Here is a 54,875-nt window from a genome sequence, read left to right as displayed (position 1 = left end):
CGGACACCTCCGCACCGAGCTCGTCGCCGTCACCGCCCTGGGAGGCACTTCATGACAAATCTGATCACCACACCGCTGGTCCGCCTGGACGCGGACCTCGGCACCGACAAGCACGACGTGATCCGGGCGCTGGCCGGGATCGTCGGCGAAGCCGGGCGCGCCACCGACGTGCAGCAGCTCGTCGACGACGCCCTGGCCCGGGAGAGCACGTCGCCGACCGGCCTGCCGGGCGGCATCGCGATCCCGCACTGCCGCACCGCCGGCGTCGACGAGCCCACCCTGGCCTTCGCTCGTCTCCGGCCGCCGGTCGACTTCGGCGCCAAGGACGGGGAGGCCGACCTCGCCTTCCTGATCGCCGCGCCGGCCGGCGGGGACGCGACCCACCTGCAGCTCCTCACCAAGCTCGCGCGGTCACTGGTCAAGCCTGCCTTCACCGACTCGCTCCGCGCCGCCGAGACCGCGGAGGAGGTCGTCGAGCTCATCAACCAGGCGCTCGACGTGCCCGCCCCCGCCCAGGCCGCTCCCCCGGCCCCTGCAGCGGCCGCCGTCGGGGCGACCCCCGTCGCCGCGTCCGCGGCGGCCACACAGTCCGCCGACGCGGCGCCTGCCGCGACCGCCGTACCTGCCGCCGGTCGCTCGCTCGTCGCCGTCACCGCCTGCCCCACCGGCATCGCGCACACCTACATGGCGGCCGAGGCGCTCGAGGCAGCGGCCGAGCGGGCCGGAGTGGACATCTCCGTCGAGACACAGGGCTCGGCCGGCTCCACGCCGCTCTCCCACGACACCATCGCGGCCGCCTCCGCGGTGATCTTCGCCGTCGACGTGGGCGTGCGTGACCGCCACCGCTTCGCCGGCAAGCCGATGGTGACGTCGGGCGTGAAGCGCCCGATCGACGACGCCGACACGATGATCTCCGAGGCCCTCCGCTACGCCGACGACCCCAACGCCCCGCGCGTCGAGGGCACCGCCGGTGCCGCCCAGACGGGCGCCGCCGGCTCGGAGTCGTGGGGCGGCCGCATCCGCCGCGTGCTGATGACCGGCGTCTCCTACATGATCCCGTTCGTCGCGGCCGGCGGCCTGCTCATCGCCCTGGGCTTCCTGTTCGGCGGCTACGAGATCGCCAACCACGCCGACGCGGTGCTGGCCGACAGCACCCTCTTCAACCCGCCGAACCTCGCGGACTTCCAGGATCCGGCCCTCGACCACGCGATGTTCGACAGTGCCTTCCTGGCGTACTTCGGCGCAGTGCTCTTCAAGATCGGCGCGCTGGCCTTCAGCTTCCTGGTCCCCGCCCTGGCCGGCTACATCGCCTACGCCATCGCCGACCGGCCGGGCATTGCGCCCGGCTTCGTGATGGGCGCCGTCGCAGGCTTCATCAACTCAGGCTTCCTCGGCGGCATCATCGGCGGCGTCCTCGCCGGACTCGCCGCGCACTGGGTCGCGTCGTGGAAGGTGCCCACCTGGGGCCGCGGGCTGATGCCCGTCCTGGTGATCCCGCTGCTGGCCACCCTGATCTCCGGCTTTGTGATGATCGTGGTCCTCGGCAAGCCGCTGGCCAGCTTGATGTCGAACCTGTCGGACGGCCTCAACAGCCTCCAGGGCGGCTCGGCGGTAGTCCTCGGCATCGTGCTCGGCCTGATGATGGCCTTCGACATGGGCGGCCCGCTCAACAAGACCGCCTACGCCTTCGCCACCGCCGGCCTCGGGGCAGCCGCCACCGCGACGGACGCTCCCGAGCTCAGGGTGATGGCCGCCGTCATGCTCGCCGGCATGGTCCCGCCGCTCGCGCTGGCGCTGGCGACCGTCGTACGGCCCGGCCTCTTCAACGCGGCCGAGCGGGAGAACGGCAAGGCCGCCTGGCTGATGGGCGCGTCCTTCATCACCGAGGGTGCCATCCCGTTCGCCGCGGCCGACCCGCTGCGCGTGATCCCGTCGATCATGGCGGGTAGTGCCGTCACCGGCGCCCTGGCCATGGGCCTCGATGTCAGCCTGCGGGCGCCGCACGGTGGCATCTTCGTGCTCTTCGCCGTGAGCAACATCCTCGGCTTCCTGATCGCCCTGGTGGCCGGGACGCTCGTCTCCGCCGCCCTCGTCGTGGGGCTCAAGAGCATGGCCCCCAGCGACGCCGACGTCGCCATCGTCTGAGTCTGCCCTCGCACCCGACCCACCACGAAGGAGCATCCATGCCCAGCAAGTCCGTCGTCGTCGGCTCCGCCGTCGGCCTCCACGCCCGCCCCGCCGCCCTGATCGCCGAGAAGGCCGGCGAGCTCGGCTCCGAGGTCACCATCAACGGGGTCGACGCCAGCTCGTCCCTGATGATCATGACCCTCGGGGCCGGCAACGGCGACACCGTGGAGGTCGCGGGCGAGGACCAGGCGGCGGTCGACGCGATCGCGGCCATGGTCGAGCAGGACCTGGACGCGGTCTGACGCCTCCCCACTCCGCAACGGCCTACGGACGGTGACCCTCGGGTCACCGTCCGTAGGTCGTTCTCGGGCGTGTCGCGCGGTGGCAGGGTCGGTCGACGGACACCGGGCGTCGCGTTCGTACGACGATCAGTCGCGGTCGAGCAGGTAGCCGACCCGGACGCGGAGCGCCTGCTCGAGCTCGCCGAGCACCTCGGAGAAGAACTGCCGGCGGTAGTGCTGGTCCGTCACGGCGTAGACCGCGAAGTAGAGCCCGCTGAAGCCCGCCAGGAAGGTGGAGACCTGGACGAGCTCGCGGCTCACCGGCCCGACACCCCAGGGATAGGTCGGCGGCACGCCGATCCAGGCCTCGACGACCTCGTCCTTCATGGCGACGGCACCGAAGACGAGGAAGAACCCGAAGACGGCCAGGGCCAGGAGGAGCACCTGCACGGCCTGGGTGATCAACAGGACCAGCACGAGGTTGGCCTTCTGCAGGCCCACGACGTCGGCCCGGGGACCGAGCTCGGCGCGGCCGACCTCGTCATCGAGCTGGTCCAGCTCCTCCACGAGCCGCACCACGAGGAAGCCGCACGCCATCGCGGCGAAGAGCATCACCGCGCCCCAGAGCACGCCACCGTCGAGGGACGACGCCACCATCCAGACCTCGGTGTTGATGAAGAGGAAGGTGACGAAGAGCAGCAGCATCGGCAGCGCGCGAGTCGCGAGGGGAAAGAGCAGCCCGAGGCTGGCGAAGGTGCGGCGCAGCGCCCAGCCGGCGATCAGGTCGGCGCGCAGCGCACGGGCGGCGTAGAGGGCCGCCACGAGGAGCAGCACCGTGACGCCGGTGGCGATGCCGACCGAGGGCAGGCCGAGCCACCAGCCCGCGGCGATGCCGGCGGGGACCGCCACGGCCAGCCCGACCAGCGCGACGAGGAGCAGTCGCGGCCGGGAGAGCCGATGGCCGACCTTCTCGCGGATCGGGTCGACGAAGTAGGGCAGCCCGTGCGCCAGGAACCACGCTTCGGCCTCCGGGGGTGCCAGGCGGTCGGTCATCCAAGGAGCTCGCGTGCGCGGCGTACGTCGTCGTGCATGGTCTCCACGAGCGCGTCGACGCCCTCGAACTTCACCATGCCGCGCAGCCGCTCCACGAAGGCGACCTCGACCGGGACGCCGTAGAGCTCGAGGTCGTCGCGGTCGAGCACGTAGGACTCGACCCGGCGCTCGCGCTCGCCGTCGAAGGTGGGGTTGGTCCCCACCGAGATCGCGGCCGGGAAGCGCTCCCCGGTGTCGAGCCGCGTCAGCCAGCCGGCGTAGACGCCGTCGGCCGGCGCGGCCTCGTGGGCCGGCGTCGGCACGTTGGCGGTCGGGAAGCCGAGCTCGCGGCCGCGCTGGTCGCCCTTGACGACCTCGCCGCGCACCGTGAACGGCCGGCCGAGCGCCTCGGCGGCGCCCGCCACGTCGCCCATCGCCAGGCACTGGCGGACGTAGGTCGAGCTCCAGACCTGCGGGCCGCCGTCGAGCGCGATGCCCTCGACGCCGAAGCCCTTCGCCTCGCCCTGCTCGGCGAGGAACGCGACGTCGCCGGCGGCGCGGGCGCCGAACCGGAAGTTGGCACCGACCACGACCGCACGCGCGTGGAGTGCGGACACGATCACCCGGTCGACGAACTCCTCGGGCGTCCAGGCAGCGATCTCCCGACTGAACGGGATCACGAGCACCGCGTCGGCACCGCACCCGGCCAGCAGGCGGGCGCGGGTCTCCAGCGAGGTGAGCGTGGGAGGCGCGTGCTCGGGCCGCAGCACCGCGATCGGGTGGGGGTCGAAGGTCACCACGACGACGGTGTCCACCCCGACCTCGCCCGCGGTCTCGCGGGCCCGCCGCAGCACGTGCTGGTGGCCCAGGTGCACCCCGTCGAAGTTGCCGATCGTCACCACGGTGCGACCGAGGTCGGTCGGCACGTCGTCCACGGAACGCCAGATCTGCACGGGCGCAGCCTATCGGCGGAAATGGCCAGGGCCCCCGGCACCCGCACGGCTGCGGGAGCGGGAGCCCTGGCGGGTGCTCACTTGAGGGTCAGTGCGCGGTGCATGCCCATCATGGCGTGCGGCATGCCGCCCTGGTTGGCGTCGGGCCAGAAGCAGATGGCCACGTACTTGCCCTTGGGCAGCCTGTACTTGACCGTCGCCTTCTTGCCGGGGTCGATCACCCCGACCTCCATCGCGTTCTGGAAGGACACCGGGGGCTTGCCCTCGAAGTGCCCGTCCGCGTAGGCGAGGAAGTCCTTGTAGGTCTTCCCCGGCTTGAGGGCCACGACGAGCAGGAAGTGGTTCTGCGACGACGCGTTCTTGAACGTCAGCCAGCCCTTGTTCGGGATCGACGCCGGCTTCTTGGCCAGCGTGACGTCCTTGATGGCCTTGATCGTCCTGCTCGAGGGAGCGGTGGCACCGGTGTCCGCGCCCGCCACGGTGAACGACGTGAACTTGGGCGTCCTGCCCCACGTGTCGAGGGCGAGGTAGTCGCCCGCCGGCAGGTCCACCACCAGCTTGCCCGTGGTCCCCGGGAAGGCGGTGACGCCGCCGAGGAGCGTCGTGTTCTCCTCGAAGCGCTTCTGGGCCTTCGCGTCGCCCTTGTCGAGACCGGCCTCGATGTCGGCCGTGACCATGTCCGTCGTGTAGCCGGGCGCCGTCTGGGCGATCTGGAACGAGCCGGGCTTGGCGACCTTCACCGAGAAGGTGTTGACCCCCGGCTGGATCGTCGTCGGCATCGTGATGACCCTGGAGCCGTCGATGGACACCGCGACGGTGCCGGCGAGAGCCGAGCTGGCGGCAGCCGCCGAGCCCGAGGCCTCCGCGGTCATGGTGGTGGCGCCGGTGGCGACGAGCAGCACGCTCGCCCCGACCACGCCGAGCTTGCGCTTGATCATGGTGCTCCTTGGAAAAATCGTTCGTCCCGAGATCCGTCCACGGGACTATGGCGCGGCCCGGAGCACCAGGAGGGCGAAACGCCTGAAATCGCCCGCGGCTGACTAGACCAGTGCCCAGGTGCCGTCAGCCGACGAAGACCGCGACGGGCCGGGCACGCAGGCCGTCGGAGGCGTAGAGGGCGAGGAACTCGCCGTCCGGGGCGAACAGGGCGTGCTCTCCCGTCCCCGGGAGCTCGAGGTCGAGCGCTCGACCGACCCGCACCGAGGCCGCGTCCCCCTCGGCCAGGTCGACGCTCGGGAAGGTGGCGCGCGCCGCCGACGCGATCGACACCATCCGGAAGTCCTCCGCGAGCTCGTCGAGGGTATGTGCGACCGACAGGTCGAAGGGGCCGACGGCCGTACGCCGCAGCGCGGTGAGGTGGCCGCCCACCCCGAGTGCGGTGCCGAGGTCGCGGGCGATGGCCCGGATGTAGGTGCCGCTGGAGCAGCGGACACTGATCCGGACGTCCAGGCCATGCTGGTCGATCCCGACTCGGCTCGCTCCAGGGTGCGGAGCCGAGACCCCGTGGACGACCAGCTCGTGGATCGTGACGCGGCGGGCGGCGAGCTCGACCTCCTCGCCGGCGCGGACCCGGGCATAGGCCCGCTGGCCGTCGACCTTGATGGCGGAGACAGCGGTCGGCACCTGGTCGATCTCCCCCACGAACGAGGCGAGGACGTCACGCACGCGCTGCTCCGTGACACCCTCCAGGGAGGCGGTCGAGACCACCTCCCCCTCCGCGTCGTCCGTGGTGGTCGACGCGCCCAGGCGCAGGGTCGCGTCGTAGGACTTCTGCGTCAGCATCAGGTGACCGAGGAGGCGGGTGGCGCGGTTCAGCCCGACGACCAGCACGCCGGTCGCCATCGGGTCGAGGGTGCCGGCGTGGCCGACCTTCCGGGTGCCGGCGAGTCGGCGCACGCGCGCGACGACCCCGTGCGACGTCGTACCTCCCGGCTTGTCGACGACGACGAGCCCGGAGGACGCCGGGTCAGGCCTGGACACCTCAGTCGTGGTCGGTGTCGTCGAAGTCCTCGTCGTCCTCGACGACCCGGGGCTTCTTGTAGGGGTCGGGCTCCCCGGCGTAGGTCTCCACGCGCTGCGAGGCGACCTCCTCGTCGAGCGCCTTGGCCCGGGCGAGCACCTCGTCGAGGTGCCGGGCACTCTCGGGCAGGGCGTCGGGGATGAAGGTCAGCGTCGGGACGTGGCGCATGCCGAGCTGCTTGCCGACCTCCGACCGGATGAGCCCCTTGGCCGACTCCAGGGCCGCAGCCGTGTTGGCCACCTCCTCCTCCGCTCCGAGGACGGTGTAGAAGATGCTCGCCTGCTGGCTGTCTCCGGTGACCCGGACGTCGGTGACGGTGACGAAGCCGAGGCGGGGGTCCTTGATGCGCCGCTCCAGCATCTCGGCCACGATCACCTGGATCCGGTCCGCGATCTTGCGCACCCGGGGGCTGCTCATGTTGCTCACTCTCTCAGGATTGCCGTGTCGTTTCACCATGAGCTGTCGCCGAGCCTGCACTTCCCCGGGTCCGGAGACCCGGGGAAGTGCAGGTTCATCTGCACACCGAGGTGTTGCTGCAGCGGCAGCGATCAGCTGCGCGGGATCTCGCGCATCTCGAAGGCCTCCACGACATCGTCGATCTTGATGTCCTGGAAGTTCCGCAGGACGAGACCGCACTCGAAGCCCTCGCGGACCTCGGACACGTCGTCCTTCTCGCGGCGCAGCGAGGCCAGGTCGAGGTTGTCCGCCACGACCGCCCCGTCGCGGAGCACGCGCACCTTGGCGTTGCGGCGGAGGACACCCGAGGTGACCATGCAGCCCGCGATGTTGCCGGCCTTGGACGAGCGGAAGATCTCGCGGATCTGCGCCTGGCCCAGGACCGACTCCTCGAACTCGGGCTTGAGCATGCCCTTGAGGGCCGCCTCGATCTCCTCGATGGCCTGGTAGATCACCGAGTAGTAGCGGATCTCCACGCCCTCGCGGTCGGCCATCTCGGTCGCCTTGCCCTGCGGGCGCACGTTGAAGCCGATGATGATCGCGTCGGAGGCGGCAGCCAGGTCGACGTTGGTCTCGGTGATCGCACCGACACCGCGGTCGATGACCCGGATGCTGACCTCGTCGCCGCCCACGTCGATCTTCGACAGGGCGTCCTCGAGGGCCTCGACCGAACCGGACACGTCGCCCTTGAGGATGAGGTTGAGCTCCTGGCTCTCGCCCTTCTCCATGGAGGCCATGAAGTCCTCGAGGCTGCGGCGGACCCGGCGCTTGGCCTGCATGGCCGCACGCTCGCGCGCCTCGCGCTTCTCCGCGATCTGGCGCGCCATCCGGTCGTCCTCGACCACGATGAAGTTCTGGCCGGCACCGGGCACGGAGCTCAGGCCGAGCACCATGGCGGGACGGGCCGGGTCGGCCTCGGCGATCTCGTTGCCGTGCTCGTCGAGCATGGCGCGGACACGGCCGTGGGCCGGGCCGGCGACGATCGAGTCGCCGACGCGCAGCGTGCCTCGCTGGACCAGCACCGTCGCCACCGGACCGCGACCGCGGTCCAGGTGCGCCTCGACCACGAGGCCCTGGGCGTCCTGGTCGGGGTTGGCGCGCAGGTCGAGCGACGCGTCAGCGGTGAGTACGACGGCCTCGAGCAGGCCGTCGAGGTTGAGGCCCGCCTTCGCGGAGACGTCGACGAACATCGCGTCGCCGCCGTACTCCTCGGGGACCAGGCCGTACTCGGTCAGCTGGCCGCGGACCTTGGTCGGGTCGGCCTCGGGCTTGTCGATCTTGTTGACCGCGACCACGATCGGCACACCGGCGGCCTTGGCGTGGTTGAGCGCCTCGACCGTCTGGGGCATGACGCCGTCGTCGGCCGCCACCACCAGGATCGCGATGTCCGTCGCCTGCGCACCACGGGCACGCATGGCGGTGAACGCCTCGTGACCCGGGGTGTCGATGAAGGTGATCCGACGCTCCTGGCCGTCGACCTCGGTGGCCACCTGGTAGGCACCGATGTGCTGGGTGATGCCACCGGCCTCCTTGTCGACGACGTTGGCGTTGCGCAGCGCGTCGAGGAGCTTGGTCTTGCCGTGGTCCACGTGACCCATGACCGTGACGACCGGGGGCCGCACGGCGAGGTCCGACTCGTCTCCCTCGTCCGAGCCGAACTCGAGGTCGAACGACTCGAGCAGCTCGCGGTCCTCGTCCTCCGGGGAGACGACCTGGACGACGTAGTTGAGCTCCTCGCCGAGCAGCTGGAGGGTCTCGTCACCGACCGACTGGGTCGCCGTCACCATCTCGCCGAGCGAGAACAGCATCTGCACCAGGGCGGCTGCGTCGACGTTGATCCTCTCGGCGAAGTCGGTCAGGGACGCGCCACGCGGAAGACGGACGGTCTCGCCGTTGCCCTTGCGGACGCGCACGCCGCCGATCGTCGGGGCCTCCATGGCCTCGAACTCCTGGCGACGGGCCCGCTTGGACTTGCGGCCTCGACGCGACGGACCGCCGGGACGACCGAAGGCACCCTGGGTCTGGCCACGCTGGCCGGGACGGCCACCGCCACCGGGACGGCCACCACCACCACTGGGACCGAAGCCGCCGGGAGCACCGCCGGGGGCGCCACCGCGGCCGGGGGCACCGGCACCGGCGCCCGGGCGACCGGGAGCACCGCGCCCGGGACCACCGGGACGACCGGGGGCACCGGTACGGCCGGGACCACCCGGCCCACCGGAACGAGCGCCCGGACCCGTGCCGAAGGCGGCCGGGGACTTGGGCATCATCGCCGGGTTGGGGCGCGGCATGCCCGGGCGACCCTGGGCGCCACCCTCACGGGCGGCCGGGGGACGCGGCGGGCGGGTGTCGGCGGCGTCACCGCCGGGGGCGGGCGCCGGACGGCGACCCATGCCCTGGCTGGACGCGAAGGGGTTGTTGCCCGGGCGGGGCGCACCTGGCTTGCCCACCGGGCGCGGGGCCGGGGTGGCGGGCTTGGGACCGGGAGCGGCCGGCCTGGGGGCGGCAGCAGCCGGAGCGGCAGGCGCCTCGGGAGCAGGCGGAGCCGGGGGCTCGGCCGCCGGCTTCGGGCTGGGACGCGGACCCGGACGCGGGCCGGCCGCCGGGGCGGCGGTCGGTGTCGCGGCGGCGGGTGCCTCGGGCGCGGCCGGGGCGGGAGCCTCGGCAGGGACGGCCTCGGCAGGGACGGCCTCGGCAGGGGCGGCCTCGGCAGGGGCGACCTCGGCAGGAGCCGACGCGGCCGGAGCCTTGGGGGCGGGCGCCTTGCGGGCGGGGGCCGGCTTCTCGGGCGCGGCCGCCGCGGACTGGTCGGCGGAGGGGGTCGCCGACGCGGCGGCCTTCAGCTCATCGCCGTACTGCTTCTTGAAGCGCATTTCGACGGGGGGCTCGACAGTCGACGATGCCGACTTGACGAACTCCCCCATCTCCTTGAGCTTTTCGAGAACGAACTTGCTCTCGACTCCGAACTCCTTGGCGAGCTCGTGGACTCGGGTCTTTGCCACGGTGTAGATGTCTCCTTCTGGTCCGTCGCCCCAGAAGGAGGGGAAACGGAGCAGCTAGTGGGTGTGCAAACTCATCGCGAGGTACTCATCGAGTGCTCATGAGCTGCGTGCTCCAGTTTCTGGTCGGTCGTGCGGTGTCATGGTCGGGAGCGAGGCGATGTAGTCGGCCACCGGCGTGCTCGGCAGGCCCTCCGAGAGCCGCAGGGCCCTGGTGAACGCGCGTCTGCGCACCGCTTGCTCATAGCACTCGGACGTGGGGTGCAGGTGTGCGCCCCGACCGGGTGCCGTGTGACCCGGATCGGGCACCACGGCCGGCAGGCCATCGGGACCCGAGCCTGCGACCACACGCAACAACTCGCTCCTGGCGGCCCTCGTCCGGCAACCGACGCACGTGCGGACTGGGCCGGACGTGCTGGACTGACGGGAGGGGACCACCGACGAAGACTGTATCGCGTCGGAGCCCGAATCCCGAACCGGGTTGCTGGCGCGCCTGGCCTGAGGGCCATGAGCGACCTGCAGTGCGCGGCCACCCTGCTGCTGGCACGCCACGGCGAGGCCGAGTACGAGTCCTCGCATGGGGCCGACGAGGGCGGGTCGCTGACCGCCCGCGGGCGCGAACAGGCGCGTGCCCTCGCCATCGAGCTGGCCGGCGCCCGGGTCGCGCACCTCTGGACGAGCACGCTGGCCAGGGCGGTACAGACCGGGGAGATCGTCGCCGCCGCGCTGGGCGTGGGCGTGACCACCCGGAGCGGGTTGCGGGCTGGTGGCGGTTCTCAGGGGTTGCAACGAACCCGAACCGCCAACATCACGGGATATCCGGAGGTTCCGCCTCCTACTCGGCGGGGGCCTCGTCGGAGCGGATGTCGATGCGCCAGCCGGTGAGCCGGGCGGCGAGGCGGGCGTTCTGGCCCTCCTTGCCGATCGCCAGGGAGAGCTGGAAGTCGGGTACGACGACGCGGCAGGAGCGCGCGGCCAGGTCGACGATCTCCACCGAGCTCACCCGGGCGGGCGAGAGGGCGTGCGCGACGAGCTCGGCCGGGTCCTCCGACCAGTCGACGATGTCGATCTTCTCGCCGTGCAGCTCCGCCATCACGTTGCGGACCCGCTGGCCCATCGGGCCGATGCACGCGCCCTTGGCGTTGACCCCGGGCACGGTCGAGTGCACCGCGATCTTGGTGCGGTGGCCTGCCTCGCGCGCGATCGCGGCAATCTCGACGGTGCCGTCGGCGATCTCCGGCACCTCGAGTGCGAAGAGCTTCTTGACCAGGGTGGGGTGGCTGCGCGACAGCGTGACCTGCGGGCCGCGCATGCCCTTGCGGACCGAGACGACCAGGCACTTGATGCGCTCGCCGTGGACGTACTTCTCCCCCGGCACCCGCTCGCCGTTGGGCAGCACGGCCTCGAGACGGCCCAGGTCGACCATCACGTCGTCCGGGTTGCGACCCTGCTGGATCACGCCGGAGACGATGTCGCCCTCCTTGCCGGAGAACTCCCCGAACTTGATGTCGTCCTCGGCGTCGCGGAGCCGCTGCAGCATGATCTGCTTCGCGGTCGTCGCAGCGATGCGGCCGAAGCCCTCGGGGGTGTCGTCATACTCCGCGACCACCTGGCCGTCGGCGTCCAGCTCGGCCGCCAGCACCTGGACGTGCCCGGTCTTGCGGTCGAGCTCGACGCGGGCCCGGTCCTGGGCACCGGGTGTCTTGTGGTAGGCCGTGAGCAGCGCCTGCTCGATCGCCTCGACGAGCACGTCGAACGAGATCTCCTTCTCGCGCTCCAGCATCCTCAGGATGCTCAGGTCGATGTCCATCAGGCGTCCTCGCTCGTTTCGGTCTTGCGGTTGAACTCGATCTGCACCAGCGCCTTGGCGACGTCGTCGTAGCGCACGTCGCGCGGCGTCCCGGCCACGTCCAGGGTCACCTGCTCCTCGGTCGACTCGCCGATGCGCCCGGTGATCTGCTCGCCGTCGGCAAGGGTCGCCTTCACCAGGCGGCCGGCGTTGCGGCGCCAGTGGCGGGGCAGGGTGAGCGGGCGGTCGACCCCGCGCGAGGTCACCTCGAGGGTGTAGGGCATCTCGCCCATCACATCGGAGTCGTCGAGCACGCGGGCAACCTCACGCGTCGCGTCGGCGACGTCGTCGAGCGTCACTCCCCCGTCCTTGTCGACGGCGACGCGCAGCACGCGACGCTTGCCGGCCGGTGTGATCTCCACGGCCTCGACGTCGAGGTCGAGGGCAGTCAAGGGGCCGGCCAGCTCCGCCTCGATGCGGTCCCGGATGGCGTCCTGCCTGGGGCTGCTCACTGGTGTGCGACCTCCTTGTGCTGTTGTCGCCGACCACGATAGCGGCTACCCAGTCGCGGCCCTGCAGGGGCGGATAGGGTGCCGGGCGTGTCCCGCTCCCCGCGCCTGATGTCGCGTCGTACGACGCTCGCGGCGGCGTTGTTCGGCCCCCTCGTCGGGTCCGCGTGCGACTCGCCGTTCGGCGACCGGCCCGCCGGCGCCCCGGGGAAGTCACCCGGGAGCGCGGAGGTCGATCCCACGCTCTCCGGCGACGAGGCGGTGGTGGCCTCCGTGCTGGCCGCCCTCGACCGGTCGATGGCGATCGTGGAGGCGGTCACGGACCGACACCCCCGGCTGGCGCGCACGTTCGCGCCCCTGGCCACGATGCAGGCCGCCCACGCGGCCGTGCTCCTGGAGGCCCGGGTCGCCGAGGACCGCGCGCCCGTCCAGCCGCCAGCCGTCCCGCCGCGGGCATCGGCCGCCGAGGCGGCCGCACGGCGCGCCGCGCGCTCCTACGAGAGGGTGCTGCGGGAGAGCCTGATGGTCGCCGAGAGCGGCGCGCTCGCCCGCGCCCTGGCCGCGATGGCGGCGGGCGTGGGCCAGCACCTCGCGGTCCTGGACGCGACCGGAGCGCCCGGATGAGCGCTCTCGACGCACTGCAGACCACGCTGGCCGCGGAGCACGCTGCGGTCTTCCTCTACGGTCTCTACGGCGGCCGCACGTCCCAGTCCGCCGATCCCGGGCTCTACGCGGCGGTCGAGGCGGGCTATCGCGCTCACCGCGCCCGTCGCGACCAGCTGCGCCTCGCCATCGCCGACCTGGGCGGTGAGCCGGTGGCCGCTGCCGCGACCTACGAGGTGCCGCGCAACCTGGTCGTCGCGACACGCATCAAGCGGGCCGCCCTGGAGACCGAACGTGCCTGCCAGGAGACCTACGCCGCCCAGGTCGCGCAGACCGTCGGCGGGCTCCGGCGCTGGGCCGCGACGGCACTGGCCGAGGCAGCCCTGCAGGCCCTCGCGGTCGGCGGACGACCCGAGCCCTTCCCCGGCGCTCCCGAGCTGGGCTAGCCGGCCGCACCCGGCCGAAATGCCAACGCGGTCCGCGGCCACACCCCGAGGGTGAGTCCCGAGATCTCTCCCTTGGGGTGAGTCCGCGAACCGCGCCACTGGGCTTGGTCAGCATCACCCTGGATGATCCGAGCCCTATGGGGCGGCCCGGTCACAGGTGAAATCATGCAGCACGTCGGCAGCGGGACCTAGGCATCGCTTGCTTCATCTTTGTGCACTGCAGAAACCTGCAGCACGGCTCACGCTCAGCCCAGGCTCCGTACGGCGTCGGGCAGCTCGCGCAGCGCCCGCACCTCGGCGTCCGGACGACCCTCCGTGTGGCCCACCTGGTCGGCCGGGATCGTGCTCAACGGGATGTGGATCGCACGGAGCCCGGCCTCGTGCGCGCCCCACACGTCGTCGTACAACCGGTCGCCGACGTAGACGCACGCGGCGGGGTCGTCGACGCCCACGGCCTCCATCGCCGCGCGGAAGGCCTTCGGCGACGGCTTCGTCCACGGGATCTCGCTGGTGTAGACGTCACCGTCGATCAGGTCGTAGACCCCGTCGCGCTCGAAGAACCCGACGTGCCACTCCCGTGGCCAGATCGTGTTGGACAGCACACCGATCTTCAGGCCCATCTCCCGGAGCTCCTCGAGCATCGGGCGCACCTCGGGGTCCGTCGGTGTGTGCGGCAGCCAGAACTCGTAGTAGGCCTGCAGCAGCTCGGGGTCGTGGTCGAGTCCGGCCTCGGTGAAGAGGTCGGCGATCGTCGCGCTCTGCTGGTGGTCACGCGAGCGCCCCCACACGATGCCGCCCGCCTCGTGCAGCCGGGTCGTGATCTCGCTCGGGTCGTGGTGGTCGGCGTTGACCACGGCCTGCGCGAGCGCCAGCGACTCGGCGTGGAAGTCGACGTCGTGCCAGCGGGTGAGCGTGCCGCCCCAGTCGAAGATGACGGCGCGGAGCTCAGCCACGCACGACCTCGACGAGGCGCGCGGCCGCGGCGTCGACGGCCACGTCCTCGCGCTCGCCCGTGCGCCGGTCCTTGATCTCGACCTCGCCGTCGGCGAGGCCGCGCCCCACGGTGACGATCGTCGGCACGCCGATCAGCTCGGCGTCCTTGAACTTCACGCCCGGACTCACCTTGCCGGCCCGGTCGTCGTAGATCACGTCGAGGCCCTGGCGGGACAGCTCGCCGACCAGCTCCTCCGCCGCGGCGAACACGGCCTCGTCCTTGCCGGCGGCGACCACGTGGACATCGGCGGGCGCCACCGCGCGCGGCCAGCAGAGCCCGATCTCGTCGAGGGTGTTCTCGGCGATGGCGGCGACGCCGCGCGAGGGACCGATGCCGTAGGAGCCCATCGTGACGGTGACCAGCTTGCCGTTCTCGTCGAGGACCTGCAGGCCCAGCGCCTCGGCGTACTTGCGGCCCAGCTGGAAGATGTGGCCCATCTCGATGCCGCGGGCGGCCGTGAGCGTGCCCTCCTGGCAGTTGGGGCACTCGTCGCCGTCGCGCACGTCGGCGGCCTCGATCGTGCCGTCGGGCGTGAAGTCTCGCCCGGCCACCATGTCGACCACGTGGCTGCCGGCGACGTCGGCGCCGGTCACCCAGCGGGTGCCCTCGACGATGCGGGGGTCCACGAGGAAGCGGATGCCGGACGTCGACTGCTCGCCCAGGACGCCGGGGCCGATGTAGCCCTTCACCAGCGCGGGGTGGTTCTTCATCTCGGTCTCGTCCATCGCCTCGACCTCGATGGGCTCGAGCTGGCCGCCGAGGCGCCTGAGGTCGACATCCCGGTCGCCGGGCACGCCGATGGCCAGCGGCTCCTTCGTCCCGTCGGGGTGGCGGAGCACGACGAGCACGTTCTTGAGCGTGTCCCCGGCCTCCCAGGGCCGGTCCTCGCGCGGGAGGTGCTCGTTGAGGTGGTCGACGAGCGTCTCGATGGTCGGGGTGTCGGGGGTCTCCTCCGCGTGGGCGGCGGGGACGTCGTCGTACGCCGCGGGGGCGGGGGGCCGGACGGCGACCGCCTCCACGTTGGCGGCGTAGTCGCAGTGCGTGCAGGCGACGTAGGTGTCCTCGCCGACTGCCGCCTTGGCGAGGAACTCCTCGGAGGCGGAGCCGCCCATGGCACCGGACGTCGCCTTGACGATGACGTACTCGAAGCCGAGCCGGTCGAAGATCCGGATATAGGCCTCGCGGTGCCTCTGGTAGGACGCCTCGAGGCCGGCATCGTCGACGTCGAAGGAGTAGGAGTCCTTCATCACGAACTCGCGGCCGCGCAGCAGGCCGGCGCGGGGGCGCGCCTCGTCGCGGTACTTCGTCTGGATCTGGTAGATCGCGAGCGGCAGGTCCTTGTAGGAGGAGTAGAGATCCTTCACCACGAGGGTGAACATCTCCTCGTGGGTGGGGCCGAGGAGGTAGTCGGCGCCCTTGCGGTCCTGGAGGCGGAAGATGTTGTCGCCGTACTCGGTCCAGCGGCCGGTGGCCTCGTAGGGCTCCTTGGGCAGCAGCGCGGGGAACGAGAGCTCCTGGGCGCCGATGGCGTCCATCTCCTCCCGGATGATGCTCTCCACCTTGCGCAGCACCCGCAGGCCCAGCGGCAGCCAGGTGTAGACGCCCGGCGCGTTGCGGCGGATGTAGCCGGCGCGGACGAGCAGCCGGTGGCTCGGCACCTCCGCGTCGTTGGGGTCGTCACGCAGCGTGCGCACGAACAGGGAGGACATCCGCAGGATCATGCGCGCAAGGATAGGTGTGCGGGGTCCGGGACCGCGAAGCAGTTCCGGCTGCAGCGCAACCGGGAGGCGCCGGCCCGCGTCCTCCCTTGTGAACGCCCCGCCCCCGCCGCCCGGAGGACCCATGTCCCGCCTGCTCCGCACCCTCGCCGCGCTCGTCGGCGCCGTCCTCCTCGCCGCGCCGGCGCTGGCCGCCGCTCCGAGCGTCGACGTGCAGCCCGAGCAGCTGCCGCGGGGTGCGGACATCGCGATCGCTCACATCGAGGACGGCGTCTTCGTCGACGGCGACCGGCGCGTCGACCTCGGCGCCCCCCGCGCCTACCTGCTCGGCCGGTCCGGGAAGGCCTGGATCGTCGGCACCACGAACGCCGACGGAGGTGGTCGGTTCCGGATCAAGCGGCTCCGACCGGACGACTCGTTCAAGACGCTGCTGCGCGGAGTCAGTCCCTACGAGGTCGTCGTCTCCGACGACGGCGGCCGCCTGGCGCGCACGACCCTGCACACCCGCGACAAGAGCTCGGTGGTGCGGGTCTGGTCCGCCCGCAGCGGGAGGCTGCTCGCGGACCGGACCTTCGCGGGCTACCTCGACGTACGCGCCCTCGCGGGCGACCAGGTCGTGCTCGCGGGCGACCGGGGCACCCTCGAGTGGGACAGCACCACGGACTGGACCGGCCGGATCACCCGGCGCCGCGCCTGGGAGGTCGATCTCTCGCTCGACCTGATGGCCTCCTTCACCGGAGATCCGTACGAGGACGGCTGCACGGTGGTGAGCCCGGTGACCCGGCCGCGCAAGATGCTCTGGCGCTCCTGCAAGGAGCGCGTCGAGGCATTCTCGCCCGACGGCGAGCGAATGGCGACCGTGCACATCCTGTCCGACGGGATCGGCCCGGTCGACGTGTGGCTGCGCGAGGTGGACGGCACGCGTCGGGCCCACTACACGACCAGCTGGTTCGGCTCGATCAGGTGGGAGTCGGACACCGCTCTCCTGCTCGACGTCAACGGCGAGCGCAAGGCGTCGACCGTGCGGTGCGTCGTCGAGGTGTGCGAGAACGCGACGGACCCCGGAAAGGTCCCGACCTACCGGCTGTCGGCGCGCTGAACGCGGGCTCAGCCGCGGGCCGCGCCCAGCGCCGCCCGGATCATCGGCAGCTGCATCGGGAGCCTGGCCGGGGCGGCGGTGGTGCCGGAACTGGACATCGAGGACATGCGCGCGAGGATGGGTGTGCGCCCGGGGCTGCCATCGCGGCTCGGGCGCTGACATGCTCGACGATCCGCTCGGAGGACCGATGAAGACCACCCGACAGCTCGCGCTCGCCACAGTGGCGTCCCTGATCGCCCTGCAGGCACCGGCTGCCGCGGCCACCACCGACCTCCAGCCCGAGGACCTGCCTCACGGCTCCGACATCGCGATCGCCCACATCGAGGACGGCGACCTCGTGGCCCGCGGCCGCACCTTCGTCGTGGGCGGCGACCGGGCCTACCTCCTAGGCCGCTCCGGCTCGGCGTGGATCGTCGGCACCACCAGTGCGGATGGCCAGAGCGACCGGAAGATCAAGCGGGTCTTCCCCGACGGCACCTTCCGCACGCTGCTCAAGGGCATCGAGCCCTACAACGTCGTGGTGTCCGAGGACGGACGCCGGCTGGTGCGCAGCAAGTACGTCCGCGGCCGGAGCGTGGTCAAGCTCTGGTCCGCCCGCAGCGGCAAGCTCAAGGTCTCGCGGACGTTCGACGAGGTGTACGACGCGCCGGCGGCACGCTCGGGCCGCAAGGTGCTGCTCAGCGGCTGGGAGAGCGGCGTCGCGTGGTGGGACACCGTGACCGGGTCGATCACCCGGGTGACGAAGCGCCCGCTGAACGCGGTCGACCTCGGGTCCGACCGGCTGGCTTCCTACACCGACGACCCCTACCAGGGCGGCTGCACCAAGGTGACGCCGCTGTCGGCGCCGCGCCACGTGCTCTGGAAGTCCTGTGACGAGCGGGTGGACGCCTTCTCCCCCGACGGTGACCGGATGGCCACGATCGGCATCCTCTCGGACGGTCTCGGCCCCGCCGAGGTCACGGTGCACGAGATCGGCGGCGACCGGCTGGCGTCGTACAGGACCAACTGGTTCGGCGCCGTGGAGTGGGAGAGCGACACCCGCCTGCTCCTCGAGGTCAACGGCCAGACACAGTCCTCGACCGTGCGCTGCGAGGTCGACGAGTGCGAGAACGCGACAGACCCCGTCCCGGTGCAGGCGCCGCGCACGGTGGCCCCGCGCCGCGAGCTGGTGCGCCAGTCGCCACGCGGCTGACTCGGCGGCGCCTTTAGAACATCAGCGTCGACATCCGCGCCGTCTCGGTGAAGCCCACCCTGGCGTAGGCCGCCCGCGCCGGCTCGTTCCAGTCGTTGACGTAGAGCGACACGACCGGGGCGACCTTCGCCCGGACCAGCTCGACGACAGCCGCCATGCCTGCGGTGGCGACGCCCTGGTTGCGCAGGTCGGGGCGCACATAGACGCCCTGCACCTGCGCGGCGTACGGCGTCGCGCAGGCCACCTCGGCCTTGAACTCGACCTGCCCCTCGTCGTCGAAGCGGGCGAACGACCAGCCGCGGAGGACGAGCTGCTCGACGCGGGCACGGTAGAGGTCCTTGCCGCCACCGACCTCGGGCGAGACGCCGACCTCCTCGGTGTACATCGCCACGCAGGCCGGGTAGACGGCCTCGACGTCGGCCCGCGTGGTGACCCGCACGCGCGGGTCCGGGGCGACCCGCGGAGGGCCGTCGATGACCAGGTGGGGCTGGCGCCAGCGCGCCTCGCGGGGGCTGCCCCAGCGGTCCGACACGGCCTGCCAGAACGCCTCGACGGGCTGGTGGGGTCCGACGATGGTGGCCGTCGACCGCACCCGAGCGAGCGCCTGCTCGGTGAAGGCCAGGACGTCGTCGGGCGTGCACTCCACGGGCACCAGGTTGGCGCCCATGTGGCAGCCCGCCACCAGCTCGCTGCCGCGGAAGCGTCCCCACACCTCACCCCCCAGCCACCGGGGCTCGAGGTAGGTGATCCGGGCGCGGTACTCGGCGAACACGTTGAGCACGGGGTCGCGACCGGTGAGGGCGAGGAAACCCTCGAGGTCGTCGGGTCCGAGCAGCCTCACCTGGCCGCGCCTGGTCAGCACGGAGGCGACTCTAGCCACCCGCTGGGTCCGCCGCCGCTCTCAGATGGACCTGAGCACGTCGGCCCTCGCCCGGTCGTGCTCCTCCTGGCTGATCACGCCGCGGGCGAGCAGTGAGGCGAGCTCCTCGAGCCCGTCATCGGTGAGCACCGCCATCGTGGCTGCCCTGTCCTCGTCGAGACCGGCCGAGCGCGCCATGTCACGGGCCGTGCCGATCTTCCAGAGCGTGCCCACCACTCCGGCGAGCACCACGAGCCCGAAGAGCAGCCCGAATCCGCCACCAGAGTCCATGGCCACCACCTCGAGAAAGCGGGCCAGAGGCCCGGCCGCGAGGTCAGGATACGGTCACGCTGGGCTCTGCGCCCTCGACCGCTTCCATGCCCTCGGCGATCCGCATGGCCTCCTCGATCAGCGTCTCCACGATCTGGGACTCCGGCACCGTCTTGATGACCTCGCCCCGCACGAAGATCTGGCCCTTGCCGTTGCCGGACGCGACCCCGAGGTCGGCCTCCCGAGCCTCGCCCGGGCCGTTGACGACGCAGCCCATCACGGCGACCCGGAGCGGGACCTCGAGGCCGTCGAGGCCCGCGGTCACCTGCTCGGCGAGGGTGTAGACGTCCACCTGCGCGCGCCCGCAGCTGGGGCAGGAGACGATCTCGAGCTTGCGCTCGCGGAGGTTGAGCGACTGCAGGATCTGGATGCCCACCTTGACCTCCTCCACCGGCGGGGCGGAGAGGGAGACCCGGATCGTGTCGCCGATGCCCTTGCTGAGCAGCGCGCCGAACGCGGTGGCGGACTTGATGGTGCCCTGGAACGCCGGGCCCGCCTCGGTGACGCCCAGGTGCAGCGGCCAGTCGCCCTGCTCGGCGAGCAGCTCGTAGGCGCGCACCATGACGACGGGGTCGTTGTGCTTCACGGAGATCTTGAAGTCGTAGAAGTCGTGCTCCTCGAAGAGCGAGGCCTCCCACACGGCCGACTCCACGAGCGCCTCGGGCGTGGCCTTGCCGTGCTTCTCCAGCAGCCGCTTGTCGAGGGACCCGGCGTTGACGCCGATCCGGATCGACGTGCCGTGGTCCTTCGCGGCCCGCGCGATCTCCTTGACCTGGTCGTCGAACTTCTTGATGTTGCCGGGGTTGACCCGCACCGCGGCGCAGCCCGCCTCGATCGCGGCGAAGACGTACTTCGGCTGGAAGTGGATGTCGGCGATCACCGGGATCTGCGACTTGCGCGCGATGTCCGGCAGCGCCTCGGCGTCGTCGGCGCTCGGGCAGGCGACGCGCACGATGTCGCAGCCGGCGGCCGTCAGCTCGGCGATCTGCTGGAGGGTGGCGTTGACGTCGGCGGTCAGGGTGGTCGTCATCGACTGCACGGAGATCGGCGACTCGCTGCCGACGCCGACCTGCCCCACCTTGATCTGCCGGGTGGGACGACGGGGAGCCAGGACGGGCGGGGGCAGCGCGGGCATGCCGAGGCCGACGGAGGTCATGGCGCCAAGTCTAGGGAGCGCTGGTTGGTCGAGCGGAGCGAGACCCGGTCAGGAGGTGATGTGCAGCGGCACCACGATGTCGCCGACGATGAGCACGACGCCCATCACCAGCATGGCCAGCCCCACGACGTACGCCACCGGCAGCAGCCTGGCCACGTCGACGTAGCCGGGGTCGGGCCGGCCGAGCAGCCGCGCGACGCCACGTCGCGCACCCTCGTAGAGCGCGCCGGCGATGTGGCCGCCGTCGAGCGGCAGCAGCGGCACGAAGTTGAACATGCCGATGAAGAAGTTGAAGCCGGCGATCAGCATGAGGAGGTAGACGAGCTTCTCCGAGACCAGGAACTCCTCGTGGGAGACCGTCTCCCCGGCGAAGCGCCCGCCCCCGACGATGCTGACCGGGCTGTCGATCGCCCGCTCCTCGACGCCGGCGATCGCCTTGGCCACACCCCAGACCTTGACGGGCAGCTGCACGAGCGCCTGCACCGTGTCGACGGTCATGCCGCCCATCTCGCCGAGCGTGTAGACCGGGCCACCGGTCTGGATATGGAACTCGGGCGTCACGCCCAGGAAGCCGACCTGCACGAGCGTCTCGTCCTCGAGCGACTTCGGCCGGAGGGTGACCGTCGTGTTGGTGTGGACCGTCTGCTCGACGCCGTCGCGCAGGATCGTCAGGTCCGCCTCGCCGTCGGCGTTGGCGCGGATCCGGTCCTGGAGCAGCTGCCAGTCGTCACCGACCTCGGTGCCGTTGAAGGCGACGATGCGGTCGTCCGGCTTGAGACCGGCGGCGTACGCCGGCGTCGCCGGATCCTCTGCCGTGCACTCACGACCGCTCTCCTCGAACGGCACGACGCACGGCGCGACGGAGCTCACGACGGGCTCGAGCACCCGGTCGGTGGGGTTGCCGTAGGTGGCGAAGACGCCGGTGAAGATGAAGAACGCGATGGCGATGTTGACCATCGGGCCGCCGCCCATCACCACGACCTTCTTCCACCAGGGCATCTTGTAGAACAGCCGGTCGGCGTCGTCCGGGCCGACGAGCTCCCACTCCGCGGAGCGGGCGTCGGAGATCAGCTGGGTGAACAGGCCGGTGTTGGACTTGCGCACCCGGTGCACCTGGCGGCCCTCGGCGTCGACGGTCGTCTCCTCGACGAGCTGCTCGGCGCCGGGCGGCAGCATGCCGATGATCTTCACGTAGCCGCCGAGCGGGATCGCCTTGACGCCGTACTCCGTCTCGCCGATCCGCTTGCTCCACACCGTGGGGCCGAAGCCGATGAACCACTGGCTCACCTTGCCGCCGAACTTCTTCGCCGGGATCAGGTGGCCGAACTCGTGCAGCCCGATCGAGAGCATGATGGCGACGGCGAAGACGAGCACGCCCAGTGCGTAATAGAGCGCGGTCATGGCGCGTGGGTCCCTCCGATGAGCCGGGCCGCTTCGTCCCTGGCCCATGCATCGGCCGCCAGGACGTCGTCCACGGTGAATTGCTCCTTCGAGGGTACGTCGTGGGTGGCGAGGACGCGCGCCACCGTCTCGACGATCTCGACGAACCCGAGCCGGCCGGCGTGGAAGGCGGCCACGCAGACCTCGTTGGCGGCGTTGTAGACGGCCGGGGCGGTGCCACCGCGCTCCCCCGCCTCGCGCGCCAGCCGGACGGCCGGGAAGGCGACCTCGTCCAGCGGCTCGAATCGCCAGTCGGACGCCCTGGTCCAGTCGATCGGCGTCTCGGCGTCGGGCACCCGGTCGGGCCAGCCCATCCCCAGCGAGATCGGCACTAGCATCGTCGGCAGCCCCAGTTGGGCGACGACCGCGCCGTCGACGAACTCCACCATCGAGTGGATCAGCTGCTGCGGGTGCACGACCACGTCGATGCGGTCGAACGGCACGTCGAAGAGCAGGTGTGCCTCGATCACCTCGAGCCCCTTGTTGACCAGGGTCGCGGAGTTGGTGGTGATCACCGTGCCCATCGCGAAGTTGGGGTGGGCCAGGGCCTCGGCCGGCGTGACGTCGGCGAGCTGCTCCCGGGTGCGCCCGCGGAAGGGTCCACCGCTCGCGGTCAGCACCAGGCGGCGTACCTCACCGGCGGAGCCGGCCCGCAGGCTCTGGGCGATCGCGCTGTGCTCGCTGTCGACCGGGACGATCTGGCCAGGCCGGGCCCGGTCGCGCACCAGCGGGCCGCCGATGATGAGCGACTCCTTGTTGGCCAGCGCCAGCGTGTTGCCGGCGTCGAGGGCGGCCAGCGTCGGCCGGAGGCCCACCGCGCCGGTGATGCCGTTGAGGACCACGTCGCAGTCCAGCGCGGCCGCCTCGGTCGACGCGTCCTCCCCCAGCCCGTGGAAGGCGGGGGCAAACTCGGCGACCTGCTGCTCGAACACCTCGGGGTTCGAGCCGCCGGCCGTGAGGGCGACGACCCGGAACCGGTCGGGGTGGGCGCGGACGAGGTCGAGCGCCTGGGTGCCGATCGAGCCGGTGGAGCCCAGGACGACCACGTCGCGAGCGGTCACGCCTCCGCTCCCGGCGCGTCGAACGACCACAACGCGAGCCCACCGACGTCGACGAGCGTGGCTCCCTCGGGCGCCACCGGCTTCTGGTCGTCCGACACGCCGAGGGCGCCGAGCACGGACACCGGCCGGCCGCCGACGACCGCGAGCAGCGCATCGGCCGGCACCTCGGTGCAGCCGGCGGGGTTGGCCCGGCCAGCACGCATCACCGTGTCCCAGGGCAGCTCGGAGGAGTCGTCGAGGGTGATCAACGGGCAGTCCGCGTCTCCCGTGGGGATGTGGGAGGGCGCCACGACCACCTTCGCGCGGGCGATGTCGTCGACGTCGTACGACGCCACGGCGCCGACGCGCGCCACCGCGAGCGCCACGTGGATCCCGTGCGGGGCGGGCAGGTGGGCCACCGCGACGGTGTCGCCCGGCCCGACGTCGAACGCGCGCAGCACGCCAGCGAAGGCCCCGGCCTGCTCGAGCAGCGCCGCGAAGGTCCAGTCCCTGCCCGCGAGACGGACCGCCACGTCGTCGGCGCGCCCGCGGATCACGTGGCGGTCGAGCGCCTGGTAGCAGGCGTTGAGCGTGCCGTCGAGACCTTCGACCGGCTTGCGGAACCAGTCGACCGACATCAGCCGAGCCCGTTGGCCGCCGTCGGGGCAGGCCGCTCCGGCGTGCGGAGCCACGCGGTGAAGAACGAGGTGAGGTCCTGGCCGCTGAGCTGGGAGGCGAGGGCCTCGAACTCCTCCGAGGTGGCGTTGCCGCCGCCCTTCTGGTCCAGCCAGGTGCGCAGCAGCAGCCAGAAGGCCTGGTCACCGATGCGGTGGCGCAGCGCCTGCATCGTCATCGCACCGCGGTCGTAGACCGCCGAGTGGAAGATCTTGCCCGGCCCCGGGTCGCCGATCACCACGTCCCAGAACGGGTCGCCGGCGGGGAAGCTGGCCCAGGAGTCCTGCAGGGTCCGCGCCGCGGACGGGCCGCCGTGGGTCTCCCACCAGCGCCACTCCATGAACGTGGCGGCGCCCTCGTTGAGCCAGATGTCGCGCCAGCGCGCGACGGCGACGTGGTCGCCGAACCACTGGTGAGCCAGCTCGTGCACCACGAGGCTGACGTAGTGCCTGCCCACCGCGGGGTAGGTCGGGCGGGTCTGGTTCTCCAGCGCGAAGCCCACCGGCAGCGACGTGGTGAGGCCGCCCACCACGGAGAACGGGTAGGGGCCGAGGTCGGCCTCCAGCGCGTCCACGACCCTCGGGGTGCGGCGCATCAGCGACATCGACGCGCGCCGCTCCTGCGGGGGCAGCGCCCTGGACACCGCGACCAGCCACGGCAGGCCGCCCGAGGCGCCCTTCTCGATCGCGAAGTCACCGGCGGCGAAGAACGCGAGGTAGGTCGTCATCGGCTCCTCGGCCTTCCACGCCCACGTGGTGCGCGCCCCGTGCCTCTTCTTCCCGACCAGCTGGCCGTTCGCCACGACCTCGCGGCCGGTGGGCACGGTGACGCGGATGTGGAACCTCGCCTTGTCGCTGGGGTGGTCGTTGGCGGGGAACCACCAGGGCGCCATGTGCGGCTGGTTCATGGTCACGACCTCGCGCGGCGACGCCAGCCAGTTGCGCTCGCCGGCGTAGCGCCGCTCGCCCGGCCTCCCGGCGTACGTCACCGTGACCGTGTGCGCGGTGCCGGCCGCCAGCGGCGCCTTCGGGGTGATCCGCAGCTCGTGGGAGCTGGGGCGGCCGTGGGCGGCGCGTGCCCCGTCGACGGTGACCTTCGAGACCGGGAGGAGGAAGTCGAGGTGGAAGCTGGCGAGGTCCTGCGTCGCAGTGAGGCGAAGCTTGGTGCGGCCGGAGAGGCGGCGGCTGTCGAAGTCGTAGGAGTCCCTGATCCGGTACGACGCGACGTCGATGCCGCCGTTGCCGTCCTGCGGCCAGTAGGGATCGCCGATGCCGGTCGCGCCGGCGACGGGGGCTCCTACGTCGGCGACCACCCCGGAGGCGGCCCCGGAGACGGTGGGGGGCGCGAGGAGGGCGCCCAGCGCGAGGGCGACGGCTGCGGCGGCGAGGCGGCGGGTCACCCGTGCAACCTACCCCGTGGATATTCCGTTGCGCCCGCTCGGCCGACCCCGGCAGCATGGCCGGGCGAGCACCACGGAGGTGCCGCACGCACCAGCGAGTGAGAGGAGCCGTGACATGTCGATCACTGTCCTCGGCCTGCCCGCAGACCGTCCCTCACACTCCTGGAGCACCGTTGACCAAGCATCTCCCGTGGCCGCCGCGCCACATCACCCCTGACGACGACCTCGACCCGTCGTTCGTCTTCGACTTCCGCGCCTACGACGAGGACCTCGACGACCGCCAGCGGTGGTCGACCTGGCTCGACGTCGAGCCACTCATGCGCGGCCCCGAGCCGCGCCCCGACTGGGTCGTGACCTCGCAGGGCGCGATCGACACCGAGCTCGGGATCCTCAAGACCGGCAAGGAGGCGGACGTCTTCCTCGTCGAGCGCGCCGACCCCCTCGACCCGGCCGGCGGCGTCGTGATGGCGGCCAAGCGCTACCGCGACACCGACCACCGCACCTTCCACCGCGCGGCCTCCTACACCGAGGGCCGCTCGGTGAAGCGCTCGCGCGACCAGCGCGCGCTCAAGCGCAAGTCGACCTGGGGCCGCATCGTCGCCGCCGGCGAGTGGGCGGTGTCGGAGTGGGACGCGCTCAAGCGGTGCTGGGAGCTCGGCCTCCCGGTCCCCTGCCCCGTCCAGATCCACGAGACCGAGATCCTGATGGAGTGGATCACCGTCGAGGGTGAGACCGCGCCCCGGCTCGCGCAGGTGCGGCCGGAGCCGGAGCTGCTGCAGTCCTACTACGACCAGCTACGGGACGCGCTGGCCACGATGGTGCAGTCGGGCATCGTCCACGGCGACCTCTCGCCGTACAACACGCTCGCCGCAGGCGACCGCCTGGTCATCATCGACCTGCCGCAGGTCGTCGACCTCGTCGGCAACCCCCAGGGCATGGACTACCTGCTGCGCGACTGCGCGAACATGTGCCGCTGGTTCCGGATGCGGGGCCTGGAGAGCGACGAGCAGGAGCTGTTCGGGGAGCTGATGGCGCACGCGTTCTAGCGCGGTCCGGGCCGGGCCGCCCGCTCCGCCGCGGCGGCCTCGGCCTTGGCCTCCTCGACGACGGCCTGGGCGACCTCGGCGATCTCGGCCGGATCCGGTCCGGGAGGCAGGGCATCGTCGGCGGGGCGCGCGGGCCTCGGGACGGCCGGCGCCGGACGCTCGCCAGGGTGCCCGTGCTGGTCCTCGGCCTCGCCGGCGAAGGCGCTCGTGATGGTGCGGACCGCCTGGGTGAGCTCGCCCGGGATGACCCAGAACGTGTTCCCGCCCTGGGCGAGGTGGGGCAGCATCTCGAGGTACTTGTAGGCCAGCACCTTCGGGTCGGCGTCGTTGCGGTGCACGGCCTGGAAGACCCGCTCGAGGGCCTGCGCCTCGCCGTCCGCGCGCAGGATCCGGGCCTTCTGGTCGCCCTCCGCCTCGAGGATCCGCTGCTGCCGCGTGCCCTCCGCCGTGAGGATCCGCGACTGCCGCTCGCCCTCGGCGTGCAGGATCGCCGCACGCTTGTCGCGCTCGGCGCGCATCTGCTTCTCCATCGCCTCCTTGATCGAGGCCGGCGGGTCGATGGCCTTGATCTCCACGCGGTTGACCCGGATCCCCCACTTGCCGGTGGCGTCGTCGAGCACCTCGCGCAGCTGCACGTTGATGTTCTCCCGGGAGGTCAGCGTGCGCTCGAGGTCCATCGACCCGATCAGGTTGCGCAGCGTGGTGACGGTGAGCTGGTCGATCGCCTGGAGGTAGTTGGCCACCTCGTAGGCCGCGGCCCGCGGGTCGGTGATCTGGTAGTAGAGGACCGTGTCGATGGCCACCACGAGGTTGTCCTCGGTGATCACGGGCTTGGGCTCCGAGGAGTAGACCTGCTCGCGCACGTCCAGCTTGTCGCGGACGCGGTCCGCGATCGGTACGATGAAGTTGAGGCCGGGCTGCAGGGTGGTGCGGTAGCGCCCGAAGCGCTCGATGTTGAAGCGCCGCGCCTGCGGCACGATCCGGACGGTCGAGACGACCAGGAAGGCCATCACCATCGCGGCGACCAGGATCGGGACCAAGAGCTCCACGGTGTTCACTCCTTCGTGATCGGGTCTCCGCCGATGACCGGGTCGCGTGGGTAGACCAGCGCCGTGGCGCCGACGATCTCGAGGACGTCGACCCTGGCGCCGACGGGGATGACCTGGTCCTCGTCGTAGGACCGCGCCGACCAGTCCTCACCGCCCACGTGGACGAGCCCGTGGGTCGCGGTGACCTCGCGGATCACCACCCCCGGCCGGCCGACCAGTGCGTCGCTGCCCTCGCGGATCATCGGCGGCAGCGCCATGTGGCGCTTGGCGATGGGACGGACGGCGAGCAGGCCGACCCCGCCCGTGACCACGCCCGCCGCCACCTGGAGGGCGAGCGGCCCCCCGGCGCCAGCCACGACGGCCGCGACCAGGGCACCCGCCGCGAGCAGGCCGAAGCCGAGTGTCAGCGTGAGCATCTCCGCGGCACCCAGCACCACTGCCAGCAGCAGCCAGACCAGCCACATCATCGTCGGACCTCCCGCCTCCGCGGGATCTCTCCACGGTACCCCCGCGTCCCGGTTAGGGTCGACGGTCGTGAGGCACACACGCGGGCGGGTCGTCGACGTCGTCTCCCTGATGGACCTCGACCGGCGCCTGGCTGCGGGGGCTCGGTCGCTCGACGGCTGGCGTCTGGTGGGCCTCGACCTGGTGGCTCACGGAGCGGCGCTGCGGGGGGTGTCCGTGGCGGGCGCGCTGTTCCTCGGCTGCCGGTTCGCCGACGGTGACGAGGAGGCCGTACGCCGCGGGGGCGGGGTGGTCTTCCCGGCCGTGCCCGGGGCCCCGGTCGACCCCTACCGGCACGCCCTCTACTCGCCGTACGAGCTCTATGACACGCCTGCCTACGTCGACAGCCTCGACGCGCGCGCCTACGCCTGGTCGCAGGCGCCCACCGACGGCGACTCGGCCCTCGCGATGGCGCTGCACGACCATGCGATCGACAAGGCCCTCACCGCGTGGGTGGAGGGCCGGGACATCGTCGGGGTGATGGGCGGTCATGCGCTGCTCCGTGGCTCACCCGGCTACGCCGAGGCCGCGCGCCTCGGCCAGGTGGTGGGGTCGCACCACGTCGTCGCGACCGGGGGCGGGCCGGGAGCGATGGAGGCCGCCAACCTGGGGGCCCTCCTCGCGGGCCGCCCCGTGGCCGATCTCGACGCCGCCCTCGCCACCCTGGCCGCCGTACCGTCCTTCACCCCCGACATCGGCGCCTGGGCGGACGCCGCCCTGTCCGTGCTGTCGGGCGTCCCGGACGGCTGCCAGTCGCTGGGGATCCCCACCTGGCACTACGGCCACGAGCCGTCCAACCCGTTCGCCACGGCGATCGCGAAGTACTTCCGCAACGCCACCCGTGAGGCGATCCTCCTGGAGATCTGCACCGGCGGCATCGTCTTCCTGCCCGGTGCCGCCGGCACCGTGCAGGAGGTCTTCCAGGACGCCTGCGAGAACTACTACGCCGACCCCTCGTCCGTCGCGCCCATGGTGCTCGTCGGGCGGGAGCACTGGACCTCGACCGTCCCCGCCTGGCCGCTGCTGGCGTCACTGGCGAAGGGCCGCGCGATGGAGCATCTCATGCACCTCGTCGACACGGTCGAGGAGGCCGCCGCCGTGGTCAGACGGCCAGCGCCTGGCGCTCCCCGATCCCGATGACGTCGCAGTAGTGCGCGACGAGCAGGTCGTTGACGGCCTGCCACGAGCGGCCCTGGACGCTGCGGCGTGCGGCGGCCGCGACCCTGGCCCGCAGCTGCTCGTCCTCGACCAGGCTCCGGACGTGCGCCGCGAGCTCGACGCCGTTGCCCGGCTGGTAGAGGAAGCCGGCGACCCTGTCGTCGACGACGTCGATCGGGCCACCCGCGCGCGGCGCGACGACCGGCACCCCGGAGGCCAGCGCCTCTTGGGCCGACTGGCAGTAGGTCTCGTGGCGGCCGGTGTGCGCGAAGACGTCGAGCGTGGCGTAGGCCCGGCCGAGCTCCTCGCCGTGCAGCACGCCCAGGAACGCCGCGTTCGGCAGCCGGGCGCGCAGCCGCTCCTCCTCGGGCCCGCCCCCCACGATCACGACGCGTACGCCGGGGAGCTTGTCGACGTGGGCGAGGAGCTCCAGCTCCTTCTCGGGCGCCAGCCGCCCGACGTACCCCACCAGCACCTCACCGTGCGGCGCGAGCTCGCGGTGCAGCTCCTCGCAGCGGTGGGCGGGGTCGAACATCTCGAGGTCGACGCCGCGCGGCCAGTGCGCCAGGCCGGGGACGTCCATCGCGCGCAGCTGGTCGATGCTCGCCGTCGACGGCGCCAGCGTGCGGTCCACGCCGACGTGGATGCGGCGGGTCAGCGCGGTCATCGCCCGGTCGCCGCCGGGAATGCCGTAGCGCGCGGCGAAGCCGACGAGGTCGGTCTGGTAGATCGCGACGCTGGGGATGCCCAGCTCACGCGCGGCTCTGGCCGCCTGGTACCCCAGCGTCGCCGGGGAGGCGATGTGCACCACGTCGGGCTGGAAGCGCAGCATCACCGCGCGCAGCCGGCGGCGCGTCTCGAGGCCGATGCGGAACTCCTTGTAGAACGGCAGGCTCGACCCGCGACAGATCGTCACCGGGAAGCCGGCGTAGGACTCCGGGCCGGTCGGCGCCACCAACTCGGCGACGTGGCCGTCCCGGGCGAGGTGCTCGAGGACGCGGCGCACCGAGTTGGTGACGCCGTTGACCTGCGGGAGGAAGGACTCGCTCACCACCAGCACGCGGAGGCGGCGGGTGTCGGTTCGCTGGCGCTGGATCGGGACGAGGTTGGAGCGCTTGAACGTCGTGTCGGGCGTCGTGGAGACCGAGCCCGTGCGGCGGAGCAGCTTCGAGGCCATGGCAGCACGCTAGGAATCCGCCCGCAACAGCGCGGGTGGCCTGTGCAGACGACACGTGAACTCCCGCCGACCGCTCTCCGACCCCCTCCCCTGGCGCTCCGCGCGCTCACGCTTCGGTCGCGGCGAGCTGGCCGCAGGCGCCGTCGATCTCCCGCCCGCGCGTGTCGCGGACCGTCGTCGGGATGCCCTTCGCCTCGAGGCGCCGCACGAACTCCCGCTCGTCACGCGGGTCCGAGGCGGTCCACTTCGAGCCCGGAGTGGGGTTCAACGGGATCAGGTTGACGTGCACCCAGCCCCAGTCGCCGCGCGCGTTGAGCACGTCGCCGAGCAGGTCGGCCCGCCAGGCCTGGTCGTTGATGCCGCGCATCATGGCGTACTCGATGCTCACCCGCCGCTTGGTCACCCGCGCGTAGTCCCACGCGGCATCCACGGTCTCGTCGACGGAGAAGCGGGTGTTGATGGGGACCAGCTCGTTGCGCAGCTCGTCGTCGGGGGCGTGCAGGCTCAGGGCCAGCGTCACCGGGATGCCCTCCTCGGTGAGCTGCTTGATCCGCGGCACCAGGCCGACCGTGGAAACGGTGACGCCCCGCGCGCTCATGCCGAGCCCGGCGGGTGCCGGGTCGGTCAGGCGGCGTACGGCGCCGATCACCGCCTTGTAGTTGGCGAGCGGCTCCCCCATGCCCATGAACACGACGTTGCTGACGCGGCCGGGCCCGCCGGGCACCTCGCCGCGCGCCATCGCCCGGGCGCCTGCGACGACCTGCTCCACGATCTCCGCGGTCGACATGTTGCGCTGCAGGCCGCCCTGGCCGGTGGCGCAGAACGGGCAGGCCATGCCGCAGCCGGCCTGGCTGGAGACGCAGATGGTGGCGCGGTCGGGGTAGCGCATCAGCACCGACTCGACGAGCGCGCCGTCGAAGAGCCGCCAGAGCGTCTTTCGCGTGGTGCCCTTGTCCGCCTCCATGGTGCGCAACGGAGTCATCAGGCCGGGCAGGAGCGCGGCCACGAGGTCGTCACGCTGGCCAGCCGGGAGGTCGGTCATCTCGGCCGGGTCGTCCACCAGCCGGGCGAAGTAGTGGGTCGAGAGCTGCCTGGCCCGGAATCCCGGCAGGCCCATCTCCTCGAGCAGCGCCTTGCGCCCGGCCTCGTCGAGGTCGGCGAGGTGCCGCGGCGGCTTCTTGCGGCCGCGCGGCTCGTCGAAGACGAGGGGCAGGGTCTTGATCGGCTCGGACATCTGCCCGATCATCCCACCCGCGGGCCCCGGGCAACGATTCGGCTACGAGTCGCGCCGGACCATGAAGTAGAGGACGAGCGAGGCGACGCTCACGACGACGAGCGCGCTGAGCACCATGCCGATCACCATGTAGGTGCCGAAACGGCGGGTGCGCGGGCTGGCCAGCAGCCCCATCGGCACGACGAGCGCGAGGAGGACGAACGGGAAGAGCTCCTCGGCCGTCTCGTGGCCGACGAGCAGCCGGAGCACACCCGCGAAGCCGCCGGGCACGACCGTGACGAAGAGCATGCCCGTGAAGAACCCGGAGATCGCGGCGGCATGCGGGTGGTCGCGCTGCCACCAGTCCGGAGCGCGCTGGGTCTCGCGGTCCTGCTGGCTCGTCGACTCGGGTGCGGTCATGCCCCCATCGTCGCCGAGTGGGCGCGTCTGCACACCCCCGACCCGCCGAATCGGCGCATCTGCACGCGTCAGGGCACCACGAGCACGTCGGGCATGGCCATCTCGGCCCAGCGCGCCAGGTCCGGCGGCCGGCCGGTCAGCTCGGCCACCAGGAGCGTCCACGCCGTGCCGTGCCCGACGAGGACGACGTCCTGGTCGCCGTGGACGTCGAGGACCCGGCGTACGGCGGGCAGCAGCCGGTCCCGCGTCGCGGCGATCGGCTCCCACCCCGGCGCCGCAGCGGTGTCCGGGTCGGCGAACGCCCGGCGCACGCAGTCCTCGAAGTCGGCGTGCCAGCCGGTATCGCGCTCCTGCTCGCGCAGCTCGTCCAGGATCCCTACCCCTGCGTCGGTCAGCAGCTGGGCCGTCTGGGTGGCCTTCGGCTCCGGCGAGCAGAACCAGGCGGCCAGTTCCGGCAGCCGCCCACTGACACGCAGAGCCCACACGTCGTCGTACGCCGTGGGGTCGAGCTCCCACTCGGCCGCCGGCCGGGTCGGGTCGACCAGGGGGCGGCCGTGCCGGACCAGGAAGAGCGTCATCTCGCGCGAGCGCTCAGAAGACGAGGTAGTGCAGCAGCAGCCAGATCGGGGCGATCGTGGCCAGCAGCGAGTCGAGCCGGTCCATCAGGCCACCGTGGCCCGGGATCACCTGGGACATGTCCTTGATGCCGAGGTCACGCTTGATCACCGACTCGCACAGGTCACCGAGGGTGGCCATCACGACCGCGATCAGGCCCAGGATGACGCCGACCCACCAGTCGCCCTCGAGGAGCCACACCACGAGCGCGACGCCGGCGCCCACGCAGGACAGCGCAGACCCGACGAAGCCCTCCCAGGACTTCTTGGGGGAGATCACGGGGGCCATGGGGTGCTTGCCGAACAGCACGCCCGCGGCATAGCCGCCGATGTCCGAGGCGATGGTGACCAGGATGAAGGCGATCACGCCCCGCACGCCCTCGTCGAACCGGTCGAAGCCGGTCGCGCCGCCCTCGGCCAGCATCAGCGCGACGAACGAGCCGAGGAAGGGGATGTAGATGAGCGTGAAGACCGAGGCGGTGGCGTTCTTGACGTAGCCCTCCACGCCCCGGCGCAGCAGCCACAGCATGATCACCAGGGCCGCGACCGCGGTGGCGGTCACGAGGGCGGGCGCCCCCCAGAAGTAGGCCACGACGACCATGACGACGCCGCCGACCATCAGCGGCTGCTCCGGCAGGTCGATGTCCCTGGCCGCCATCCCTCGGTGCAGCTCCCAGACCGCGACGACGACCGCCGCGGCCACGATGAGCATGAACGCGGTCTTCCAGACCAGCAAGGACGCCGCGATCGCGGCGAGCAGCACGACGGCGGAGCCGACGGCTGCGGGCAGGTTGCGGCCGGCCCGCCCGTGGTCCTTGGGGGCATCGGCCGGGACGGCGGGACCGGGCACGGTGGGAGTCGTCATCGAAGGCGGGCGGCTCAGACCTCGAGCAGCTCGGCTTCCTTGTTCTTGAGCATCTCGTCGATGGCGTCCGTGTGCTTCTTGGTGAGCGCGTCGAGCTTCTTCTCCGCGCCGGTGACGTCGTCCTGGCCGACGTCGCCGTCCTTCTCGAGCCTCTCGAGGCTCTGCTTGGCCGTGCGGCGCACGTTGCGCACCGAGACGCGGCCGTCCTCGGCCTTCGCCTTGGCGAGCTTGATGTATTCCTTGCGGCGCTCCTCGGTCAGCTCCGGGAACACGCAGCGGATGGTCCTGCCGTCGTTGGAGGGGTTGACGCCGAGGTCGGAGTCGCGGATCGACTTCTCGATCTCGGCGAGCGCACCCATGTCGAAGGGCGCCACGATGATCGTGCGCGCGTCCTGCGAGGTGAACGACGCCAGCTGCTGCAGCGGGGTCGGGGTGCCGTAGTAGTCGGCCGTCAGCTTGGCGAACATGCTGGGGTTGGCACGGCCCGCACGGATCGTGGCGAACTCCTCGCGGGTCGCCTCGACCGACTTGGACATCTTGTCGTCGGCCTCGTTGAGGACTTCCTTGATCACGGCTGCTCCTGTGTCTTCCAACTCGATGTCGTGCGATGTCTCGTCGTGCTGCGATGCTCCAGGCGGCTACTCGGCCGCGGGACGTGGCGGCTCAGGCGCCGCTGCTCACCAGCGTCCCAATCTTCTCACCCTTCACGATCCGCAGGATCGCGCCCTCGTCCTCGGCGCCGAAGACGACTAGGGGCAGGTTGTTCTCCATGCACAGCGCGAACGCCGTGGCGTCGGCGATCCGCAGGCCCTGCTGGAGGGCCTCGGCGAATGTGAGGTTGTCGTACTTGGTGGCCGTCGAGTCCTTCTTCGGGTCGGCGGTGTAGACGCCGTCGACACCCTGCTTGGCCATCAGCACGACCTCGCACTTGGTCTCGAGCGCCCGCTGGGCGGCCACGGTGTCGGTCGAGAAGTAAGGCATGCCGGAGCCGGCCCCGAAGATCACGACGCGGCCCTTCTCGAGGTGGCGCATGGCACGGCGGGGGATGTAGGGCTCGGCCACCTGGCCCATCGTGATCGCCGTCTGCACGCGCGTCTCGATGCCCTCCTTCTCCAGGAAGTCTTGCAGCGCGAGGCAGTTCATCACCGTTCCGAGCATGCCCATGTAGTCGGCCCGCGCGCGGTCCATGCCGCTCTGCTGGAGCTCGGCCCCGCGGAAGAAGTTGCCACCGCCGACCACGATGCTCACGCCGACGCCCTCGCGCACGACGCTCGCGATCTCCCGCGCGACCTTCTGCACGACGTCGGGGTCGACGCCGACCTTGCCACCGCCGAACACCTCCCCCGAGAGCTTGAGCAGGACGCGGTTGTAGACGGTCACGGTGTTCCCTTCTGGTGGCCTCTGAACAGTCATGGCGTTGGTCGAAACGTATAGGAGGGGCTGGCCTCGGCGCGAACGGCCCGGCCGGGAGCGAGTACGGCGACGGGGCCGGCACGACTCGCGTCGTACCGGCCCCGTCGGGTGCTCGGATGGGCTGGTAGAGCCTGTCGAGGCTCAGGCGCCGACCTCGAAGCGGGCGAACCGCTTCACGGAGGTGCCGGCCTCGTCGAGGACGGCCTTGACCGACTTCTTGTTCTCCGTCACCGACGGCTGCTCGAGCAGCACGATGTCCTTGAAGAAGCCGTTCAGGCGACCCTCGGTGATCTTGGCGATGGCTGCCTCGGGCTTGCCCTCCTCGCGGGAGGTCGCCTCGGCGATCGCACGCTCCTTCTCGACGATGTCCGCGGGGACCTCGTCGCGTGTCAGGTACTGAGGACGCATCGCGGCGATCTGCATGGCAACGCCACGCGCGGCGGCCTCGTCACCGTCGTACTCGACCAGGACGCCCACGGCGGGCGGCAGGTCGGCGGCACGCTTGTGCATGTAGGCGACGACCGGGCCCTCGAAGTAGGCGACCTCGCCGAGCTCGATCTTCTCGCCGATGCTGATCGCGAGGTCCTCGACGACCTCAGCGACGGTCTTGTCGCCGAGCTTGACGCCCTTGAGGGTCTCGGCGTCGCCGGCCTTGGCCTCGGCGGCCGCGTCGGCGATGCGCTGGGCAGCGGCGACGAACGCCTCGCCCTTCGCGACGAAGTCGGTCTCGCACTTGAGCTCGACCAGCGCGCCACCGGAGGTGGCGACGAGGCCCGCGGAGGCCTCGCGCTCGGCCCCACGCTTGGCGGCCTTGGCGGCGCCCTTGACGCGGAGCAGCTCGACGGCCTTCTCGAAGTCGCCGTCGGTCTCCTCGAGCGCCTTCTTGCAGTCCATCATGCCGGCGGCGGTGAGCTCACGGAGCTTCTTGACGTCGGCAGCGGAGAAGTTGGCCATGATCCTTCTTCCTCGAAGTGGTGGTGGGTCGGGGCGGACTGACCTGAGGTCAGGCCTTCGCCTCGGCGTTGACGAAGCCGGCGGCCTCGGCAGCCTCGGCCGAGCGGAACCACACGTCGGCGTTGGTGCGGCCGTACCAGGGGCTGGTGGGCGCGTGGAACTTCATCGAGTCCTTGTTGCCCTTGATCTCGAAGCCCTCGGGCGCCTGGCCGTCCTCGGTGGCGAGAGCAGAGTCGGGACCGAACTCGCTCTCGGTCTCGGCGGCCGGCTCGGCGGCCGGCTCGGCAGCAGGAGCCTCGGCGGCGGGGGCCTCGGCGGCGGGGGCCTCAGCGGCGGGGGCCTCAGCGGCAGGAGCCTCAGCGGCGGGGGCCTCGGGAGCCGGCGCGGCAGCGTCGGTCGCGGGGGTCTCGAGCAGCTCACGCTCCCACTCGGCGAGGGGCTCCGCAGCGGCGACCTCGTCGCCGGCGGTCTTGGCGCCGGAGCGGGCGATCAGGCCCTCGGCGACGGCGTCGGCGACCACGCGGGTCAGCAGGCCGACCGCGCGGATGGCGTCGTCGTTGCCCGGGATCGGGAAGTCGACCACGTCGGGGTCGCAGTTGGAGTCGAGGATGCCGATGATCGGGATGCGCAGCTTGCGCGCCTCCTCGACCGCCAGGTGCTCCTTGTTGGTGTCGACGATCCACACGGCCGACGGCACCTTGGACATCTCGCGGATGCCGCCCAGGGTCTTGTCGAGCTTGTCGCGCTCGCGCTTCATCTGGAGCAGTTCCTTCTTGGTGCGACCCGAGCCCGCGACGTTGTCGAAGTCGACCTCGTCGAGCTCCTTGAGGCGGTTGATCCGCTGGTGCACCGTCTGGAAGTTGGTGAGCATGCCGCCGAGCCAGCGCTGGTTGACGTAGGGCATCCCGACGCGCGTCGCCTGCTCGGCGATGGCCTCCTGGGCCTGCTTCTTGGTGCCGACGAACATGATGACGCCGCCCTTGGCCACCGTCTCCTTGACGAAGGCGTAGGAGCGGTCGATGTAGGCCAGCGACTGCTGCAGGTCGATGATGTAGATGCCGTTGCGCTCGGTCATGATGAAGCGCTTCATCTTGGGGTTCCAGCGACGGGTCTGGTGACCGAAGTGGACGCCGCTCTCGAGCAGCTGGCGCATGGTGACGACTGCCATGGTGTTCTCCTGTTGTGGCGGAGCCCGCACGCGTGTGCGCCCGACCTTGAGGCAGGTCGAGCCGAGGGCGGGACTCCTGTTGTTTTCAGTTGCTGCACCCGACGGGTGTCGGCTGCCCTGACGCTCGCGCGCGACCCAATCCCCCTGGCGTGTGAGGAGAAACTGAGAGCCGGCGCCCACGGGTGATCGGGACCGAGAAGCATCCCGTCGCGGTCAGCGAGCGTGCGAAGTCAGTCCGGGTGGACTGCTGGGAGGAATCGTAGCCACCGCCCCGCTGCGGGGCCAATCGCGGGCCGCTGGGCGTCCACAAGGGTGAGCGGTGCTCTCTCCTCCACAGGTCGAGGGCAGCGAGGGCGGCACCGGTCAGGGGTACGCCGCAGGCTGGGCCCCATGGTCCGCCTCACCCTGCTCCTCGTCCACGCCGCCGTCCTGCTCGCGGTGGGCGTGGCCCCGCCTGCCCGGGCCGCTGAGCACCCGGTCGGCAGCTGGCCGCTCTCCCCCGAGCCCGACGTCGTCGCCGGATTCGACCCGCCCGCCGACCCGTGGGGTGAAGGCCACCGCGGCGTCGACCTCGCCGGCCACGTCGGCCAGGTCGTAAGCGCCGCCCGTCCCGGGGTCGTCGCCTTCGCCGGCCGGATCGCCGGGAAGGGGGTGGTCACGGTCGCCCACGACGACGGCACGCGCACGACGTACGAACCAGTCGCCGCGATCGTCGGGCGCGGTGACCTCGTGGCGGAGGGCGCGCCGCTCGGCCGGCTGGAGGTCGCCTTCTCGCACTGCTTCCCGGCCGCGTGCCTGCACTGGGGGTGGCTTCGCGGGGAGACCTACCTCGACCCGCTGCTGCTCGTGGGCGGCGGACCGGTGCGCCTGCTCCCCCTCTGGCGCGACGAGCCGGTCTCCGGCGATGCCCGGGCGGCCCTCCCCTACGCCGGCTGGGCGCCACCCCTCGCCTCCTTCCTGGCCCTCCTCGGCGCCCGGCAGGGGTGGGGAGGTACGACGTGATCAGGCCCGGGGGTGCGCCTGGCGGTAGGCCTGGCGGAGCCGGTCGGTGGTGACATGCGTGTAGAGCTGGGTGGTCGCCAGCGACGCGTGGCCGAGCAGCTCCTGCACGGAGCGCAGGTCGGCGCCGCCCTCCAGCAGGTGGGTGGCCGCGGTGTGCCGGAGGCCGTGCGGCCCGATGTCGGGAGCGCCGGGCACGTCGGCGATGCGGCGGTGCACCAGCTCGCGGACGACCCGCTGGTCGATGCGCCGGCCCCGGGCGCCGAGGAAGAGCGCCGGCCCCGCACCCTCGGCGCAGAGGGCCGGGCGCCCCAGCCGCAGCCAGCGGTCCACCGCTCGGCCGGCGGGCTGTCCGTAGGGGACGGTGCGCTCCTTGCGGCCCTTGCCGAAGACCCGGACCACCCGGCGCTCGGTGTCGAGGTCGTCGATGTCCAGGCCGCACAGCTCCCCCACCCGGATGCCGGTGGCGTAGAGCAGCTCGAGCATCGCGACGTCGCGCAGGCCGACCGGGCTGCCGTCGTCCGCGAGCTCGGCCGCCGCCCGGATCAGGTCGGCCGCCTCGTCGGCGCGGAGCACCGGCGGGAGCGACTTGTGCTGCTTGGGCGAGCCCAGTGAGGCTCCCGCGTCGCTCGGCGTGCGACCGGTCCGTGCAAGCCAGGCCGTGAACACCCGAGCCGCCGTCGCCCGCCGCGCGAGGGTGGTGCGCGACTTGCCGAGCGTCTGCTGCTTGGCCAGCCAGCTGCGCAACGTGCGCAGGTCGAGGTCGCTCACGTCGTCGAGACCGAGCCGGGCGGCGTGGTCGAGCAGCCCGGCGACATCGCCGAGATAGGCACGCACGGTGTGGGGGGTCAGGTCGCGCTCGGAGACCAGGTGGCGCTCGTATGCGGCGAGGATGCGCGCGAAGGCCTCGGGGAGGGTGTCCTCCGGGGCGTCCCCGGCGGCAGCGGTCATGGGCCGATGCTAGGTCGCCACGCTCCCGGATCCCGGCAGGCTTCGCGCTCGGCCGCGTCAGGCGCCTGATCGGGCCAGCGCCGTCTGCACCCAACCTCCTCCCGTCGTCGTGACCAGCCCCTCGACGGCGAGGAACTGCAGATGCATGTCGGCGGTGGCCGCAGACACGCCCGCGATGCGGGCGATCGACTCGACGGGCACGCCGCGACTCACGGGCACCGCCTCGAGGACCCGGGACTGGTCCCCCTTGAGCCGGTCACGCAACGTGGACGGCCCGCGTGGCACCTCGACGAGGTGCTCGCCCGCCTTCGCCACGAGCTCGAGGACTTCGTGGCCGGAGGTGACCAGGGTCGCTGCGCCGACCCGGATCCGCTCGTGCACCCCTCCCGAGGCGGCGCTCGTGACCGGTCCCGGCACCCCCATCAACGGGCGATGGAGGCCGACTGCCCAGGTGGCGGTGTTGAGGGCTCCACTCCGCAGCGCGGCCTCGACCAGCACCGTGCCGGCGGTCAGGGCCGCGATCAGCCGGTTGCGGGCCAGGAAGCGCACCCGCATCGGCGAGCATCCCGGCGCCGCTTCCGACACCACGGCTCCCGTCTCGCCGATGTGGGTGATCAGCGGCGCGTGCTCGGCGGGGTAGGCACGATCGACGCCACAGGCGAGCACCGCCACCGTCGCGCCGCCCGCGGCGATCGCACCGCGGTGGGCCGCCTGATCGATGCCGTAGGCGGCTCCGGAGACGACCGGGCGCCCGGACCTGGCCAGGACCGCGGAGAGGTCGTGCGCCACCGACGTGCCGTAGGTCGTCGCCGACCGCGACCCGACGACGGCCACGCTGTCGGCCAGGGCATCGAGGCGCAGCGGTCCGCGCACCCACAGGCCGATCGGCACCCCTCCGCGCCCGTGCAGGGGCTCCGGGTGTCGAAGATCGCCGAGCGAGGACGGCCACTCGGCGTCACCGGGCACCACGAACCGGATGCCCAGGCGCTGCGCCCGCTCGAGCTCGCGGTCAGGGTCGACGGTGCGGAGGCGGGCGACCCACGCGAGGTCGTCGTCGCGCCGCGCAGCCTTCTCCTCGAAGCTGGCCATCGCCGCCAGCGCGCCGTGGTCGGCCACCTGGTCGCAGATCGTCGCCACGCCCGGCTCCGCGGCGCGGCTGAAGCGCACCCGGGCGAGCCGCTCGTCGTCGGGGCAGCTCATGCTGCCCTCCTGAGCACCCGGTCGGGAAGCGGGTCGCCCTTGCGAAGCAACAGCGCCACCTCCACCTCGGCGACCCCGGGACGCTCGACCCCGGCGAGGTCGGCGACCGTCCATGCCACCCGGTGGACGCGCACGACGCCTCGGCGGGTGAGGCGACCGGCGTAGAGCTCCTCCTCGAGGCGCCGCTGGCCCTCGTCCGTCAGCGGCCACGACCTCAGCAGCTCGGGTCCCGGGACGTGGCCGTTGACGGCCCACCCCCGTCCGGTGTAGCGCTGCGCCTGCACCCGTCTGGCCTGGGCCACCCGGCTGCGGATGGTCGCGGAGTCGGTGACCGGAGCGAACCGGTCGTGGAGGAGCTGCGGGCCCGGTGAGGTGAACTCACGGGTGATGTCGATGCGGTCGAGCACCGGCCCGGTGAGCTTGCGCCGGTAGTGGTTGCGGACCGTCTCCTTGCACCGGCACGTGTCGAGCCCGGGCTGCAGGGCGTAGTTGCCGCAGGGGCAGGGGTTGGCGGCCAGCACGACGAGCCCGCGGGCAGGGTAGGTCGCGGACTCCTCACCCCGGGCCACCGTGATCTCGCCGCTCTCCATCGGCTGGCGCAGGGCGTCGACGACGTCGGCGCGGAAAAGGGGCAGCTCGTCGAGGAACAGCACCCCGTGGTGGGCGCGGGTGAGCTCGCCGGGCCGCACCCGGCCGGTGCCGCCGCCGAGCAGGCTGGCGACGCTCGCGTCATGGTGGGGAGCGAAGAACGGCGGGCGGGTGATGAGCCCGTCCTCGAGGACCCCCGCGAGCGAGTGGATCGCGCTCAGCTCGAGCGACTGCTCCTGTGTGAGGTCCGGCAGGAGGCTCGGCACCCGCTCCGCCATGGTGGTCTTGCCACTTCCCTTGGGCCCGATGAGGAGCACGTGGTGGGTGCCCGCCGCCGCCACCTCCAGCGCGAACTTCACGTCGTCGAGCCCCACCACGTCGGCCATGTCGACGTCCTCGCGGGCCCGGTGCCCCCGCCAGCTCAGCAACGGGCTGGCCGACATCGGGGCGACCGGGTCGGCGTCGGGCACGTCGTCCCCGCGCAGCTCGGCCACCACCTGGGCGAGGGACCGCATCCCGAACACCGTCATGCCCGGCACGTGCGACGCCTCGTGGGCCTGGGTCTCGGGGACGAACACCCGGCGGATGCCGCGGGCCGCCGCGGCCATCACCATCGGCAACACGCCCGGCACCGCTCGGAGCTGGCCGGAGAGGGTCAGCTCACCGATGAACACGGTGTCCTCCAGCGCACCGACCGGCACCTTCCGGTCGGCGGCCTTCACGGCCACCGCCATGGCGAGGTCGAAGTGGGTGCCGGACTTGGGCAGGTCGGCGGGCGCGAGCAGGATCGTGACCCGCTTGGTGGAGGGCCACGAGTGCGGCTCGGTGTTGTTGATCGCCATCTTGACCCGGTCGCGCGCCTCGTTGAGCGTGGCGTCCGGCCGGCCGACCACAGACGTGCCCACCATGCCGCTGGAGAGGTCGACCTGCACGTCGATGAGGTGGCCCTGTGCCCCGCGCAGGGCGATCGAGTGGGCGGTCGCGAACGCCATCAGCCCAGCCCCCGGACGTGGTCGATCTCCGTCGGGCCGGTGACCGGCCGCAGCACGGCGACGAGGTCGAGGCGTACGTCGAGCGGGTGTACCTCGTGGCAGCGCAGCCACCGGGCAGCGAGCCGCCGCATGCGGTCGACCTTGCGCCGGTCGACCGCCTCGTGGGGCGTGCCGAAGGCGTAGGACGTGCGGGTCTTCACCTCACAGATCACGAGGGTGCGCCCGTCGCGCAGGACGAGGTCGATCTCTCCGGCGTCGCAGCGCCAGTTGCGGTCGAGCAGGGTCATCCCCTGCGCAGTCAGGTAGCGGGCGGCGACGTTCTCGCCGTACGCCCCCAGCGCACGCTTGTGGGCGGCGGCCGGGGAGAGCTCCAGTGGGCTGGGTCGAGTGGTCATGGGTGTGCCTCCTTGTGGGAGACAGCAGACCGGGAGCAACGGACAGCAGCGGGGAGCCGCCGGCACACCCTGTGGAGAACCTTGCGGGCAGAGTCCCTGTGAACGGTTCGTGGCTGGGTGGGCCAGGCGGCTCAGCCGCGCAGGGCCGGCGCTCCGCACACCGGACGCCCGAGGGCCAGCACGTCGGCCCCCGAGACGTTGAGGCCCATCAGGGTCCGGAGCGGCACCAGCTGCGCGTTCACGCTGTCGACCAGGGAGTTCAACGGCCCGACCACGCTGGCGTTGACCTGCAGCTGGGCGATGACCGGGGCGAGGGCTGCCTGGACGGGGCCCAGTGCCACGGGGAGCCCGCCGACGGTGGCGGTGAGGCCAGACGGAACCGACGCGACCGTGAAGTAGCCGAGGGGCGCGGACGTGCCCGTCGAGACCGGCGTGGCGTCGTTGGGCGGGATCCGCAGGTTCGCCATCGTGGTGGCGTCCGGCATCACCTGCTGGGCCGTCGCCTGCAGATAGAACCGCGTGGTGACGAGGCCGAGGCCGAGGACCGACACCTTCGCCTCGAAGTGCAGGTCGGTCGACAGCCTGAAGGTCGACAGGCCGCTCTGCACACGGACGTCCATCAGATCCGGGTTGACCGACGTGCCCTGGTTGCACTCCGGCTCGTCGGCCAGGGTGCCCGTGGCGTTGCCGAGGTCGATGTCGAGGTCGACCGTGGACTCGGGTGTCTGCACGACACCGGTCGCGCCTGTGATCCCGTGGATCGACGGCAGCTGCAGCTTCATCTGGACGTCGCCCCGGACCTGGGAGGACTCGGCCGTCGACTCGGGGCTGCCGAAGGGACCGCACGCCATCCGCGCGCGCTCGATCACCGTGAGCTGGGCGTCCCCGATGGGAGCCAGGTTGCCGATGCCCGCCGACAGGTTCCCCAGGTCGATGAAGTGCTCGCCGTCGGCGACCAGGACGCTGCCCGTGACGAGGTCGAGCACGTTGAGCTTCGTCTCCAGGGCCGCGGTGTCGGTCGGCGAGATGCTGAGGAAGTCCGACAGCAGGATGGGGGTGCTCAGCTCGGCCTGCCCGTTGAGCACCCGCTGCAGCGCAGAGATCGCCACGGTGTTGACCGGCGACTGGCGCTGGAGCGCGGTGATGCTCGCCTCGATCAGGTCGGCCGCCGTCACCTGCTGGGTGAGCAGCTGGTCGACGCTGCCGACCGTGCCGGCCGCGGCCAGCTCGTTGAGGGAGACGAAGGCGTTGGCGAGCCCGGTGTAGCTGACCGCGTCGATATTGGCCTGGGGACGCAGGAAGCCGTTCATCGGGTCGACCAGGGTGCTGATGAGCGCGGAGTCCCCGGACCTGAACCGCGCGGCGTACGACCCGACGGAGAAGCAGGCCGAGGTGGTCGCCGCGCCGATTGCGCTGCGGGTGGCGCCGCCCTCGCCCGGGGCGATCGCGTAGTCGATCTCGGAGTCGGCGACCACCTGGACCGCAGTCGGGGGGTCGACGGTCGCCACGAACACCCCGCCGACGATGCCTCCGAGGGTCGCGGTGACGTCCGGTGCGTCGCCCAGGGTGTCGCCGTTGCGGGCAACGCTCTGGGACAGGGCGCTGGTGCCGAGGGCGGAGTCGACCTCCGGGGCGAGCTCGGCCTTCGTCCGGCCGTCGAGCTCGCGGGCCAGGTCGAGGGCGACCACGTCGGCGAGGGCTTGCAGGTCGCGGCGCAGCACCCGTTGCATGCCGATGTCGACCACGAGCATGCTGACCGCCATGATCACGGTGGAGAGGATGGCCACGAGCAGGGCGATGGCACCCCGCTCGTCGCGCCGGCGGCTCAACTGACCCTCGCCTGCGCCTCGTACTCCACCGTCGCCGGGAGTGGGATGAGCGGCAACCTGGGGATCAGCGGCCTGGCCCCGTAGGGGTAGCTCACCGTGACGGAGGCGCACTGCGCCGCGGGGTCGCCGGAGCACGCCGCGATGGCCACCGTGCAGGTTGCGCCCGTGGGACCGCATGCGACGCCGTAGCTCTGGAGCGCCTCGTCGACGCTCGCGGTGGCAGCCGTCTTGCGTGCGGCGTCCTGGCTCGACGCGTACGCCGCGGCCCAGACCGCCGCCGACCGGGCGCCCTCGGCGGCGCCCTGGCTGAGCGCCTGGCGGAACGAGAGCAGGAAGCCATAGGACACGATCCCGAACAGCAGCAGAAGCACCAGCGGCGCCACGAGTGCGAACTCGACGGCGGCTGCGCCGCCCTCGCCGCGCGCAGGGCGCGACGTTCCCTCAGATCCGGCCATGGTGTCCTCCCAGACGACCCCACACGCTGCGCGTGTGGTCGGTTCCCCACGGTGCCCTCACACCGCTCGCGAGCCAGGTAGGTCGCGCTCACCGTTCTTGACGGTTACATGACAAATTCTTGACGCGGTGAGCTGGCAAATGGCCCGAGATGACCAGGGAGGTGGCCCAGAGGGACCAGGGGCTCAGCCCTTCAGCGGATCGATCTCCTGCGGCGCGAGCTCCTCGACGTTCACGTCCTTGAAGGTCAGCACCTTCACGTTCTTGGCGAAGCGCGCAGGGCGGTACATGTCCCACACCCAGGCGTCGCTCATCGAGACCTCGAAGAAGACGTCACCGTTCTCGGTGCGCGCCTTCACGTCCACCTGGTTGCACAGGTAGAACCTGCGGTCCGTCTCCACGACGTACTTGAAGATGCCCACGACGTCGCGGTACTCGCGGTAGAGCGTGAGCTCCATCTCGGTCTCGTACTTCTCGAGATCCTCGGCGCTCATGCGTCCTCCTCAGGCCGGCAGATGACGAGCGTATCCGGCTCCAGCCCGGCAGCGCGCCGCACGTTGACGAACCGCATCCGGTGCACCGGCGAAGGCCCGTGCTCGAGCAGTGCGGCGCTGTGCACCTCGGTGATGTAGCCCTTGTGCGTCTTGAAGTCGTACGCCGGCCACGCGCCGTCGAGGTCGGTCATGATCCGGTCCCGGGTGACCTTGGCGAGCACGGACGCGGCGGCGATGCACGCGGCCACCCGGTCGCCCTTCCACACAGCCAGGCCGGGGACCTCCAGGCCGTCGACGGGGAACCCGTCGGTGAGCACGTAGGACGGCCGCACCGACAGCTTCGCGACCGCGCGGCGCAGGGCCTCCACGTTGGCGACGTGCATCCCGAGCCGGTCGCACTCCTCGCTCTCGACCACGACGACGGACCACGCCAGCGCGCGGCGTACGACCTGGTCGTAGACCCGCTCCCTGGCCTTCTCGGTGAGCAGCTTGGAGTCGGCCAGGCCGGGGATGATGCCGGCCTTGCCGGGCGGCAGGATCGCCGCGCCCGCCACGAGCGGGCCCGCGCAGGCGCCGCGACCGGCCTCGTCGACACCGGCGATCGGCTCGATGCCGACCCGGCGCAGGGCGCGCTCGTAGCCGTAGAGCCCGGCGTCACGCCGGACGGTCACACCCGTCGGCAGGTGGGTCACGACGCCTGGGGCACGCCCTCGAACGTGCCGGGACGGCCGACCCAGTCGAACCGGGCGGCAGGCCACAGCAGCACGAAGACCTTGCCGACCACCAGGTCGGTGGGGACGAACTCCGGCCCGGAGACGCACTCGGTCTCCTTGCCGGACTTGCACATGTGCACGGACGAGTCGGCCGAGCGGGCGCGGTTGTCGCCCATCACGAAGACCCGGCCCTCGGGGACCGGACCCGCGGTCCAGTCCTCCGTGCAGTTGTTGACCATCGGGCCGTCGCAGTCGGCCTGGCGCGAGCGGGGGGCCAGGAAGCCACTGCCCTCGATCGGCCTGCCGTTGACGAGGATGCGGCCCTGGTCGTCGCAGCACTCGATGGTGTCGCCGGCGACGCCGATGACGCGCTTCACGAGGTGGCCGCCGGTCGGGTAGAGGCCGACCTTCGCCATCGCCTGCGCGATCGGGCTGGCGGGGCCCGCGGCCTCATGGGCGTTCAGCCAGCCACCCGGGTCCTTGAACACGATGACGTCTCCGCGCTGCGGGGTGTCGTCGCCCCAGTAGGAGACCTTCTGGACGAGGATCCGGTCGTTCTTCACCAGACCCGGCTCCATCGACTCCGACGGGATGTAGAACGCCTGGAGGAAGAGCGCCTTGATGACGATCGCGAGCCCGAGCGCCACCGCGAGCAGCAGGATCGTCTCCTGCCACAGGGGCAGCTGCTTCTTCTTGCCGGGACGCGACGACCGCGACCCCTCGGACTGTGTGGTCACGGTGGAGTCGCGGTCGTCGATCGTCACAAAAGAAGCGTAGCCGGGGGCCCTCAGGCCTCGCGGCGCTCCTTGATCTTGGCGGCCTTGCCGCGCAGGTTGCGCAGGTAGTAGAGCTTGGCGCGGCGCACGTCACCACGGGTGACGACCTCGATCTTCTCGAAGATCGGGGAGTTGAGCGGGAAGGTGCGCTCGACGCCGACGCCGAAGCTGACCTTGCGCACCGTGAAGGTGCGGCCGACGCCCGAGCCGTGGATGCGGATCACGACGCCCTGGAAGACCTGGACGCGCGAGCGGTTGCCCTCGACGACCTTGACGTGGACCTTGATGGTGTCTCCGGCGCGGAAGTCCGGAACGTCGTCACGCTTCATGGCGTTGCCGAGCTCGGCGATGACGTTGGTCATGACTGCTCCTCGCGAGTGCCACAGGTCAGCCGCGGATTCGTGGTGCGGATCGGATGGTCGCCTCGTTGGCCGTGGCGACGCGCCCCCTGTGGCAGGTGCGGTACGCCGGTCCCCGGGGCGTGCTTCCGGGCGACCGTGGCCGAGTGCAGACCGAGGGACGAGTCTGCCAGACCGCGGGGCCCCGGTCGAAATCGAGGGATCCGCTGGCGTAGTCCGTGACGAAGGGACCCTCGTGACGGGGTCAGAAGGGTCCGATCGTCACGGAGTATCCCGCCGGCGGGGCTTGGTGAGGATCACCGCGCCCTCGGGGGCCCGGAGGTCGGGCCGCAGGCGGTAGCCGGCCTTCTTGTACATCCGCTGGTTGTCCAGGCTCCCGGCGCCGGTGAAGAGCACGTACGACGTCGCGTCGGGTGGCGCGGCGGCCTCGATCGCCTCCAGGAGCAGCCGGCCGAGGCCCTGGCCCTGCAGGTCGGGCGCCACCATCAGGCGTCCGACGTCCCAGGTGATCGGGTCGTCGAGCCGTCCCCGGGCAGCGCCGACCAGCCGGCCCTCCCGGCGCAGCACCAGCACCGTCCACTTCCCCAGCCAGCGGCGTACGTCCTCGAGCGACTCGTGGAGCGCGGGGACCCAGGCATCGGGGTTGGCCTGCTGCTCCTGGACCCAGCAGGCGAGCTGCAGCGTCAGCAGCTCGCCCGCGTCGGCCAGGGTGGCCGCCTTCAGCTCGCCGCCGCCCGGGACCGCGGAGGGCGCGAGCAGGTCGGGACGGCGCTGGGCGGTCCGGCGTACGGCCTGCTCCCGGCGCCAGGCGGCGATCCGGCCGTGGTCGCCGGACAGCAGCACCTCGGGGACGTCGAGCCCGCGCCAGGAGGCGGGCTTGGTGTAGACGGGGTATTCGAGGAGGCCGTCCTCGTGGGACTCCTCGGCCAGCGACTCGGCGTTGCCCATGAAGCCCGGGAGGAGACGGACCACGGCCTCGACGATGGCGAGCGCCGCGACCTCGCCGCCGTTCAGGACGTAGTCGCCGAGGGATACCTCCCGCACCTCGCCCAGCGACGCGGCGTGCTCGATCACCCGCTGGTCGATGCCCTCGTAGCGGCCGCACGCGAAGACCAGGTGCTCGCGGGTCGACAGCTCCTTCGCGAGGGCCTGGGTGAACGGCTCGCCGCTGGGGGTGGTGAACACGAGGGTGGGCCGGTTGGCGGCCACCTCGTCGAGCGCCTCACCCCACGGCTCGGGCCTCATCACCATCCCGGCCCCGCCGCCGTAGGGAGTGTCGTCGACGGTGCGGTGGCGGTCGTGCGTCCAGTCGCGGAGGTCGTGGACGCGGACGTCGAGCAGCCCCTTCTCCCGGGCCTTGCCGGGCAGCGACAGCGAGAGGGGCGCGAGGTAGTCGGGGAAGATCGTGACGACGTCGATCCTCACGCCCGGTCCTCCTCGTCGGGGTGCGGCGAGACCAGGCCCGGCCGGTCGGCGATGACCACGCGCCCTGCCGCCAGGTCCACCTCGGGCACCAGGGCGGACACGAACGGCACGAGCGTGTCGCGGCCGTCGGGGGTGCGCACGCCGAGGAGGTCCTGCGCGGCGCCGTGGACGACGGCGGTCACCTCGCCCAGGGCGGTGCCGGAGACGTCGTACGCCGCGAGGCCGACGAGCTGGTGGTCGTAGAACTCCTCGGGGTCCTCCGGCGTCGCGGTGGCGTCGAGGGTGGCGTGGAGGACGATCCCCCGGGCCGCCTCGGCGGCGTTGCGGTCGGCGAGCTCCTCGAACGTCACCAGCAGCACGCCCTGGTGCCAGCGGGTGCGGCCGACCGTCAGCGTGCGCTCGCCACCGCGGGGCGGGCGGGCCGCGAGCCGCGCACCCGCCGCGAACCTGAGGTCCGGCTCGTCGGTGCGGACGTCGACGGTCACCTCGCCGCGAAGGCCGTGCGGCTTTCCGATGCGGCCGACGACGACCTCGATGCTCTCGCTCACGGGGCCAGCGTAGGGGTCCGGGACGCGCAGACGGGCGCCACCCCACGAGGGGTGACGCCCGTCCGGACGTGCGCGAAGATCAGCGGCGCCGGTCGACGTCGACGAAGTCGATCCGCGCGCCACCACGGCCTGCGAGGGCCGAGATGACGGTGCGGAACGCCGTGGCGGTGCGGCCGCTGCGCCCGATCACCTTGCCGAGGTCGTCGGGGTGCACCCGGACCTCGAGGAGCGACCCGCGGCGCAGCTGCTTGTCGCGGACCACGACGTCGTCCGGGTGGTCGACGATCCCGCGCACCAGGTGCTCGAGTGCCTCGGCCAGCACGTCGCTCACGCCTCGGTGGTCTCGGCGGCCTCGGCAGCCTCAGCGGCCCCCTCGGGGGTCTCCGCGGCGGGCACCTCGGCCGGAGCCTCGGCAGCGACCTCGGCCTCGGTCGCGGCAGCATCGGCCTCGACGACCTCGGCGGCGGGCTCCTCGGCGGCAGGCGCAGCCTCGGTCTTCTTCGACTTCGCGGTCGTCGCGGCGCCCTTGGGCTCCTTCGCGACGTCCTTGAGGGCCTCGTTGAAGATCTCGAGCTTGTCGCGCTTGGGCTCCTTGACCTTCAGCGTGCCCTCGGCGCCCGGGAGGCCCTTGAACTTCTGCCAGTCTCCGGTGACCTTGAGGATGGCCTCGACGGCCTCGCTCGGCTGCGCGCCGACACCCAGCCAGTACTGCGCCCGGTCGGAGACGACGTCGATGTACGACGGGTCCTCCTTGGGGTGGTACTTGCCGATCTCCTCGATGACGCGACCGTCGCGCTTCTTGCGCGAGTCGACGACGACGATGCGGTACTGCGGCACCCGGATCTTGCCCAGGCGCTTCAAACGGATCTTGACGGCCACGTCTGTGGTGTCTCCTTAGAGATTTGTCGTTGGTGAGTGCTCACGACCCAGGTGGGGACCGGCGCGATCACTCGAGGGGCACTGCCACGGCCGGATGAGAGGGTCCGTCCGGGCAGGACTCAGCGGGTGATTCTGCCAGAGGGTGCGAACGTCGCCCAATCCGGCGCCGCCATCAGCAGCTGTGCTCGATCTCGACCGCGACGCAGGTGTCCCGCCCGGGGCCGGCCCGGGCCTCGTCCTGGCCGTCTCCCCCGTCGACCTGGTCGGGCCTGCGCCCGCCCTGCACCACGTCGTCGCCGCCGCCCAGCCACGCGCGCAGCGGGTTGTAGGAGGGGCCGGTGAGGGTCTCGGCGGCGTCGGAGCCGTGGAAGTCCAGGAGCACGTGGTCGGAGACACCGAACTCCTCGACGGCGCGCACGTCCTGGGTCACGTCCCCCGACTCCCACCGGGTCTCCACCGTCCCGGCCGGCACGGCGATCACGACGAGGGGCACCTCGACCTCCTCCCGCAGCGGCGTCGAGTCCTGCTCGTCGGGTCGCTGGAAGTGGACCGCGTCGCGGCCCGCCCCGCCGTCGACCGAGCCGCCCTGGGCCTGGGTCAGCGTCGCCACGAGACGGTCCTTGCCCCCGCCGGCGTCGATCGCGGCCGGTCGCAGGGAGCCGGACCAGATCGTGTCGCCGCCGAAGCCGCCGATGATCTCGTCCTCGCCAGCGAACGACTCGGCGTCGTCCCGCCCTGCTCCCAGGTCGACGACGTCGTCGTCGACCGTGCTCTCCCCGCGCAGGGAGCCGTCGGACCAGGAGTCGGCTCCCCCGCCGAGGCGGGCGGTGTCGTTGCCGGCCATCCCGGTGACGTCGTCGCGCCCCTCGGTGCCGAGGAACTCGTCGTCCACGTTGGATCCCACGACCCTGGTCCCGGGAAGGACCACCAGCACGTCCTCGCCCTGGCCCCTGGCGGTGACGGGCTCGGCGGCCAGGTCCACCCGCACGCCGACGGACTCCGAGGTGAACCGGACCTCCTGGTAGCCGCCCGAGCCGCCCAGCCTGGAGTCGTGGCCGGGATCGAGGTGATCGTTGCCCAGGCCGCCATCGAGGCGGTCGCCGACCAGGACCCTGCCTCCCCGGTCCCCGACGACCGCGTCCCGCTCGCCGTGGAGCCGGTCGTCGCCGTCACCGCCGAAGAGCCGGTCCTTCCCCTCCCCGCCACACAGCAGGTCGGCACCGTCGAGCGCCCTGATGCGGTCGTTGCCGGAGAGCCCGACGATCACGTCCTTGCCGGCCGTACCGCGCAGGCGGTCGTTGCCGGTGGTGCCGACGATCGTGGCCGGCTCGCCCTTGCACAGGACGGCCACCGGACGGCCGTCCCGTTCGACCGCGCCGGCCGGCCCCGGGACCAGGCCCAGGGTCGCGATCACGACCAGAGCGGAAGCGAATGACGGAACACGTGCGGTCACGGCGAACCTCCGATCCTCGAGCGAGCTGACCCGGAGCCTAACCCCGGAACGGCCATGATCAGGAGGACTCTGCCCCCGGGTCCGGGTCCAGTCCGACGAACGCGCGCAGCGCCTCGACACCCGAGACCTCCAGCGGATGCGGCCCCCGCACGAAGTCCTCGGGGCTCAGGACCAGCACCTGGTTGAGGGCCACCTCGTCGCGGCGCTTGAGCCGTCGCACGCCGTTGTCGCGGTAGCCGACCTTCCTGCTGACCGCCAGGGATGCCGGGTTGTCGAGGAACGCGCCGGACGTCACCTCGGTCGCGTCGAGGTGGTCGAAGACGAAGGCGCAGATCGCCTGGCGCATCGCCGTACCGATGCCGTTGCCCTGGTGCTCGCGACCCAGCCAGGACCCGGTCTCGCCGGTGCGGGTGACGAGGTAGTCGTGGGTCTCGAAGCCCTGCGTGCCGACGAGCGTGCCCTGGTGGAAGACGGCGAGGTGCAGGCCCCACTGGTCGGGCGTGAAGTCCGCGCGGACGCGCCAGTGGTACGCCGCGGTGTTGCGGGCCAGCTCGCCGGCAGGCGCGTCTGTCCAGGGGAAGTAGAACGGCATCCGCTCGGGCTCGTGGATGCCGCTCTCCGCCAGCTCGCAGAGCCCGAGCAGCACCTCGTCGGTGATCCCGCGCAGCTCGACGGGGCCGGCGGTGATGCGCAGGCCGAGCGGCGGGAAGAGGTCGGTGGGCGTGAGGCTCATGGCGCCATCCTCACCGCGTGGCGAAGCCGTCCGCCACCGGGTATAGGCCCTGCCCGACCCAGAACGCGACTCGCATTTCTTTGCCCGGCCCGACAAGATGGCTGGCGGCCGGCTCCTAAGGGAGAGGGTCGGCCGCGCGGGCAACTCCCCCCGATTTCGCCCGCACGAGGAGATTCGATGAAGCACAGCACTTCCCGAGCACTGGCCGCCGCTGCTGCCGGCGTCGCCCTTCTGGCGCCCACTGCCGCTGGCCACGCCGCCGAGGCTGCGCCCAAGGCCCAGACCAAGCAGCTCGTCAAGGACGTGGCCGGCAAGGACAAGCGCCTCGCGCGCCTGGCGACCAGCACCAAGGTCACCCGCCTCGCCGACGAGAACGAGCAGGTCCTGGTCGCGAACATCACCGAGGACCGGGCCGACCTGGCGGAGCTGAAGACGGCTGCGGAGGCCGCGGACTCGACGTACGACGCGAAGGCGGTCCGCAAGGACCTGCGCTCCTTCCGCGTGGAGAACTACGTCCTGGCCGCCAACATCGTGAAGCAGGCCGAGGCGCTGGCCGACGAGGCCGCTGCCGACCCCGAGGCCGCTGCCGCCGTCGACGCGGCGATCGACGCCGCGCTGGCCCTGACCGCGGACAGCACGAAGGCCGACGTGAAGGCCGCCCGTGTGCACCTGCAGACCGCGCACGAGGAGCTGGACGCCGAGGAGACCACGACCACCCCGGCTCCCACCGCCTGACTTTCCGTCAGGCCACGACGCGCCCGCGCAGCACCACGCAAGTGGGCTCGCGGAGCACCGTCAGGTCTGTGAGGGGGTCGCGGGGGTAGACCACGAAGTCTGCCTCCGCGCCCTCCTCCAAACGCCCCAAGAGGCCGAGCCACTCGCGGCCCCGCCAGCTGGCCGCTCCCAGTGCCTCGAAGGCAGGGATCCCGATCCGGGCCAGCGCCGCCACCTCGCCCGGCAGGTTGCCGTGGCGGCTGATGCCCCCGCCGTCGGAGCCGGCGTAGATCGGCACGCCCGCCTCGAACGCCGCCATGATCGTCGCCGGCATCCGCTCGTGTAGCTCGGTCATCGTCACGGCGTAGTCGGGAAAGCGCTCCTGCCCCGCCGCCGCATGCTCGGGGAACTTGTCCAGCTGCATGATCGTGGGCACCAGCGCGGTGCCGTGCGCGAGCATCGCGTGGATCAGGTCCTCGGTGAGGCCGGTGCCGTGCTCGATGCAGTCGATTCCGGCGTCGATGAGCCCCGGCAGCACGTCGTGGCCGAAGCAGTGGGCCGTCACCTTGGCGCCGTGCTCGTGCGCCACCGCGATCGCCCGGGCGAGGTCCTCGGCCGGGAAGCTCGGGGCCAGGTCTCCCTCCTCGCGGGAGATCCAGTCGCCCACCAGCTTGACCCAGCCGTCGCCGCGCTGGGCCTCCTGCGCGACGTACGCCGCCAGCTCGCCGGGCTCGACCTCGTGGGCGTAGCCGCGGATGTAGCGCTTCGTGCGCGCGATGTGGCGACCGCACCGGATCAGCCGGGGCAGGTCCTCGCGCTCCTGGACCCAACGCGTGTCCGCGGCGGACCCGCAGTCGCGGATCAGCAGGGCTCCGGCGTCGCGGTCCTGCACCGCCTGCTGCTCTGTGGTGGCCTCGTCGACGGGCCCTCCCTCGTCCAGGCCGAGGTGGCAGTGCGCATCGACGAGGCCGGGCACGATCCAGCCCTCGGCGGCCGTGTCCGCTCCCGGCTGGGCGTCGTAGGTGATGCGGCCGTCGACGACGTAGAGGTCGGCGGGCTCGCCGTCGGGGAGCACCGGTCCGCGGAATCTCAGCGCGCTCATGGTGCCGACCCTAGCGAGGCGTCAGGCCAGCTGGTCGAGCAGCCACGAGGGCCCGAGCGCCAGCGCGCCGATCCCCTGCACCCGGGCCTGGAGGAGCCGGTCGGCCGTCACCACGGTGACCCGGGCGCCCCTCCCCGTGGCGGCCCGCACCTGACGCTCGATCTCCGAGTCGCCGTCCTTCGGCGCATGGACGGTGGTGACGTGGCCGTCGCGGCCCTTGCGGACCCCGCCCTTGGCCCTGCCCTCGAGCACCAGCACGACGTCGTCGTGGGGCAGGTCGGCGACCAGGAGCCGCTCGTGGAGCCGCTGCGCGGCACCGGCGCGGTCCTTCCACCATCCGTCGGGCCGGGAGCCGACGACGTTGGCGCCGTCGACGACGAGGACCGAGGTCACTTGAGGAACTTGGAGAAGTCCTTGGGCAGGTCGAGGGCCGCGGCGGCCTTCTCGTAGTCGATGTCCTCAGCAGGCGTGCCGAACGGGCTTGCGGCGGTCTTCTCCTTGGCAGCCGCGGCCTGCTGGGCGGCCTTGGCGGGGTTTCCGGAGACGCGCTTGCCCTTGCCCTTCTTGGGCGCCTGCCTGGCCTTGGCCCGCTTGCCGCCGGCCATCCCCGGCATCCCCGGCATCCCGGGCATGCCGGGCACGCCGCCGCCACGCATCATCGACTGCATCATCTTGCGGGCCTCGAAGAACCGGTCGACGAGCTGGTTGACGTCGGAGACCTGGCGGCCGGAGCCCTTGGCGATGCGGGCGCGCCGCGAGCCGTCGATCAGCTTGGGGTTGGCCCGCTCGGCGGGCGTCATCGACTGGATGATCGCCTGGATGCGGTCGATCTCGCGCTCGTCGAAGTTGTCCAGTTGCTCGCGGAACTGCCCCATCCCGGGCAGCATCCCCATGATCTTCGACATCGAGCCGAGCTTGCGGATCTGCTGCATCTGGGTGAGGAAGTCATCGAGGGTGAAGTCGCCGGTGGTCGCGAGCTTCTCCGCCGCCTTGCGCGACTCCTCCTCGTCGAAGGCCTTCTCGGCCTGCTCGATCAGGGTGAGCATGTCGCCCATGTCGAGGATCCGGCCGGCCATCCGGTCGGGGTGGAAGAGGTCGAAGTCGGTCATCTTCTCGCCGGCGGAGGCGAACATGACCGGCTTGCCGGTGATCGAGGCGATGGACAGCGCCGCACCACCGCGGGCGTCGCCGTCGAGCTTGGTGAGCACGACGCCGTCGTAGCCGACCCCGTCGAGGAACATCTGCGCGGTCGTCACCGCGTCCTGGCCGATCATCGCGTCGACGACGAAGAGCACCTCGTCGGGCCGCACGGCGTCGCGGATGTCGGCGGCCTGCTTCATCAGCTCGGCGTCGACGCCGAGGCGACCGGCGGTGTCGATGATGACCACGTCGTGGAGCTTGCGCTTGGCCTCCTCGACGGACGCCCGCGCGACGGAGACCGGGTCACCGACGCCGTTGCCGGGCTCGGGTGCGAAGACCGGCACGCCGACCCGGTCGCCGTTGACCTGGAGCTGCTGCACGGCGTTGGGCCGCTGGAGGTCGGCCGCCACCAGCATCGGCGTCCTGCCCTGCTC

60 protein-coding genes and 1 pseudogene (2 of these 61 cut by a window edge) are annotated in these 54,875 nt (G+C 71.9%); 12 read left to right on the top strand and 49 right to left on the bottom strand.

Annotated elements, in window-relative coordinates:
• The 3 genes in view from DDE18_RS10045 to DDE18_RS10035 are tightly spaced (at most 38 nt apart) and all read left to right on the top strand, a layout consistent with a single transcriptional unit that may run on beyond the window.
• Positions 1 to 55: the end of a 1-phosphofructokinase family hexose kinase gene (locus DDE18_RS10045; protein WP_116572130.1), read on the top strand. Its footprint begins 899 nt before the window's first position; the window shows 55 of its 954 coding nt (coding positions 900-954); its start codon lies off the left edge, out of view; the stop codon is at positions 53 to 55.
• Positions 52 to 2,145: a PTS fructose transporter subunit IIABC gene (locus DDE18_RS10040; RefSeq protein ID WP_116572129.1), complete on the top strand. Its 2,094-nt coding sequence runs from the start codon at positions 52 to 54 to the stop codon at positions 2,143 to 2,145. The genes DDE18_RS10045 and DDE18_RS10040 overlap by 4 nt, the downstream gene beginning before the upstream one ends.
• A 38-nt stretch (positions 2,146 to 2,183) precedes the next feature.
• On the top strand, positions 2,184 to 2,429 hold the full coding sequence (locus DDE18_RS10035; protein ID WP_116572128.1) for an HPr family phosphocarrier protein: 246 nt from the start codon (positions 2,184 to 2,186) through the stop codon (positions 2,427 to 2,429).
• 126 nt (positions 2,430 to 2,555) lie between these two features.
• Here the strand turns inward: DDE18_RS10035 and DDE18_RS10030 are convergent, their stop codons facing one another.
• From DDE18_RS10030 to DDE18_RS10000, 7 genes are all read right to left on the bottom strand, one after another.
• The gene (locus DDE18_RS10030) at positions 2,556 to 3,461 is read right to left on the bottom strand and encodes a hypothetical protein (protein WP_116572127.1); all 906 of its coding nucleotides are present in this window, start codon (positions 3,459 to 3,461) and stop codon (positions 2,556 to 2,558) included.
• Positions 3,458 to 4,393: a bifunctional riboflavin kinase/FAD synthetase gene (locus DDE18_RS10025; RefSeq protein WP_116572126.1), complete on the bottom strand. Its 936-nt coding sequence runs from the start codon at positions 4,391 to 4,393 to the stop codon at positions 3,458 to 3,460. The genes DDE18_RS10030 and DDE18_RS10025 overlap by 4 nt, the downstream gene beginning before the upstream one ends.
• 77 nt (positions 4,394 to 4,470) lie before the next feature.
• Entirely contained in the window at positions 4,471 to 5,331 is an 861-nt protein-coding gene (locus DDE18_RS10020; protein ID WP_116572125.1) for a hypothetical protein, read from the bottom strand.
• 124 nt (positions 5,332 to 5,455) lie between these two features.
• Positions 5,456 to 6,373, bottom strand: coding sequence for a tRNA pseudouridine(55) synthase TruB (truB, locus tag DDE18_RS10015; RefSeq protein WP_116572124.1), 918 nt, complete (start codon positions 6,371 to 6,373; stop codon positions 5,456 to 5,458).
• Between the two features lies 1 nt (position 6,374).
• Positions 6,375 to 6,830 (bottom strand): 30S ribosome-binding factor RbfA, encoded by a 456-nt coding sequence (gene rbfA, locus DDE18_RS10010; RefSeq protein WP_116572123.1) that lies wholly within the window; start codon positions 6,828 to 6,830, stop codon positions 6,375 to 6,377.
• Positions 6,831 to 6,961: 131 nt separating this feature from the next.
• Entirely contained in the window at positions 6,962 to 9,871 is a 2,910-nt protein-coding gene (infB, locus tag DDE18_RS10005) for a translation initiation factor IF-2 (protein WP_116572122.1), read from the bottom strand.
• Positions 9,872 to 9,967: 96 nt separating this feature from the next.
• A complete protein-coding gene (locus DDE18_RS10000; RefSeq protein ID WP_116572461.1) occupies positions 9,968 to 10,447 on the bottom strand; it encodes a YlxR family protein in 480 nt (159 codons plus the stop codon).
• Here DDE18_RS10000 and DDE18_RS09995 point away from each other — a divergent pair.
• Complete coding sequence (locus DDE18_RS09995; RefSeq protein ID WP_116572121.1) at positions 10,376 to 10,753, top strand: histidine phosphatase family protein; 378 nt, start codon at positions 10,376 to 10,378, stop codon at positions 10,751 to 10,753. The genes DDE18_RS10000 and DDE18_RS09995 overlap by 72 nt on opposite strands.
• Here the strand turns inward: DDE18_RS09995 and nusA are convergent.
• Both nusA and rimP read right to left on the bottom strand, forming a co-directional pair.
• Positions 10,704 to 11,678 carry a transcription termination factor NusA gene (gene nusA, locus DDE18_RS09990; RefSeq protein ID WP_116572120.1) on the bottom strand — a complete coding sequence of 325 codons (975 nt, stop codon included), beginning with the start codon at positions 11,676 to 11,678 and terminating at the stop codon, positions 10,704 to 10,706. The two genes, DDE18_RS09995 and nusA, sit on opposite strands and share 50 nt — an antisense overlap.
• A complete protein-coding gene (gene rimP / locus DDE18_RS09985; protein ID WP_116572119.1) occupies positions 11,678 to 12,169 on the bottom strand; it encodes a ribosome maturation factor RimP in 492 nt (163 codons plus the stop codon). Before rimP ends, nusA begins: the two co-directional genes overlap by 1 nt.
• Positions 12,170 to 12,256: 87 nt before the next feature.
• Here rimP and DDE18_RS09980 point away from each other — a divergent pair, with 87 nt between their 5' ends.
• Both DDE18_RS09980 and DDE18_RS09975 read left to right on the top strand, forming a co-directional pair.
• A complete protein-coding gene (locus tag DDE18_RS09980; RefSeq protein WP_116572118.1) occupies positions 12,257 to 12,790 on the top strand; it encodes a hypothetical protein in 534 nt (177 codons plus the stop codon).
• The gene (locus DDE18_RS09975) at positions 12,787 to 13,215 is read left to right on the top strand and encodes a DUF4439 domain-containing protein (RefSeq protein ID WP_116572117.1); all 429 of its coding nucleotides are present in this window, start codon (positions 12,787 to 12,789) and stop codon (positions 13,213 to 13,215) included. The genes DDE18_RS09980 and DDE18_RS09975 overlap by 4 nt, the downstream gene beginning before the upstream one ends.
• Positions 13,216 to 13,460: 245 nt before the next feature.
• Here DDE18_RS09975 and DDE18_RS09970 read toward each other — a convergent pair whose 3' ends face one another.
• Both DDE18_RS09970 and DDE18_RS09965 read right to left on the bottom strand, forming a co-directional pair.
• Complete coding sequence (locus tag DDE18_RS09970) at positions 13,461 to 14,168, bottom strand: HAD family hydrolase (RefSeq protein WP_116572116.1); 708 nt, start codon at positions 14,166 to 14,168, stop codon at positions 13,461 to 13,463.
• Entirely contained in the window at positions 14,161 to 15,930 is a 1,770-nt protein-coding gene (locus DDE18_RS09965; protein WP_116572115.1) for a proline--tRNA ligase, read from the bottom strand. The genes DDE18_RS09970 and DDE18_RS09965 overlap by 8 nt, the downstream gene beginning before the upstream one ends.
• A 121-nt stretch (positions 15,931 to 16,051) precedes the next feature.
• On the opposite strand from DDE18_RS09965, the gene DDE18_RS09960 reads away from it, so the two are divergent.
• Together DDE18_RS09960 and DDE18_RS09955 are read left to right on the top strand one after the other, a co-directional pair.
• Positions 16,052 to 17,026 carry a WD40 repeat domain-containing protein gene (locus tag DDE18_RS09960; RefSeq protein WP_116572114.1) on the top strand — a complete coding sequence of 325 codons (975 nt, stop codon included), beginning with the start codon at positions 16,052 to 16,054 and terminating at the stop codon, positions 17,024 to 17,026.
• A 187-nt stretch (positions 17,027 to 17,213) separates the two neighbouring features.
• Entirely contained in the window at positions 17,214 to 18,218 is a 1,005-nt protein-coding gene (locus DDE18_RS09955; protein WP_133241204.1) for a hypothetical protein, read from the top strand.
• Positions 18,219 to 18,231: 13 nt separating this feature from the next.
• Here the strand turns inward: DDE18_RS09955 and DDE18_RS09950 are convergent, their stop codons facing one another.
• The 7 genes from DDE18_RS09950 to DDE18_RS09920 are packed head-to-tail and all read right to left on the bottom strand — an operon-like array spanning position 18,232 to position 25,117.
• Positions 18,232 to 19,080: a GNAT family N-acetyltransferase gene (locus DDE18_RS09950; RefSeq protein WP_116572112.1), complete on the bottom strand. Its 849-nt coding sequence runs from the start codon at positions 19,078 to 19,080 to the stop codon at positions 18,232 to 18,234.
• A gap of 39 nt (positions 19,081 to 19,119) precedes the next feature.
• Complete coding sequence (locus DDE18_RS09945) at positions 19,120 to 19,368, bottom strand: SHOCT domain-containing protein (protein WP_116572111.1); 249 nt, start codon at positions 19,366 to 19,368, stop codon at positions 19,120 to 19,122.
• A 43-nt stretch (positions 19,369 to 19,411) separates the two neighbouring features.
• A complete protein-coding gene (ispG, locus tag DDE18_RS09940) occupies positions 19,412 to 20,563 on the bottom strand; it encodes a flavodoxin-dependent (E)-4-hydroxy-3-methylbut-2-enyl-diphosphate synthase (protein ID WP_116572110.1) in 1,152 nt (383 codons plus the stop codon).
• A gap of 48 nt (positions 20,564 to 20,611) precedes the next feature.
• A complete protein-coding gene (locus DDE18_RS09935) occupies positions 20,612 to 21,964 on the bottom strand; it encodes a M50 family metallopeptidase (protein WP_116572109.1) in 1,353 nt (450 codons plus the stop codon).
• Complete coding sequence (dxr, locus tag DDE18_RS09930; RefSeq protein WP_165821115.1) at positions 21,961 to 23,064, bottom strand: 1-deoxy-D-xylulose-5-phosphate reductoisomerase; 1,104 nt, start codon at positions 23,062 to 23,064, stop codon at positions 21,961 to 21,963. Before dxr ends, DDE18_RS09935 begins: the two co-directional genes overlap by 4 nt.
• Positions 23,061 to 23,681 carry an AMP-binding protein gene (locus DDE18_RS09925; RefSeq protein WP_116572459.1) on the bottom strand — a complete coding sequence of 207 codons (621 nt, stop codon included), beginning with the start codon at positions 23,679 to 23,681 and terminating at the stop codon, positions 23,061 to 23,063. Before DDE18_RS09925 ends, dxr begins: the two co-directional genes overlap by 4 nt.
• Positions 23,681 to 25,117, bottom strand: a complete 1,437-nt coding sequence (locus DDE18_RS09920; RefSeq protein ID WP_116572108.1) for a M1 family metallopeptidase — start codon at positions 25,115 to 25,117, stop codon at positions 23,681 to 23,683. The genes DDE18_RS09925 and DDE18_RS09920 overlap by 1 nt, the downstream gene beginning before the upstream one ends.
• Before the next feature lie 173 nt (positions 25,118 to 25,290).
• On the opposite strand from DDE18_RS09920, the gene DDE18_RS09915 reads away from it, so the two are divergent.
• Entirely contained in the window at positions 25,291 to 26,163 is an 873-nt protein-coding gene (locus tag DDE18_RS09915) for a serine protein kinase RIO (RefSeq protein WP_245916573.1), read from the top strand.
• Here DDE18_RS09915 and DDE18_RS09910 read toward each other — a convergent pair.
• Positions 26,160 to 27,212, bottom strand: a complete 1,053-nt coding sequence (locus DDE18_RS09910) for an SPFH domain-containing protein (protein ID WP_211754500.1) — start codon at positions 27,210 to 27,212, stop codon at positions 26,160 to 26,162. The two genes, DDE18_RS09915 and DDE18_RS09910, sit on opposite strands and share 4 nt — an antisense overlap.
• 5 nt (positions 27,213 to 27,217) lie before the next feature.
• Positions 27,218 to 27,679, bottom strand: coding sequence for an NfeD family protein (locus DDE18_RS09905; protein WP_116572106.1), 462 nt, complete (start codon positions 27,677 to 27,679; stop codon positions 27,218 to 27,220).
• 67 nt (positions 27,680 to 27,746) lie between these two features.
• Here DDE18_RS09905 and DDE18_RS09900 point away from each other — a divergent pair, with 67 nt between their 5' ends.
• Positions 27,747 to 28,856 (top strand): LOG family protein, encoded by a 1,110-nt coding sequence (locus DDE18_RS09900; RefSeq protein WP_211754499.1) that lies wholly within the window; start codon positions 27,747 to 27,749, stop codon positions 28,854 to 28,856.
• Here the strand turns inward: DDE18_RS09900 and DDE18_RS09895 are convergent.
• The 9 genes from DDE18_RS09895 to rpsB all read right to left on the bottom strand — a co-directional run bounded on the left by DDE18_RS09895 (position 28,819) and on the right by rpsB (position 36,698).
• Positions 28,819 to 30,051, bottom strand: coding sequence for a glycosyltransferase family 4 protein (locus DDE18_RS09895; protein ID WP_116572105.1), 1,233 nt, complete (start codon positions 30,049 to 30,051; stop codon positions 28,819 to 28,821). The genes DDE18_RS09900 and DDE18_RS09895 overlap by 38 nt on opposite strands.
• A 106-nt stretch (positions 30,052 to 30,157) precedes the next feature.
• Positions 30,158 to 31,285 carry a dual-specificity RNA methyltransferase RlmN gene (rlmN, locus tag DDE18_RS09890; protein WP_116572104.1) on the bottom strand — a complete coding sequence of 376 codons (1,128 nt, stop codon included), beginning with the start codon at positions 31,283 to 31,285 and terminating at the stop codon, positions 30,158 to 30,160.
• A gap of 42 nt (positions 31,286 to 31,327) precedes the next feature.
• Positions 31,328 to 31,684, bottom strand: a complete 357-nt coding sequence (locus DDE18_RS09885; RefSeq protein WP_116572103.1) for a hypothetical protein — start codon at positions 31,682 to 31,684, stop codon at positions 31,328 to 31,330.
• 68 nt (positions 31,685 to 31,752) lie between these two features.
• Entirely contained in the window at positions 31,753 to 32,262 is a 510-nt protein-coding gene (locus DDE18_RS09880) for a histidine phosphatase family protein (RefSeq protein WP_116572102.1), read from the bottom strand.
• Positions 32,263 to 32,275: 13 nt separating this feature from the next.
• Positions 32,276 to 33,163 carry a phosphatidate cytidylyltransferase gene (locus tag DDE18_RS09875; RefSeq protein ID WP_116572101.1) on the bottom strand — a complete coding sequence of 296 codons (888 nt, stop codon included), beginning with the start codon at positions 33,161 to 33,163 and terminating at the stop codon, positions 32,276 to 32,278.
• A 14-nt stretch (positions 33,164 to 33,177) separates the two neighbouring features.
• Positions 33,178 to 33,732, bottom strand: coding sequence for a ribosome recycling factor (gene frr / locus DDE18_RS09870; protein WP_211754513.1), 555 nt, complete (start codon positions 33,730 to 33,732; stop codon positions 33,178 to 33,180).
• A gap of 94 nt (positions 33,733 to 33,826) precedes the next feature.
• Entirely contained in the window at positions 33,827 to 34,543 is a 717-nt protein-coding gene (pyrH, locus tag DDE18_RS09865) for a UMP kinase (RefSeq protein WP_245916572.1), read from the bottom strand.
• 174 nt (positions 34,544 to 34,717) lie between these two features.
• Positions 34,718 to 35,530 carry a translation elongation factor Ts gene (gene tsf, locus DDE18_RS09860; protein WP_116572098.1) on the bottom strand — a complete coding sequence of 271 codons (813 nt, stop codon included), beginning with the start codon at positions 35,528 to 35,530 and terminating at the stop codon, positions 34,718 to 34,720.
• 49 nt (positions 35,531 to 35,579) lie between these two features.
• A complete protein-coding gene (gene rpsB, locus DDE18_RS09855; RefSeq protein WP_165821114.1) occupies positions 35,580 to 36,698 on the bottom strand; it encodes a 30S ribosomal protein S2, sunset domain variant in 1,119 nt (372 codons plus the stop codon).
• Between the two features lie 390 nt (positions 36,699 to 37,088).
• On the opposite strand from rpsB, the gene DDE18_RS09850 reads away from it, so the two are divergent.
• The gene (locus tag DDE18_RS09850) at positions 37,089 to 37,700 is read left to right on the top strand and encodes a M23 family metallopeptidase (protein ID WP_116572097.1); all 612 of its coding nucleotides are present in this window, start codon (positions 37,089 to 37,091) and stop codon (positions 37,698 to 37,700) included.
• On the opposite strand, the gene DDE18_RS09845 is transcribed toward DDE18_RS09850, so the two are convergent.
• The 17 genes and pseudogenes from DDE18_RS09845 to DDE18_RS09770 form a co-directional block, all read right to left on the bottom strand.
• Positions 37,701 to 38,648, bottom strand: coding sequence for a tyrosine recombinase XerC (locus DDE18_RS09845; RefSeq protein ID WP_116572096.1), 948 nt, complete (start codon positions 38,646 to 38,648; stop codon positions 37,701 to 37,703). It lies immediately after the preceding gene.
• A gap of 57 nt (positions 38,649 to 38,705) precedes the next feature.
• Positions 38,706 to 39,848: a DNA-processing protein DprA gene (gene dprA, locus DDE18_RS09840; RefSeq protein WP_116572095.1), complete on the bottom strand. Its 1,143-nt coding sequence runs from the start codon at positions 39,846 to 39,848 to the stop codon at positions 38,706 to 38,708.
• Positions 39,845 to 41,428, bottom strand: coding sequence for a YifB family Mg chelatase-like AAA ATPase (locus DDE18_RS09835; protein ID WP_116572094.1), 1,584 nt, complete (start codon positions 41,426 to 41,428; stop codon positions 39,845 to 39,847). Before DDE18_RS09835 ends, dprA begins: the two co-directional genes overlap by 4 nt.
• Positions 41,428 to 41,823, bottom strand: a complete 396-nt coding sequence (locus DDE18_RS09830) for a YraN family protein (RefSeq protein ID WP_116572093.1) — start codon at positions 41,821 to 41,823, stop codon at positions 41,428 to 41,430. The genes DDE18_RS09835 and DDE18_RS09830 overlap by 1 nt, the downstream gene beginning before the upstream one ends.
• A 131-nt stretch (positions 41,824 to 41,954) precedes the next feature.
• The gene (locus DDE18_RS09825) at positions 41,955 to 43,652 is read right to left on the bottom strand and encodes a pilus assembly protein TadG-related protein (RefSeq protein ID WP_165821113.1); all 1,698 of its coding nucleotides are present in this window, start codon (positions 43,650 to 43,652) and stop codon (positions 41,955 to 41,957) included.
• Positions 43,649 to 44,107: a TadE/TadG family type IV pilus assembly protein gene (locus DDE18_RS09820; RefSeq protein ID WP_116572456.1), complete on the bottom strand. Its 459-nt coding sequence runs from the start codon at positions 44,105 to 44,107 to the stop codon at positions 43,649 to 43,651. The genes DDE18_RS09825 and DDE18_RS09820 overlap by 4 nt, the downstream gene beginning before the upstream one ends.
• A 183-nt stretch (positions 44,108 to 44,290) precedes the next feature.
• A complete protein-coding gene (locus tag DDE18_RS09815) occupies positions 44,291 to 44,599 on the bottom strand; it encodes a DUF2469 domain-containing protein (protein ID WP_116572091.1) in 309 nt (102 codons plus the stop codon).
• Positions 44,596 to 45,291, bottom strand: coding sequence for a ribonuclease HII (locus tag DDE18_RS09810; RefSeq protein WP_116572090.1), 696 nt, complete (start codon positions 45,289 to 45,291; stop codon positions 44,596 to 44,598). The genes DDE18_RS09815 and DDE18_RS09810 overlap by 4 nt, the downstream gene beginning before the upstream one ends.
• Positions 45,288 to 46,076, bottom strand: a complete 789-nt coding sequence (lepB, locus tag DDE18_RS09805) for a signal peptidase I (RefSeq protein ID WP_116572089.1) — start codon at positions 46,074 to 46,076, stop codon at positions 45,288 to 45,290. Before lepB ends, DDE18_RS09810 begins: the two co-directional genes overlap by 4 nt.
• Before the next feature lie 23 nt (positions 46,077 to 46,099).
• A complete protein-coding gene (gene rplS / locus DDE18_RS09800) occupies positions 46,100 to 46,450 on the bottom strand; it encodes a 50S ribosomal protein L19 (protein WP_116572088.1) in 351 nt (116 codons plus the stop codon).
• Positions 46,451 to 46,708: 258 nt separating this feature from the next.
• A complete protein-coding gene (locus DDE18_RS23995; protein WP_281258369.1) occupies positions 46,709 to 47,128 on the bottom strand; it encodes a GNAT family N-acetyltransferase in 420 nt (139 codons plus the stop codon).
• Positions 47,129 to 47,203: 75 nt separating this feature from the next.
• Positions 47,204 to 47,872, bottom strand: a pseudogene (trmD, locus tag DDE18_RS23990) (tRNA (guanosine(37)-N1)-methyltransferase TrmD); the annotation flags it as partial.
• On the bottom strand, positions 47,869 to 48,420 hold the full coding sequence (gene rimM / locus DDE18_RS09790; RefSeq protein WP_211754498.1) for a ribosome maturation factor RimM: 552 nt from the start codon (positions 48,418 to 48,420) through the stop codon (positions 47,869 to 47,871). The pseudogene trmD and the gene rimM, both read right to left, overlap by 4 nt.
• A gap of 79 nt (positions 48,421 to 48,499) precedes the next feature.
• Positions 48,500 to 48,742, bottom strand: coding sequence for an RNA-binding protein (locus tag DDE18_RS09785; RefSeq protein ID WP_116572454.1), 243 nt, complete (start codon positions 48,740 to 48,742; stop codon positions 48,500 to 48,502).
• Positions 48,743 to 48,747: 5 nt separating this feature from the next.
• Positions 48,748 to 49,299, bottom strand: coding sequence for a 30S ribosomal protein S16 (rpsP, locus tag DDE18_RS09780; protein ID WP_116572086.1), 552 nt, complete (start codon positions 49,297 to 49,299; stop codon positions 48,748 to 48,750).
• A gap of 172 nt (positions 49,300 to 49,471) precedes the next feature.
• Positions 49,472 to 50,713 (bottom strand): calcium-binding protein, encoded by a 1,242-nt coding sequence (locus DDE18_RS09775; protein ID WP_133241203.1) that lies wholly within the window; start codon positions 50,711 to 50,713, stop codon positions 49,472 to 49,474.
• A gap of 97 nt (positions 50,714 to 50,810) precedes the next feature.
• Positions 50,811 to 51,485, bottom strand: a complete 675-nt coding sequence (locus DDE18_RS09770; RefSeq protein WP_116572084.1) for a GNAT family N-acetyltransferase — start codon at positions 51,483 to 51,485, stop codon at positions 50,811 to 50,813.
• A 177-nt stretch (positions 51,486 to 51,662) separates the two neighbouring features.
• Between DDE18_RS09770 and DDE18_RS09765 the strand changes: the two genes are divergently transcribed.
• Positions 51,663 to 52,220, top strand: a complete 558-nt coding sequence (locus DDE18_RS09765; protein ID WP_116572083.1) for a hypothetical protein — start codon at positions 51,663 to 51,665, stop codon at positions 52,218 to 52,220.
• A gap of 7 nt (positions 52,221 to 52,227) precedes the next feature.
• Here DDE18_RS09765 and DDE18_RS09760 read toward each other — a convergent pair whose 3' ends face one another.
• The 3 genes in view from DDE18_RS09760 to ffh are tightly spaced (at most 21 nt apart) and all read right to left on the bottom strand, a layout consistent with a single transcriptional unit that may run on beyond the window.
• Positions 52,228 to 53,301 (bottom strand): amidohydrolase family protein, encoded by a 1,074-nt coding sequence (locus DDE18_RS09760; protein WP_116572082.1) that lies wholly within the window; start codon positions 53,299 to 53,301, stop codon positions 52,228 to 52,230.
• A 21-nt stretch (positions 53,302 to 53,322) separates the two neighbouring features.
• Entirely contained in the window at positions 53,323 to 53,694 is a 372-nt protein-coding gene (locus DDE18_RS09755; protein ID WP_116572081.1) for an NYN domain-containing protein, read from the bottom strand.
• A protein-coding gene (gene ffh / locus DDE18_RS09750; RefSeq protein WP_116572080.1) for a signal recognition particle protein crosses the window boundary here: on the bottom strand, positions 53,691 to 54,875 show its 3' portion. Its footprint extends 375 nt past the window's final position; only the last 1,185 of its 1,560 coding nucleotides appear in the window; its start codon lies beyond the right edge, outside the window; the stop codon is at positions 53,691 to 53,693. Before ffh ends, DDE18_RS09755 begins: the two co-directional genes overlap by 4 nt.

Origin of the sequence: Nocardioides gansuensis, assembly GCF_003076135.1 — a bacterium.
Lineage (GTDB): Bacteria > Actinomycetota > Actinomycetes > Propionibacteriales > Nocardioidaceae > Nocardioides > Nocardioides gansuensis.
Note: the sequence above shows the minus strand (reverse complement) of the source record. Positions and strands in the feature narration are given on the sequence as shown.

What these genes read in the sequence shown, in the direction of transcription:
- DDE18_RS09935 (WP_116572109.1), bottom strand. Translation starts at nt 21,964, where the DNA reads ATGACCGCGCTCTATTACGCACTGGGCGTGCTCGTCTTCGCCGTCGCC.
- DDE18_RS09830 (WP_116572093.1), bottom strand. Translation starts at nt 41,823, where the DNA reads ATGACCACTCGACCCAGCCCACTGGAGCTCTCCCCGGCCGCCGCCCAC.
- DDE18_RS10020 (WP_116572125.1), bottom strand. Translation starts at nt 5,331, where the DNA reads ATGATCAAGCGCAAGCTCGGCGTGGTCGGGGCGAGCGTGCTGCTCGTC.
- rlmN (WP_116572104.1), bottom strand. Translation starts at nt 31,285, where the DNA reads ATGTCCGAGCCGATCAAGACCCTGCCCCTCGTCTTCGACGAGCCGCGC.
- DDE18_RS09925 (WP_116572459.1), bottom strand. Translation starts at nt 23,681, where the DNA reads ATGTCGGTCGACTGGTTCCGCAAGCCGGTCGAAGGTCTCGACGGCACG.
- DDE18_RS10000 (WP_116572461.1), bottom strand. Translation starts at nt 10,447, where the DNA reads ATGCGAGGACTCGTACTCGGCCTCGCCGTGGCGTGCCAGCAGCAGGGT.
- DDE18_RS09845 (WP_116572096.1), bottom strand. Translation starts at nt 38,648, where the DNA reads ATGACCGCTGCCGCCGGGGACGCCCCGGAGGACACCCTCCCCGAGGCC.
- DDE18_RS10030 (WP_116572127.1), bottom strand. Translation starts at nt 3,461, where the DNA reads ATGACCGACCGCCTGGCACCCCCGGAGGCCGAAGCGTGGTTCCTGGCG.
- DDE18_RS09820 (WP_116572456.1), bottom strand. Translation starts at nt 44,107, where the DNA reads ATGGCCGGATCTGAGGGAACGTCGCGCCCTGCGCGCGGCGAGGGCGGC.
- rpsB (WP_165821114.1), bottom strand. Translation starts at nt 36,698, where the DNA reads ATGGCAGTCGTCACCATGCGCCAGCTGCTCGAGAGCGGCGTCCACTTC.
- DDE18_RS09905 (WP_116572106.1), bottom strand. Translation starts at nt 27,679, where the DNA reads ATGATGTGGCTGGTCTGGCTGCTGCTGGCAGTGGTGCTGGGTGCCGCG.
- DDE18_RS09965 (WP_116572115.1), bottom strand. Translation starts at nt 15,930, where the DNA reads ATGATCCTGCGGATGTCCTCCCTGTTCGTGCGCACGCTGCGTGACGAC.
- nusA (WP_116572120.1), bottom strand. Translation starts at nt 11,678, where the DNA reads ATGGACATCGACCTGAGCATCCTGAGGATGCTGGAGCGCGAGAAGGAG.
- DDE18_RS09945 (WP_116572111.1), bottom strand. Translation starts at nt 19,368, where the DNA reads ATGGACTCTGGTGGCGGATTCGGGCTGCTCTTCGGGCTCGTGGTGCTC.
- dprA (WP_116572095.1), bottom strand. Translation starts at nt 39,848, where the DNA reads ATGAGCTGCCCCGACGACGAGCGGCTCGCCCGGGTGCGCTTCAGCCGC.
- DDE18_RS09880 (WP_116572102.1), bottom strand. Translation starts at nt 32,262, where the DNA reads ATGACGCTCTTCCTGGTCCGGCACGGCCGCCCCCTGGTCGACCCGACC.
- DDE18_RS09955 (WP_133241204.1), top strand. Translation starts at nt 17,214, where the DNA reads ATGAAGACCACCCGACAGCTCGCGCTCGCCACAGTGGCGTCCCTGATC.
- DDE18_RS09765 (WP_116572083.1), top strand. Translation starts at nt 51,663, where the DNA reads ATGAAGCACAGCACTTCCCGAGCACTGGCCGCCGCTGCTGCCGGCGTC.
- DDE18_RS09835 (WP_116572094.1), bottom strand. Translation starts at nt 41,428, where the DNA reads ATGGCGTTCGCGACCGCCCACTCGATCGCCCTGCGCGGGGCACAGGGC.
- ispG (WP_116572110.1), bottom strand. Translation starts at nt 20,563, where the DNA reads ATGACCTCCGTCGGCCTCGGCATGCCCGCGCTGCCCCCGCCCGTCCTG.
- DDE18_RS09770 (WP_116572084.1), bottom strand. Translation starts at nt 51,485, where the DNA reads ATGAGCCTCACGCCCACCGACCTCTTCCCGCCGCTCGGCCTGCGCATC.
- DDE18_RS10035 (WP_116572128.1), top strand. Translation starts at nt 2,184, where the DNA reads ATGCCCAGCAAGTCCGTCGTCGTCGGCTCCGCCGTCGGCCTCCACGCC.
- rbfA (WP_116572123.1), bottom strand. Translation starts at nt 6,830, where the DNA reads ATGAGCAGCCCCCGGGTGCGCAAGATCGCGGACCGGATCCAGGTGATC.
- tsf (WP_116572098.1), bottom strand. Translation starts at nt 35,530, where the DNA reads ATGGCCAACTTCTCCGCTGCCGACGTCAAGAAGCTCCGTGAGCTCACC.
- rplS (WP_116572088.1), bottom strand. Translation starts at nt 46,450, where the DNA reads ATGACCAACGTCATCGCCGAGCTCGGCAACGCCATGAAGCGTGACGAC.
- DDE18_RS09875 (WP_116572101.1), bottom strand. Translation starts at nt 33,163, where the DNA reads ATGACGACTCCCACCGTGCCCGGTCCCGCCGTCCCGGCCGATGCCCCC.
- DDE18_RS09885 (WP_116572103.1), bottom strand. Translation starts at nt 31,684, where the DNA reads ATGACCGCACCCGAGTCGACGAGCCAGCAGGACCGCGAGACCCAGCGC.
- DDE18_RS09815 (WP_116572091.1), bottom strand. Translation starts at nt 44,599, where the DNA reads ATGAGCGCCGAGGATCTCGAGAAGTACGAGACCGAGATGGAGCTCACG.
- DDE18_RS09975 (WP_116572117.1), top strand. Translation starts at nt 12,787, where the DNA reads ATGAGCGCTCTCGACGCACTGCAGACCACGCTGGCCGCGGAGCACGCT.
- DDE18_RS09895 (WP_116572105.1), bottom strand. Translation starts at nt 30,051, where the DNA reads ATGGCCTCGAAGCTGCTCCGCCGCACGGGCTCGGTCTCCACGACGCCC.
- DDE18_RS10040 (WP_116572129.1), top strand. Translation starts at nt 52, where the DNA reads ATGACAAATCTGATCACCACACCGCTGGTCCGCCTGGACGCGGACCTC.
- DDE18_RS09760 (WP_116572082.1), bottom strand. Translation starts at nt 53,301, where the DNA reads ATGAGCGCGCTGAGATTCCGCGGACCGGTGCTCCCCGACGGCGAGCCC.
- DDE18_RS09850 (WP_116572097.1), top strand. Translation starts at nt 37,089, where the DNA reads ATGGTCCGCCTCACCCTGCTCCTCGTCCACGCCGCCGTCCTGCTCGCG.
- DDE18_RS09960 (WP_116572114.1), top strand. Translation starts at nt 16,052, where the DNA reads ATGTCCCGCCTGCTCCGCACCCTCGCCGCGCTCGTCGGCGCCGTCCTC.
- DDE18_RS09995 (WP_116572121.1), top strand. Translation starts at nt 10,376, where the DNA reads ATGAGCGACCTGCAGTGCGCGGCCACCCTGCTGCTGGCACGCCACGGC.